The 57,671-nt window shown below is 48.7% G+C and carries 39 protein-coding genes (1 of these 39 running past the window's edge); 24 read left to right on the top strand and 15 right to left on the bottom strand.

What is annotated here, in order from left to right; all coding sequences use genetic code 11:
* The 8 genes from B0I18_RS23985 to B0I18_RS23950 all read left to right on the top strand — a co-directional run.
* Positions 1 to 799 carry the 3' portion of a DUF6603 domain-containing protein gene (locus tag B0I18_RS23985; RefSeq protein WP_106525315.1) on the top strand. The gene continues 2,669 nt to the left of window position 1, outside the view, so the window shows 799 of its 3,468 coding nt (coding positions 2,670–3,468); its start codon lies off the left edge, out of view; it ends in the stop codon at positions 797 to 799.
* Between the two features lie 3 nt (positions 800 to 802).
* Positions 803 to 3,787 (top strand): hypothetical protein, encoded by a 2,985-nt coding sequence (locus tag B0I18_RS23980; RefSeq protein ID WP_106525314.1) that lies wholly within the window; start codon positions 803 to 805, stop codon positions 3,785 to 3,787.
* Positions 3,788 to 3,840: 53 nt separating this feature from the next.
* A complete protein-coding gene (locus B0I18_RS23975) occupies positions 3,841 to 8,709 on the top strand; it encodes a hypothetical protein (RefSeq protein ID WP_106525313.1) in 4,869 nt (1,622 codons plus the stop codon).
* Between the two features lie 3 nt (positions 8,710 to 8,712).
* Positions 8,713 to 10,557, top strand: a complete 1,845-nt coding sequence (locus tag B0I18_RS23970) for a hypothetical protein (protein ID WP_106525312.1) — start codon at positions 8,713 to 8,715, stop codon at positions 10,555 to 10,557.
* A 42-nt stretch (positions 10,558 to 10,599) separates the two neighbouring features.
* On the top strand, positions 10,600 to 11,253 hold the full coding sequence (locus tag B0I18_RS23965) for a glycosyltransferase family A protein (RefSeq protein WP_181358606.1): 654 nt from the start codon (positions 10,600 to 10,602) through the stop codon (positions 11,251 to 11,253).
* A gap of 161 nt (positions 11,254 to 11,414) precedes the next feature.
* Entirely contained in the window at positions 11,415 to 11,768 is a 354-nt protein-coding gene (locus tag B0I18_RS23960) for a magnesium chelatase subunit ChlI family protein (RefSeq protein ID WP_106525310.1), read from the top strand.
* A 351-nt stretch (positions 11,769 to 12,119) separates the two neighbouring features.
* A complete protein-coding gene (locus B0I18_RS23955; protein ID WP_106525309.1) occupies positions 12,120 to 12,632 on the top strand; it encodes an RNA polymerase sigma factor in 513 nt (170 codons plus the stop codon).
* A 1-nt stretch (position 12,633) separates the two neighbouring features.
* Positions 12,634 to 13,305 (top strand): hypothetical protein, encoded by a 672-nt coding sequence (locus B0I18_RS23950; RefSeq protein WP_106525308.1) that lies wholly within the window; start codon positions 12,634 to 12,636, stop codon positions 13,303 to 13,305.
* 102 nt (positions 13,306 to 13,407) lie between these two features.
* Here B0I18_RS23950 and B0I18_RS23945 read toward each other — a convergent pair whose 3' ends face one another.
* Both B0I18_RS23945 and B0I18_RS23940 read right to left on the bottom strand, forming a co-directional pair.
* Complete coding sequence (locus B0I18_RS23945) at positions 13,408 to 15,654, bottom strand: DUF8202 domain-containing protein (RefSeq protein WP_181358605.1); 2,247 nt, start codon at positions 15,652 to 15,654, stop codon at positions 13,408 to 13,410.
* A gap of 72 nt (positions 15,655 to 15,726) precedes the next feature.
* Entirely contained in the window at positions 15,727 to 16,077 is a 351-nt protein-coding gene (locus B0I18_RS23940) for a hypothetical protein (protein WP_106525306.1), read from the bottom strand.
* Between the two features lie 383 nt (positions 16,078 to 16,460).
* On the opposite strand from B0I18_RS23940, the gene B0I18_RS23935 reads away from it, so the two are divergent.
* Entirely contained in the window at positions 16,461 to 16,985 is a 525-nt protein-coding gene (locus tag B0I18_RS23935; RefSeq protein WP_106525305.1) for a DUF4262 domain-containing protein, read from the top strand.
* Positions 16,986 to 17,261: 276 nt separating this feature from the next.
* Here the strand turns inward: B0I18_RS23935 and B0I18_RS23930 are convergent, their stop codons facing one another.
* Positions 17,262 to 17,936 carry a response regulator transcription factor gene (locus B0I18_RS23930; protein ID WP_106525304.1) on the bottom strand — a complete coding sequence of 225 codons (675 nt, stop codon included), beginning with the start codon at positions 17,934 to 17,936 and terminating at the stop codon, positions 17,262 to 17,264.
* A 314-nt stretch (positions 17,937 to 18,250) separates the two neighbouring features.
* Entirely contained in the window at positions 18,251 to 20,182 is a 1,932-nt protein-coding gene (locus B0I18_RS23925; protein WP_106525303.1) for a T9SS type A sorting domain-containing protein, read from the bottom strand.
* Positions 20,183 to 20,953: 771 nt separating this feature from the next.
* Between B0I18_RS23925 and B0I18_RS23915 the strand changes: the two genes are divergently transcribed.
* The 7 genes from B0I18_RS23915 to B0I18_RS23885 all read left to right on the top strand — a co-directional run bounded on the left by B0I18_RS23915 (position 20,954) and on the right by B0I18_RS23885 (position 29,578).
* Positions 20,954 to 21,382 (top strand): hypothetical protein, encoded by a 429-nt coding sequence (locus B0I18_RS23915; protein WP_146146862.1) that lies wholly within the window; start codon positions 20,954 to 20,956, stop codon positions 21,380 to 21,382.
* 582 nt (positions 21,383 to 21,964) lie between these two features.
* Positions 21,965 to 23,818: a T9SS type B sorting domain-containing protein gene (locus B0I18_RS23910; protein WP_106525300.1), complete on the top strand. Its 1,854-nt coding sequence runs from the start codon at positions 21,965 to 21,967 to the stop codon at positions 23,816 to 23,818.
* 197 nt (positions 23,819 to 24,015) lie between these two features.
* Complete coding sequence (locus B0I18_RS23905) at positions 24,016 to 24,327, top strand: hypothetical protein (protein WP_106525299.1); 312 nt, start codon at positions 24,016 to 24,018, stop codon at positions 24,325 to 24,327.
* Positions 24,328 to 24,704: 377 nt separating this feature from the next.
* Positions 24,705 to 25,133, top strand: a complete 429-nt coding sequence (locus B0I18_RS23900) for an META domain-containing protein (RefSeq protein WP_106525298.1) — start codon at positions 24,705 to 24,707, stop codon at positions 25,131 to 25,133.
* A 115-nt stretch (positions 25,134 to 25,248) separates the two neighbouring features.
* Positions 25,249 to 25,863, top strand: coding sequence for an RNA polymerase sigma-70 factor (locus tag B0I18_RS23895; protein ID WP_106525297.1), 615 nt, complete (start codon positions 25,249 to 25,251; stop codon positions 25,861 to 25,863).
* Positions 25,864 to 25,930: 67 nt separating this feature from the next.
* On the top strand, positions 25,931 to 26,923 hold the full coding sequence (locus B0I18_RS23890) for a FecR family protein (RefSeq protein WP_106525296.1): 993 nt from the start codon (positions 25,931 to 25,933) through the stop codon (positions 26,921 to 26,923).
* Between the two features lie 90 nt (positions 26,924 to 27,013).
* Positions 27,014 to 29,578 carry a TonB-dependent receptor gene (locus B0I18_RS23885; RefSeq protein WP_181358604.1) on the top strand — a complete coding sequence of 855 codons (2,565 nt, stop codon included), beginning with the start codon at positions 27,014 to 27,016 and terminating at the stop codon, positions 29,576 to 29,578.
* Between the two features lie 69 nt (positions 29,579 to 29,647).
* On the opposite strand, the gene B0I18_RS23880 is transcribed toward B0I18_RS23885, so the two are convergent.
* Positions 29,648 to 31,645: a T9SS type A sorting domain-containing protein gene (locus B0I18_RS23880; RefSeq protein ID WP_106525294.1), complete on the bottom strand. Its 1,998-nt coding sequence runs from the start codon at positions 31,643 to 31,645 to the stop codon at positions 29,648 to 29,650.
* 1,017 nt (positions 31,646 to 32,662) lie between these two features.
* Between B0I18_RS23880 and B0I18_RS23875 the strand changes: the two genes are divergently transcribed.
* From B0I18_RS23875 to B0I18_RS23865, 3 genes are all read left to right on the top strand, one after another.
* Positions 32,663 to 34,450 carry a T9SS type B sorting domain-containing protein gene (locus B0I18_RS23875; RefSeq protein ID WP_106525293.1) on the top strand — a complete coding sequence of 596 codons (1,788 nt, stop codon included), beginning with the start codon at positions 32,663 to 32,665 and terminating at the stop codon, positions 34,448 to 34,450.
* A 437-nt stretch (positions 34,451 to 34,887) separates the two neighbouring features.
* Positions 34,888 to 36,897 carry a M4 family metallopeptidase gene (locus B0I18_RS23870; RefSeq protein WP_181358603.1) on the top strand — a complete coding sequence of 670 codons (2,010 nt, stop codon included), beginning with the start codon at positions 34,888 to 34,890 and terminating at the stop codon, positions 36,895 to 36,897.
* A 667-nt stretch (positions 36,898 to 37,564) separates the two neighbouring features.
* A complete protein-coding gene (locus tag B0I18_RS23865) occupies positions 37,565 to 38,848 on the top strand; it encodes a hypothetical protein (RefSeq protein ID WP_106525291.1) in 1,284 nt (427 codons plus the stop codon).
* 184 nt (positions 38,849 to 39,032) lie between these two features.
* Here B0I18_RS23865 and B0I18_RS23860 read toward each other — a convergent pair whose 3' ends face one another.
* Complete coding sequence (locus B0I18_RS23860) at positions 39,033 to 39,896, bottom strand: SDR family oxidoreductase (RefSeq protein WP_106525290.1); 864 nt, start codon at positions 39,894 to 39,896, stop codon at positions 39,033 to 39,035.
* Positions 39,897 to 39,975: 79 nt separating this feature from the next.
* Positions 39,976 to 40,545, bottom strand: a complete 570-nt coding sequence (locus B0I18_RS23855; RefSeq protein WP_106525289.1) for a Crp/Fnr family transcriptional regulator — start codon at positions 40,543 to 40,545, stop codon at positions 39,976 to 39,978.
* Positions 40,546 to 40,811: 266 nt separating this feature from the next.
* Between B0I18_RS23855 and B0I18_RS23850 the strand changes: the two genes are divergently transcribed.
* The 5 genes from B0I18_RS23850 to B0I18_RS23830 all read left to right on the top strand — a co-directional run bounded on the left by B0I18_RS23850 (position 40,812) and on the right by B0I18_RS23830 (position 43,858).
* Entirely contained in the window at positions 40,812 to 41,390 is a 579-nt protein-coding gene (locus B0I18_RS23850) for a TetR/AcrR family transcriptional regulator (protein WP_106525288.1), read from the top strand.
* 61 nt (positions 41,391 to 41,451) lie between these two features.
* A complete protein-coding gene (locus B0I18_RS23845; RefSeq protein ID WP_106525287.1) occupies positions 41,452 to 42,225 on the top strand; it encodes an SDR family oxidoreductase in 774 nt (257 codons plus the stop codon).
* 202 nt (positions 42,226 to 42,427) lie between these two features.
* Complete coding sequence (locus B0I18_RS23840) at positions 42,428 to 42,616, top strand: class I lanthipeptide (RefSeq protein WP_106525286.1); 189 nt, start codon at positions 42,428 to 42,430, stop codon at positions 42,614 to 42,616.
* A 479-nt stretch (positions 42,617 to 43,095) separates the two neighbouring features.
* Positions 43,096 to 43,539, top strand: coding sequence for a hypothetical protein (locus tag B0I18_RS23835; RefSeq protein ID WP_106525285.1), 444 nt, complete (start codon positions 43,096 to 43,098; stop codon positions 43,537 to 43,539).
* 52 nt (positions 43,540 to 43,591) lie between these two features.
* Complete coding sequence (locus tag B0I18_RS23830; protein WP_106525284.1) at positions 43,592 to 43,858, top strand: SemiSWEET transporter; 267 nt, start codon at positions 43,592 to 43,594, stop codon at positions 43,856 to 43,858.
* Positions 43,859 to 43,935: 77 nt separating this feature from the next.
* Here the strand turns inward: B0I18_RS23830 and B0I18_RS23825 are convergent, their stop codons facing one another.
* The 8 genes from B0I18_RS23825 to B0I18_RS23790 form a co-directional block, all read right to left on the bottom strand.
* Complete coding sequence (locus B0I18_RS23825; RefSeq protein ID WP_106525283.1) at positions 43,936 to 44,730, bottom strand: DUF72 domain-containing protein; 795 nt, start codon at positions 44,728 to 44,730, stop codon at positions 43,936 to 43,938.
* 217 nt (positions 44,731 to 44,947) lie between these two features.
* Positions 44,948 to 45,445 (bottom strand): hypothetical protein, encoded by a 498-nt coding sequence (locus B0I18_RS23820; RefSeq protein WP_106525282.1) that lies wholly within the window; start codon positions 45,443 to 45,445, stop codon positions 44,948 to 44,950.
* A 158-nt stretch (positions 45,446 to 45,603) separates the two neighbouring features.
* Positions 45,604 to 46,566: a zinc-binding dehydrogenase gene (locus tag B0I18_RS23815; RefSeq protein WP_106525281.1), complete on the bottom strand. Its 963-nt coding sequence runs from the start codon at positions 46,564 to 46,566 to the stop codon at positions 45,604 to 45,606.
* Between the two features lie 42 nt (positions 46,567 to 46,608).
* Positions 46,609 to 46,914, bottom strand: coding sequence for an ArsR/SmtB family transcription factor (locus B0I18_RS23810; protein ID WP_106525280.1), 306 nt, complete (start codon positions 46,912 to 46,914; stop codon positions 46,609 to 46,611).
* An 87-nt stretch (positions 46,915 to 47,001) separates the two neighbouring features.
* Entirely contained in the window at positions 47,002 to 47,742 is a 741-nt protein-coding gene (locus B0I18_RS23805; protein WP_106525279.1) for a LytR/AlgR family response regulator transcription factor, read from the bottom strand.
* On the bottom strand, positions 47,717 to 50,599 hold the full coding sequence (locus B0I18_RS23800) for a sensor histidine kinase (protein ID WP_181358602.1): 2,883 nt from the start codon (positions 50,597 to 50,599) through the stop codon (positions 47,717 to 47,719). Before B0I18_RS23800 ends, B0I18_RS23805 begins: the two co-directional genes overlap by 26 nt.
* Before the next feature lie 312 nt (positions 50,600 to 50,911).
* Positions 50,912 to 53,389, bottom strand: coding sequence for a T9SS type A sorting domain-containing protein (locus tag B0I18_RS23795; RefSeq protein ID WP_181358601.1), 2,478 nt, complete (start codon positions 53,387 to 53,389; stop codon positions 50,912 to 50,914).
* 804 nt (positions 53,390 to 54,193) lie between these two features.
* Entirely contained in the window at positions 54,194 to 56,428 is a 2,235-nt protein-coding gene (locus B0I18_RS23790; protein ID WP_106525276.1) for a T9SS type A sorting domain-containing protein, read from the bottom strand.
* Between the last annotated feature and the right edge of the window lie 1,243 nt (positions 56,429 to 57,671).

The raw sequence follows: 57,671 nt of genomic DNA, 5'->3' as shown, positions 1-57,671 counted from the left end.
TAAAACCTTCGGACAAGGAAAGCAGGAAACTATTGCTCCGGCGGCCATTGCGCAGCAGGTGCACAATGCCTTGCTCAACAAGGACAACTGGCAGGTGATCGGACCCGATAAAAGTCACCAGGTTGTCGCTTTCCGCGACATCACCAATTCGACTGGTACCAACCTGGTGATTGATCCTTTTGGAAGCCTGCAGCTGAGTCAGAAGGTAGCGCCTATGGGCATTAAGCTGGCCAGGTTCGGTACTTCCGCGATCAGCGATTTCAACCAGTTCCGCATCAGTGGCGTTACGGTAGGATCTCCGGCGGTAGCGCTTACCAACCAACCTGTCCAGGATTATTTTGCGCCCAACTCCTTCTTTTATCTTACCGACGATCAGAAGCTGTCGCGGGATAGCTATGAAAAATATACCAGCGGCTTTGCGTTGGGCAACCCGGACCGGATATCCTCAGATTATTTTGTACACCGTTCGATCGAATACGATGAAATCATTATCGATCAGCGGCAGCGGAAAAAGCTCACCCTGCCTTACCAGCTCAGTCTCGCCGAATTCCAGCTGCATGTTATGGATTCTTATATTACCCGTTCGCCATTGGCTGCCTCCACTTCAAGAACGCCGCTGGGCGGCCCGAAGAAGCTGAATGTACAGGAGGGCGCCTTTCAGCTGGCCGATAAGAACACTTTGAATGCGATCGGCTCCCTTACGTTTAACAGCTATACCGAAGCTGCTGTATATATGGATACGCTTCGGTTGGACCCGAACTATGCCAATTTTATGGTCGTTAACTCATTTGAACTTTAAATTATGAGCGCCTACTATTCTTTTTTGCCCCATCTGCGCCAGGGCCTTGCTGATGTGATCAGCAACCCGGACAACTATAGCAGCAATTCCCCTTCTTCGCTGAGCGAACGGGCCAAGTTGCCGCTGAATATTTCCCTGCTGCAAACTGCCGTAAGCGGCGGCGATACTACGGTACCGCTTACCCAGCAGGTAATGCTGAAAGGGCCCGGCGATATTATCGGGATCAACAGCAGCGAGATCGTGAAAGTATTCCCTACTAACTGGACCACGAACTTCGAACCGAATTATCTCCCTTATATCGAGTTCTACGACGAGGATTTTCCCTGGCGCTACACGCCGGCCAGGGCCAACCTCGAAAACACCAATGATAACCGCTACCGGTTAAGGCCCTGGATCAGCCTTGTCGTGCTGAAGGAAAATGAATTTGAAAACCTTGCCTTCAATGGTATCCTGCCATCGATCAATGTCACGGCAGCAACCAATAACGGCGCCTTTCCGGATGAGCATAAGACCTGGGCCTGGGCGCATGTGCACGTCAACGGCGACCTGGGTACCAGTACCAACGATCCGGCGACCAACAACATTAAAGCTACCGACCTGGCTTCGGGGATCAATAGCCTGCAGCAAAAACTGAAGGATAATCCTGATTGCGCGGTTGCCCGCATCCTTTGCCCCAGACGCCTGGAGCCCAACACCAGCTACTATGCTTTCCTGGTTCCGACCTTCGAGCTGGGCAGAAAAGCCGGCCTGGGTATCAGCATCGGCGCTACAGACGATCCGTTAGAGCCGGCATGGCACGGCAATACGATCCAGAAACAATTCCCGGTATATCACCAGTGGTTCTTCAAGACCGGCGTATCCGGCGATTTCGAATCCCTGGTCCGCAAACTGAAACCTACGGCAATGGGCAACGAAGTAGGCAAAAGGGCAATCGACCTGCAGCTGCCGGGCAATCCGGTGCTGGATCTTACCGCTCCTGTTGATACAATAGGATTACAAGGTGTACTGCATCCGGTAGGGCAAACACCCGATAGCTGGGCGCCGGTCAATAATTTCTCGTCGAAACTGAAAGATATCCTGAATGCTCCTGCGGCGGCCCAGGCCGGAAGCCCCGATCCGGTTATCGGCCCGCCGATATACGGAAGATGGCATGCGCAGGTGAATACTATTTCGGGCGATCTTAACCCGGCTACTACCAACTGGATCAATACCGCGAACCTCGATCCCCGGTTCAGGACCTTTGCGGGCGCGGGCGCCGAGGTTGTGCGAAAAAACCAGGATAAGTATATGTCTATTGCCTGGAGCCAGATCGGCGAGGTGCTTGAAGCCAACAGAAAGCTGCGCCAGATGCAACTGGCGCTGCAGGCGAGCCTTACACTGCATACCAAGCATATCCGCCCCCTGGGGAACGAAGTACTGCTGACCCTGTCTTCGGCGGTGCATACCAAGATCAAAGCGCCCGTGCAGACTATCTATAAAGAAGTTGCCGACAGCGCTATTCCCAACTCCATGTTTTCCGGCGCTTTCCGGCGCATCACCAACCCGGGCAGCGCTTTCTCCCGTGGCATGTCGGGTTCCGGCATTACTATCAATGCTGCAACATTGATCCAGGATGTCAATTCGGGAGCAGCCGTCATCGCCCCGCCCTATACGGCCCCGGGAGGAATGATCTCGTATTCGATCCTGGCACCAGGACAGCTGACACCAGGATATACCGCAGGCCTGCCTCCGATAGCCAACTTTGCGATAACCGCTCCGGGCATATCCTTTGGTGCGCCGGTATTTGGTCCTCCCAGCCCGGCGGCCGCTGCGCTCGTTTCTTCTGTCATTCCGCTCAATGCTACGATCAGCACCTTGGCGCCGTATACCTATTCGACAGGTCCCAGCCTGAACATGAGCAGCTCGGCCAATACGGTCTCCACTTCCATCAACCCGCAGAATGCCTTGTTTGAGCTGGCGCAGAAACAAGTGAAGCTGTTTGACCCCAACAGCTCGGTGTATACTGCAGTACCCAGCATCGATACCGTGCTTGCCGCACCACGTATAGACCTGCCTATGTACCAGGCCCTGGCAGAATTATCGACGGAATGGCTGATGCCCGGATTAAAGACCATTGCAGACAATACGATAAGCCTGCTGGAAATGGACCAGAAGTATATCGAAGCCTATATGCTGGGTCTCAACTATGAAATGGCCCGGGAGTTGCTCTGGAGAGGTTATCCCACAGACCAGCGTGGCACTTGTTTTCAGTTCTTCTGGGGATACTCGGGCTCGCTCTCTTCGGTGCCGTCGACATCGACCAGCCTGGATAACTATAAAGACATATACCCGATACACAAATGGCGTAACAGCTACCTGCATTATGGCCCACTTACCAAATTGGGTAACAACAGTCCGCGGCTGAATGCACTGGGGTCTGGTGTGTCTATGCTGATCCTTACCATCAGGGGTGAGCTGTTCCGCAGGTATCCCGGGGTGAAGATCTATATGCAGAAGGCAAAGTGGCAATACAATACGGCGACACCGCCGCAGCCCCTGCTCGGACAACCCCGCATCATCGACGGCAGTGCGCCGCCGTTGTACCCTGTATTTTCGGCGCAGGTCTACCCGGATGTTTACTTCCTGGGTTTTCCGATCGACGCCACAACAGCAAAAGGAGCGATCACGGATGATCTGCACCCCGGCTATTTCTTTGTTTTCGAAGAGCAGGCAGGAGCCCTGAAGTTTGGCGCCGATGAAGTAACGGACGGGGTCAACTATACCAATTCCATTGCTTCGGGTAGCTGGAATGATCTGAACTGGGGACATATCAAAAGTAATCCGGCCTATGCAGGATATATCGATCCTGCATACGAGCTGTATCTCAATGTGGCATCTGCGTCCTATCCCGACGGAGTGCGCTGGGGTCGGAACTCGGCCGGGCTTGCCTATGCTTTGCTGCAATTGCCGGTGAAGCTGGATGTACATGCGAAGGAGCTGATTGTCTGACGTTCCGGAACTGAATTTAAAAACCATTCTATTATCAACACAAAACCCCGGTTATGGCAGAGAATAAACCCGACGAAAGATTCCAGGCGATGGTCAGCAACATTACCAACGTCAGGAAAGATAAAATAGCAGCTTCCTTTAATGTATCCCTGCAGCGGGAAGGGATGAAAGTAGCACAGTATGGCCTGGACTATGCGGCGCAGCATAATTTACCTACGGATGCTTATGTGGCTTCAATCAATAAATATACGACTGAATTCAAGAAGCAGACGGCTACCTATAATTCGCTGGTAAGCAAGGAAGCTTCACTGATCAAGGACTTTCAATCCATTTTCAATACACAACAGTATGCCGTGAGCCAGATGGAAGACAAAACACCTGTTTTGTTTTTCCCTGTAAGGCTGGAAACGACCTTCCGGCAGATCAACAGCTCCTATGAACTCTGGGTACGCATTTTTCCGGACGACATCGCGGTATACACACATGAGCAATTGCTGACTCAGGACGAGATCGACCAAGGCAAGGCGTACTGGGTTACTACAGTCGATACGACTGACCCAGTGGCGAAGGTACAGGCATGGGATCTCCTGTGCCGCAGCTATGGCGCACAAAGAGCAGCCTGGGTTTCCCTGCAGACCACTCCGACCAATCTGGCCTCTAATCCCAATGGCGCATCGCTTGTTTTTCCGGCGCTGACGCCAAAATCGGATGCCTGGACCCAGCAGCCTTTTACCAGGATGCTGCCGGATGCTTTTGTGATCAATTGTTATACCAGCAGCAATCACTCCAGCCCTTCCTTTTCGAAGCAAACCAATAACATACCCGATGAAATAAAATTGGGCTATGATCCGAGCAGTAACAATGCACTAGCCAGCTTTGACCAGCAAAGCGGCGAGATCGTTACTGATCCGGCTGCCGATGTAGACTGGATGATCCACTTTGATGCGGCTATAGCAAAAGGCCTGGGCGTAAAGATCCCCATCAGCCAGGCAGCTTACAATGGTGGCTTCGACCGCATTGTGGCGCTGGGTGTGAAGACCAGCCTGACGAAGGAAGCCAGCCAGGCCAGATTGCAGGAGCTGTTCATCAACCATCACTATACCGATGGCTTCAGCCTGCTGAAGCAAGGCACCAGCACCAACAATACCGATAAGGAATATTCCGGCTACAGCTCGGTCGACTTCGGTAATCCCGTTACTTATGCGATCGAACGCGAAGCGAACCTGTTTGCCCCGGTTAGCTTCAATGCTTCTAAAACCGATGGCCAGTTCCTTTGCGAAGCATTGGGAATAGATTTCGATGTGCTGTACCATATTTTTCATAGTAACGGGTTTGATATCCGCGATTCGATGAACATCAACCATGCACTCTGGCAAAGTGCCATGGGCTATTACGTCACCAATATGCTAACACCTTTGGTGAGCAGCAAGTCTGCCGATCAGCTGCGTGATTTCTTCACTGACTATGTACGCAGCAGGGGAGCGATTCCCAGTATACGTTCGGGTTTACAGCCTTACGGCATATTGCCGGCAAGTGTTTATTCCAGGATGAACTGGAGTACCGACCCGAGGGCCGGTCTTTATGGTAACCTCCATAACATCACGAGCACGCTTAATGTAAAATGGGCAGAAGCAGCCGTGGCCGGCGGACTGCATGGGCTGGCCGGCAAGGCGAGCCGGAATGATAGCCAGGTAATCCTGGACGTGCTGGCACAAAGCCCGGTGTCCCTGGATCGTGTGCAGCGCCTCGGCTTCGGATCGGGGTATATCTGGAACAACCTGGCGTACAGTGCCGGCGAACAAGACGGGGACCTTCCATTCAGGTGGTACAATCAGCAACTGGACCAGATGAACAACCTGGAAGCAGGTACGGGTCTGCCGTTGAATCCGCGTCCCAGGATCGCTGGCATGAATTTCCTGGAGCAGCACTCCAGCTTACAAAATACAATCATAGGGGGAGAAGGGCTGGACAAGGATGAACCGTTACCAGGAGATATGAATTACCTCGCCCTGCTACCGGAAGCCAGCTGGGTACAGCTCCGGGACAATAATTACGAAGCTATGGGCATTCCCGAGGTGGAATACGGCGATAACCTGCTCTTTAAATTTTCACGGCACTCCCTGATGCTGGAATATTTCGATGCGGCTTGCAAGTTATTGCGGCTCCCGGATGATCAGCGGTTGGATCCGGAGCTGGTCAACATTATCAATGGTGGCTCACCTCCCCAGGGCATGCAGCAGGGAGAAGCTTCGCCTCCGGGTAATGCGATGCCGCTGTCGGCCGGCACCAGCCGCTGGCTGATCATGGATCGTCCGTTTGAGAATTTCCGCACTGTAGCCGAGTTCCTCGATACCGACCAGGCCCGTGACCGCGTGGAAGCCGTCAACCTGTTTAAAGCTAAGGACAGTCTTCGCGCACTATCCCGGAATTCCATACGCAGCCTGGAATTGCTTACGACCGAGGTTATGGACGCTACTGCTTTCCGGCTGGATACCTGGCGCCTGGCATTGGTCAACCAACGCCTCAACAACCTGCGCGGCATTACCGATGGCAGCAGCGCCCGCAATATGGGCATTTACCTGGGCAGCTATGGCTGGCTCGAAAATATCAGGAAGCGGACTTCCAGGACCCCGGCCCCGCCGCCTACCGCTAACTTTACCGGGCCCATGGAGTACGATGTGCCCAATCAAGGGTATATCCATGCCCCATCGATTAACCAGGCAGCCGCGGCGGCAGTGCTCCGCAGCGGTTACAGCACCCGGGCCAGCAGCAGCTCAGATTCCCCCCTTTCCGTAAATATTTCTTCCGAGCGGGTACGAAGTGCTATCGATATGCTGGAAGGTATCCGCAACGGGCAACAGCTTCCTGTTTTGCTCGGCTATGAATTTGAAAGGCACATGTACGAAGGCCAAACTTATACTACCAGTATTATCGACCCCTATGTGGATGAGCTGCGTGTTGCTTTTCCCCTTCAGAATACGATTACGCAATATAATTCAAGCGGTACCGCAACGCCGGTACAGGCGGTCAATGTGCTGGACGGCCAGCGGCTGATCAATGCCTATAAAACTGCGGCCAATAACGTGGCGACCCTGCTCAGTACTGCCGGTATTACTGGCGTTCCTGCCGATGTCCGTACGGGTATAGCCGGCAGCATCGACTGGATCATGAATGTGCTCGATGCCGTAGGCGATCTGACTACCGCCGAAGGGGTATTCCAGATGGTACAGGGCAACCAGGCCAAATCGGGCGCTGTGGCAGAAGCCGTATCCAAGGGCAATAATATTCCGGAAGTCGATATGCTCGATACACCCAAAACTGGTACCGGCGTGAACCAGAAATTCACGCTGCACCTGGAGAACAATACTAACAGGGCCGATGGCTGGAACACTACCGCACTTCCGGCAACACCCCGCGCACTGGCAGAGCCTTACCTGAACCGGTGGATCGGCCAGTTGCTCGGCGATCCGGCTGCGATCTGCTGTACAGTAACCAGCTCAACGACCCTACTTGCACCGGTAACGATCAATATGGCACAACTGCAGATCCAGCCGATCGACCTGGTATTTATTGCAAACGATGAGCTGGCCAACGATAGTTCGGAGCTGGCGTCCAGGATCCGACGCTGGATCAGGCAGAATTATGCCGTAGGCCGCGGTGAAACAATTACCATCGCTTTTCAGTTGAATCCGTCAGGTCCTGTAACGGTTTTATCTTTCGAAGAGATATTGCCGGTACTAAAATATACCCGCGACCTCATTACTTCTTGCCGCAGCCTGAAGACAACAGATTATATAGCACCTACTGAAGCTACGGCAGAAACAAATATATTTGACCTGAACGGTATTTACGGAAGGGCGGCTGCGGCCAGGTCGACCCTGAACACAAAAACAGCTACCTTGGTTACCAAAAACAATGCGCTTACTGCTGCTACACAAACTGCAGCCATGGCAGACCTGAAGACGGCGCTGTTCGATCTCAGTTTCTTCGGCCTGGAACAAACGGTATACGAGTTTTATCCCGATATAACACAGGACGATTTTAATGCCCTGAAAACAGCAGCTGCTTCTGTGATAACAGAGGCACAAAAGAGGATACAGCAGTACGATATATTGCTGCCAGCTGCAACGGTCGTACCGACAACCGAAGCCGACGCGTTCCTGGATAAATGCCAGGAAGGGCTGAAGCTCCTGTTTGGCCGATCCTTTGTTGCGCTGCCGCTGTTTAAGCTGCGCACGCAGGAAAGCAGCCTGTTCAATACTTTGCTGCAGGGCAACTTCGGCACGTTGCTGAATGATCATCCGACCAATGCCTACCTGCTGGATGAATGGGTTTCCGGGATTGCCAAGGTCAAGAAAAATGCGGCCAGCTATGAATTACTTTCCGTATTGGCTTCCGGCATTAACCTGGACGCTTTCACCGGCGACAGGATATTGGTGCCACTGCAAACGCCTTATGACAGCATGAGCAATAAAGAGAGATGGCTCGGCGCTTCTGTGAACACCCCGGCCGATGCTTTAATGGAAGGGCGGGTTTCCTTCGGCGTTTCCCTGCCTGCAGGCGCTCCCGAAGATTACGATATCACCGGCTGGCAGGTCGGTATCCTGGTAGATGAATGGATAGATGTACTGCCCAATAAGCAGGAGACTACGGGCATTGCTTTCCAGGCCAACCAGCCCAATGCCAAGCCTCCACAATGCCTGCTGCTGGGACTGACGCCCAGGATAACGGGCTACTGGCAGTGGAACGATATGCTGGATATGCTCAACGAAACGCTCGATCTGGCTAAGGTACGGGCCGTCACTTATGAGCAGATCGCACAGACGCCGGTGGGGCATTTAACGCCCACCTTCATGGTACCGGTAACAAATCAATATACAACCATTGGCTTTACCGCCGCTGACCTTAGCTTAAACCCTTAATCTATGCCGCAGAATCTTCATATTAATACCGTACGGCCTGATATCACTTTTCAGGTGCGTTACGAACCTGCGCTACGGGTCAACGACGTAGCGCCAACGATCAGTGCCAATGTACACGACGCGCTCTGGATGCTTACCCAGCAGTGGCGGGTGGGTGAGTTTAACGGCGAAGATGCCGGGACCCTGGTCAAAGCAAAGATCGAGACACAATCGACCCATATCAACCGTTACCGGGGTGGCAACGGACCGGTAGAAGCTTTCAATCCCGATGTGCCACTGGAAGCCAAGGTAGAACGGCTGCCTTTGTTCCTGGACCTTGGCATGCAACTGGAAATAGGCCTTCAATGGTATAAAATACTGAGGAAAAGGAATGTGGCGGCGAGCTACAGCCATTTCGTCGGAGAGTTCCAGATCGAAGTGCCTACAGGTACTGCAGAGACGGACCTCCAGGTACAAAGCAACCGGGATTCCATGCAGGCCCGCAAAGCAGCCAGGAGAAGGATCATGAACGGCGGCGCTTTCCTGGCTTACCTGAACGCCGGCAATAATGCGCATGATGTACCGGGCCTTAATCCTGCCGATCAGGCGGCCATCGATAATGCTCAGGCCGACTTCTTCGTGTGGTTGAATAATACCTATTATCTGCCCCAGGCGGCTAGTGAAAAATCCTGGTCCAAAGATCAGCTCGAATATAAATTCAGTGTTTCTGCACCCTTGACCACCGCCAATGGTGCGCAGCAGATGGTACTGGATGCAGATAAATATACCCTCGGCGATCTCGATTGGTATTCCGTAGACCTGAATGCCAATGTAAATACGAGACTGACGGAAACACCGGCCAATTCGATCAGCAATAACGTGATCGATCCGTCGGTGGTGGTATCGTACCTGCCGCATCATATCGAATGGAAAGGTATGCCAAAAGGCCGTTGGTGGGAATTTGAAGACCGGAATATCGATATTGCCAAAATGTTGGCCCAGAAGCAGGATATTTCCAAATTGATCCTGATGGAGTTTGGTCTTATCTATAGCAATGATTGGTTCATCATCCCCCATCCCGTGCAGAACAGCACCATCACGGAGGTGAAAGGCCTGGTGGTGACCGATGTATTCGATCAGCAGTTTGTGATCCAGCGGGCAGGTACCGGCGCCGATTACAGCTGGCAGAAGTGGGACATGTACCAGGTCAATAAAAAAGGCCAGCCAGCCCACCAGAACAGCCTCAATAAGCTGTTGATGATGCCCGCACTCATCAACAAGGTGGAAAGCGCACCGATTGAAAAGGTATTGTTCCTGCGCGACGAAATGGCCAATATGGTGTGGGGCGTCGAAGATGTTGTGCCCAATGACCTCTTCGGTGGGGTGAACGGGAAAGATGCCGCAGGCGATCTGATGGACTTCCTGGAACAGACCTATGCACCGGTTACCACAGCCGGCTATGAGCCCAATAATGCCGCCCTGCGCTATAAGCTGCAGAATGCCGTGCCCGAGAACTGGATACCCTTTATTGCAGCGGTCAACAGCAATCCCTCTGCCAACTACCGCTCGCGGCAGATACAAAGGGCCAGGCTGTTGCGTTATATCAACGATGAGTACCAGCAGACCCCGATCCAGCCCCGTACCAATATTCTGCGTGCAGGCCTGGATGAAACGGTACCGCAGCCCTATTTCCTGAACCAGGAAGAAGTGAGCAAATCGGGCTTTGTAGTCAGCACTTCTTTCCAGCGCACACGCTGGTATGACGGCAAGACCTATGTATGGCTGGGCCGTAAGAAGCAGACGGGCAGGGGAGAGGCTGGTATTAAATTCCAGTTCGACATGCTGGAAAATAAGGAGCCGAATACCTGAGCGCAATGAAGCCTTAGCCATATGGAGAGCGTTACCTGTATTATGCCGACAACCGCTTCGAGGCGCCGGTTTATGCCCTCGGCTGTTTTATACTTTCTGCGCCAGGATTATCCTGGCGCAGAACTGTTGTTACTTGACGATAGCCCGGCACCTATGCCGGAGCTATGGCCCGAAACCGCACCCATTCAATATCGTTACGGGCTGGGGCCTTTCTCATCCCTGGGCGCCAAACGCAACTATGCCTGCGCGCAGGCAACAGGCGATATCATCATTCACCTGGATGATGACGATTGGTATGCACCTGGTTGGATCAGCAGGCAGGTGCAGGTGTTGCAGGAGCAGGAGGCTGATATCTGCGGCCTGAACGAGCTTTGCTTCTATAAGCCGGAACAGCAGCTGGCCTGGCGTTACAAGTATGGTTACAATCATAAGCCCTGGGTCGCCGGGGCTACCATGGCTTATCGGAAAAAGGTGTGGGAGCGGCATCCGTTCCCGGATAAACATATCGGTGAGGATAATCATTTCATATGGTCGGCCGGGTCAAAGATCGTCGCCCATGATTATACAAACGGTTTTGTTTCCCTCCTGCACGATCATAACACCAGTCCCAAATATACCTTCGACCCACAGTGGGGACCAATACCCCTATCGCAGATACAGGACATGCTCGGTGCCGATTTTTTACGTTATGCCTGATACCACCAGGAACCCCGGTAATGGTGTATTGCATAAGCCCGATGCAGTGTAAGCTTCCCTTAAAACCGTAGTGTTTAAAAGTAGATAAAAACACTAATTTTAAAGTTGATCAGGAGCCAACCGCTCATCTATCAAACGAATCGAGCGGTTCGTTACCTGCGTTGTTTACCCGGAATGCTTCCGGCGCTTCCTCCTGCCCCAGCGCGGTTATCCGGGACCGGGTGATTGCTGCACGCGGCCTGCAGATCACGCGGTTTACAGGCGAGACCGGGGTATATTGTAATGCCATGATGGGCAGCCGGCTGCTCAAAAAAGTTTGTGTATTGGATCCCACGGGTGCAGCTTTGTTGCGTAAGGCTATGGAGCGGCTCAACCTGTCGGCACGCGCTTACGACCGCATTTTAAAAGTAGCGCGTACCATCGCCGACCTGGCCGCCTGTGCAGCGATACTGCCGGAGCATGTGGCCGAAGCGATCCAGTACCGCAGCCTCGACCGGGAAGATTGGGCGGGATGATAACGGGTCGTAGCGGTGGGCTAGGATCGTACGGCTTTACGAGGACGCATTTCGTATATTCATGGTTATGTGCAAGCACTGTGCTTGACTGGCAAACACCAGTACGGTAGTCTGAAAAAAAAATATTTTACAGACTGTGATATTTTGATCCTTGGTGCGAATAATTAAGAAATAGCAGGTTGAGCAGCTAATTATTTAACCGAACTGGAAATGGAGAAAACGGAATATTGGCTATTGCAATGATAACTACACGAAGCCACGACAATACTTATGCTAATCAAAGTGTAAAAAATCAAATAAGAAAGAAGCAAAAAATCAACTACCCTGTTCACACACTGATAGCTAACAAGAATGGACAAAATTGATCAATCCGGTATATTTCTCTCGGTTATTCAGGCTAATAAGGGTATCCTTTACAAAATAGCAAACGCGTATTGTAAAAGTGTTGAAGACAGAAAAGACCTCGTCCAGGAAATTATTGTTCAATTATGGAAATCCTTTGATGACTATGACGACAATTTCAAACATTCAACCTGGATGTACCGGATTTCATTGAATGTTGCGATATCATTTTACCGGAAAGAGCATAGCAGAAAGAAAATAGCAAATCCCTTAACAGACGGAATTATCAACTTCACAGACCATGATGGTTTTGATGATCAGGAAACGGACCTGGGTATTTTGCAACAGATGATTGCGCAATTAAAAGATTTGGATAAAGCATTGATGCTGCTTTACCTGGAAGAAAAGAGCCACAAGCAAATTTCGCAAATTATAGGTATTTCGGAAACCAATGTGGCCACCAAAATAAACCGCATCAAAAATAGCTTCAAACAAAAATTTACTCAAATTAGAAATCAATAAGATGGAAAATACAGAATGGATTGATATCTGGAAACAACAAAATGCCAAAATCGAAAAGACATTAGCCATTAATGAGTTCCTGTTAAAAGAAGTTATTAATGACAAAGCCAGGACTTCTTTGAAATCATTGATACAACTAAAAACAGCGGGCATTATTGCTTTCGTATTTTATCTGCTTCTTTTAAGTTACGCATTGGTTTATGCCCTGTCCAACTATTCCTCTGCCTGGAATTATTTTATTGTTTCCATTTCGGTAATCGCTTTAGTTAATATAAAAGGCTTTGCAGACTACGTTAAACATCTGGTTTGGACTAACCATATCAATTATAATGGCAGCATCATGGAGATTCAGCAACAGTTATCACGACTGCAATTATCCATAATCAGCCACGTTAAAACGATGTGTTTGCAGTTCCCTTTTTATACCACGTTCTATTTGTCCGATAAATGGTTTCCACGGGAAGCCGGGTCCGGATACCTCATTTTTCAGGTGGTACTGACCAGCGCTTTTATATATTTCAGCTATTGGTTGTACAAAAACCAGAAACCGGAAAACTTAGACAAAAAGTGGTTCAGGAATATGATTGCGGGTTCCGGTGGTAAATCAGTAATGCAAGCCATGAAGTTCTACCAGGAAATGGAAGCGTTTAACCGGGATGATAAGCAGGCATAACACGGTTATGCAAACTGATTAAAAACCATGGCGCCTTCCCTGTACCCATGCTATACCGGTACAGGGAAGGTATTTGCAAAATAAACCCAGCAGGTTTCAACCCTAGCGTACCAGGAGCAAGTCGCTTTTGCGGTTCACCTGTTTTTTTTCAAATTCACATACGTAGGTAATGTCGTAATAATAAGTGCCGGCATCCACAGCCTTACCATTCCTGGTCCCATCCCACCCGCGACCGGGCGTTATGGTATAAAATATCCGTTCACCCCACCGGTTAAACACCGACAGGATATACCCGGATACCGGGCTGCTGAAAACCGGTACGAACTGGTCATTGGTGCCGTCATTATTCGGTGAAAATGCATTGGGTATGCCAACGTAACAACAAGGATTTTCTTCAATAGCCAGTGTTATATTACCGGTACAACCGTATTGATCTGTCACGGTGGCGGTATAATTTCCTTTCGGGAGATTATTGATCTTAGGTTCGTTTACTGAAGGGAACTCTTTCCAGTCATAACGATACGGAACAAGCCCGGTTCTTACTTCCAGTTTGATATGCCCGCCTTTACCGCCACCATCGCACCATGCGTTTTGAACATCGGCGGCGATCTGCAGCATATACTCCTCGCGCTTCAGATCTACTGCTGTGTCAGCTTCGCAACCATATTGATCTTTTACGGAAACCAGGTAGATACCGGGAGGCAGACTACGGAAAGTTGCATCGGCTCCGTAAGGACTGCCGTTAATGCTGTAGGTCCAGGGGGAAGTGCCACCGATACCTTTCGCAATTACCTGGCCGTTTTCACTGGTACATATGGCATCGTCCATACCGGCAATGCCGGCCCAAAGTGCAGGGTTGGCTTTTACCATAATGGTTGTGTCGAAAGTACATCCGTTGCCATGGGTTACCGTTACCGTATAGGCGCCGGCGGGGAGGCCGGTAAGGTCGCGTGTACTTTGCGCCGGTGTGGTATGCCAGTTGTAGGTGGCCGGTGGTGCGCCGCCGGTGGGGTGCAATACAATGGCGCCGTTATTTTGTCCGTCGCATACGGGGTTACCGGTTACGGCATTGATGGTCATAGGTAAGGTGCCGAAACTGAAGTACTGACCCTGGGCAAACTGATGGGATGCGTAAAGTTCGGTACCATTACTCTGCAGGGGGATAAGGGTAACTCCCGTTGTGAATGCCGGGTCTGAAGACACAAGCAGGGCGCCGATCTGCGGCGACACATCGGCCTGCTGAAGCGCCAACGTCGTTTTTCCGGCGATACCTGTAAGTTGTACCTTCCATGTACGGGGCATACGAACCCATCTGTCGTCCGGACCGCATAAGGAGAGCGTCGTGTCGGCTGCATTGTCTCCAAACGTGAGGAAAGAAGTATCTCTTTGGAAAATAGTAGCGTTATTTACATTCATAGGAGGAAAAGCTCCGTTGTAAGTATTATCCTGATACATGGCTACCAGTGCACCATCGTGTACCGACCTGGACTGCTTTTGTATGAGACCGGAGGTGTCATCCCGGCCTATCACGGTAACCCTGTTCTGATGGGTATTACTTCCGGTCCAGATTATGGTGTTGTTGGAGGCATAGTAGCTACGCGGCTCCGTATTATTGCCCAGCGTAACGCCGTATTTGGCTGCCAGGTAACTTTCCAGGCGGTTAAATTCACCGGCAGTTAACTGCCGGTTATGGCAGACCACTTCTGCGATACGCCCATTGCCATAGTAATACCCGATAAACGATCCTATTGCAAAGCGGTAGGCACCATTTCCTCGGGTCCCGCAGCTACCGGTTTTCCTAAAGCCGTTGAATGTGTTCTCCTGCTGTATGATGCCTGCAGTGCTGGCCCGCAGCCCCCATAAATTGGCGCTTCCTGTATTGGCCGGCACTCCGGTCGACCAGTTAACGCCTGTATTCCCGAATTGAGAACTATTAGTCCGCATACCGCTACAGCATCTATTCGCGCTGCAGGGAGAATTTGTAAAATTAGCCGTTATGGTAGCTAATTGGTCGGAGCCTGTTCCGATACCCGACATAGAACCTGCATCGGATTTTATTACCGATTCGAACCCGGGCAACACCTCTTTACTAAGGCATCCGTTATTGAATTGGATATAGGGGTTAAAGTTAAATGGGAGCGGCATATTGTCTGTTAAAGCAGAGGCGCCGCCGTTCTGGGTTACGTTGGCCAGGTTGGGATTGGCAGCCTGGTTGGCCCAGGCGGTAACTGCGGTGCCGGCCAGGGTCAGGCCGGCATCGGCTTTGAACCAGGCAGTAAGACCTTGTGCCACGCCGCCCGGGCTTTGGGCCTGAACAGATAATGGATGGCCGGTGAGGACATACAGCATAAACATGCTACATAGACGGTAAATATTAATCATTGGGTGTTATTTAAAAGAAGACAGATAATTGTGAAGACTTTATTGTTCGTAGAAGAAACCGAGGATCTTTTTCCTGATTGTTTTTGAATCGATAATGTTAGCGGCTAATTCGAGGTGGTACAACATTTCTTCCCGTTCTTCTTCAGAAAGCAGATATTGGTTGGTTAAAGCAAAACAATGATCGAGTACCTGGCCGAAGCTGATTTCCCGGTTGGGAGTCTTGAGTGCATCCTGCAACCCGGCAATGGTAGTACTGATAATATAGGATAAGTCGGCCCGGCAATTTTGTTGCATGCGGCTGACTTTCGAAAGGAGCATCTCCAGTTCAATAAACGCTGTATCATCTCTTGAAGATGCCGGGTAAAAAAGGCTTTTCAGAAAGTTGGTCATCGTGGTTGCTGCAGGAATAATGCAGTGTCACAAAGAGAAGCAATTGGTTCATGAAAATATTTCCCGAATAAGGGGGAAAGAATACCCCCCTATTTTGGGGATAGCGCAAATACTCACCTATACTAAAGAAAATGCGTCGGCAATCGTCATTTCCTTTCCTGTTTCATCATCACAACAGAAATCTTATCCCGCCAGGACATCGCTTTGATAAATAATGGCTCCGGTTGCTTTACAGACCGGCAATTTTTAATCATAAAAATCTGGGCTTCCCTAAAATTTAGGGTGCGTTTCATCATCTGTATTGGTGTAACGACGCGTATCGTTCATTTCTTTTCTTTGTTTACATAACGGGCAGATGCTTGTGAATTTTCCTGGCCGGTATAATGCCAATTTCAGGCTATGGACCTTCAGCCGCCTGGCTGAATGGCAAGCACCATTTAACGGGGAAAATTTCTTATCCGGCTGCTGTTTATAAATCTATTATGGAAAAAAAAGGACTTGAATTTGAAGCGCGTCAAAGTAAATTAAGGGATTGGAGCCGTGTCATGATGTTTCGTTACGGATGGTACATTCATTTTGTTTTTGACGACGAAGACTTTCCATACGGGATAAACTTCCATACACATGGAATTGAAGATTCGTTTGCGCACCCTGACCTGCAAATCTGTTTTCCCATTCCACAGGAGATGGCTCATCTGATTTTTAACGCTATTGTAGGCGAGATAAAAAAGGGATTCGTATTTAAAGCCGGCAGGCGATATGCAGATATTATCGGCGGGGGACTAAGCTTAAATTTTATTCCCGTAAGAGAGTGCGGCCGGCCCTTGTTACGGATCATATTTACGGATGAAAATGGCGGTAGCTGCCGGGGCCTGCTTACCAATCAGTTTACCATGACTGGTAAGTAGGCGAAAGAATACCGGATAAAAGAAGTCTTTATCAAGGGCTATAGAACCCTCTATGTATGTGGACCGGCTTAGAAGCCGGTCCTTTAACCGTGGCGTGTTGATTGTAGTTGTAGGAAATGGCGGGTCTTGTATGTTAACATTACCTGCAGGATGATTCCGTCACTCTTCGCATGTTTTAGTGTATTTGTGATCCTCTCTTTTACGATAGAACAAAATGCGTTGTTTGGGTGTAGCCGGTCTGTAAAGCTTAATGTCTTTTCTAATAGTTTGCTGCGTTCACCTGTGCCTGTTCGCCGGAGATGTATTGTGTGTTTCTGAATAAATACCATGTTCTATGGCAAATGCCACCAGGTCGATGGTCCGGTTCATTTTGAATTTTCGCATGATATTTTTTTGGTAGGATAACACCGTATGGAGGCTTAGCTGCATTTCATAAGCAATTTCTTTTACCGTTTTCGCTTTACATAAATGGGCCAGCACCTGTGTTTCTCTCGGGGTTAGATAGAAGTTAATCTGCTCTTCTGTTATAAATGAGCGTAATAGTTTTTTTTCGACGCTTTTTGCGATATACTGATTACCCTGGTATACTTCAACCAATGCCAGCTGGAGTTCTTCAAGGCTTATGTCTTTCGTAAGGAATCCTTTAGCCCCGATACTTAATACATGTCTTACCATCTGCGGATTGGTTACCGAGGTCATGACAATAATTTTAAAATCAGGCGACCCGGCATTCATTTGCAGGCACCTGGTTATTAATTCAATTCCCGGTATTTCAGGCATTATTAAGTCTGCAACAAGAATGTCGATTTGCAGACCTTTGGTCAGCAAATCCAAAAATGATTTAGGACTGTTGTATACCATAACCTCCTGTACCAGTGTTGTATTGTTCCTGAGGCAATTGCTTAATGCCTCTGTCAGCAGTCTATGGTCGTCTACAATAGCTATTACCATAATACAATGGAGGTTATTGGTGTAACACTTGCGCTTGCAAACCCGGGAATATTTTGATACATACCTGTAAGGAGCTGCGATAAATAGTGTTCTGTAAAATATGCGAATCAGGCTATCAACTTATTGAGTAAGCCGCAGGATATATCCTGTTCTACGTGGAAATAGATAAGGATAGGTAAAATGATTTATTGCCTATACTACTGCTATGTAAAGCCAAGCCCTGTTTGCTTCAGGGGCATTGATAATACGGCCCAAAACACATAAAGATAGTGGTGTTTGAAGGGCGGTGCGTTGCATGTTGCGAAGAAACAGGTTTATCGCATCACGTTAAGTTTTTTTACTGTTATTCCTCTATTTGTTATTATGCTAAGCGTATAGATGCCATTGGGGAGATGATTTATGGAAATGGTACTCTTTGGCGTAGGTTTGTAGCTCATGTCGTAAACCGCTTTTCCCAGTGTATTAAAAACTATAATCCTTTCTATTGAAATGTCATGATTCTTACTTTCAACAACTGTCTGTTCCTTTGCAGGGTTAGGATACAATAAGACATCGGCAATTGACTTACTTATATTTTCGATTCCTGTAACTGAAACATTGATCCATAAGCTGACTTCGAAATCGTTGCAATCATTGAGCACCTTAAGCGTTACTTTATAATCGCCGTTTCCGGTATAAGTATGAATAGGTTGCGTCTGGAAGCTCGGTGCACTACCATCTCCGAAATTCCACTCATAGTGGTCCACATTTGTTGGGTTAAGGGGCAGGAATTTAACCTTACCCATCTCCTCATAAAATAAGGGAATGAAGTTAAACCCTTGTACCCTGGGTGCAGGAATAAATGCTACATGTACACTGTCGCTATTACCGCAGCCATATGGCGTAGTGACCGTAACCGTATACCTGCCGGAATCTGAGACATTTATTGTTTGTGAAATATTTCCCGTATTCCAACTGTAGTTCAAGCCGGGATTTCCCGCGTCGAAAGTTATCTGATCTCCTTTACAAATATTGGTATCATTACCTAAAGCAACAACCGGAAGCGGACGGATAATAACATCAGTACTACTATTAATCAGACAGCCGTCCTGACTTTTTATGGCAACTGCAAAGGTGCCTCCGGTAGTCACATGAAGTATCCGGGATGTGGCGCCGGTCGACCAGTTGTAGCTGAAGCCGGGATTGCCCGCATCGAGAGCGGCGGTATTTCCGCTGCATAGGTTGGTTATTGCCGGTAAGTTAGGGATCGGTACACTAGCAGGCTTAATAATGATTGTATCGGAGTTATCACAGCCATTTGCATCGGTTAAGCGCACCGAATAAGTATCTGCCGAGTTCACTGTAATCGAAGAGGTAACTGCGCCGGTATTCCAAACATAGCCGGCGCCTGCCATGGCGGCACTTAAAATATAAGATACTCCGGGGCAGATTGTAGTATCATTTCCTAAATTGACTGGCGGTAATTGTAACACCGAAGCGGTAACGGGTTGACGTGGATTGCTCTCGCAGTTGCCTATTGCAGCAGTGACATAATAGGTTGTGCCCGCACTTATGTAAGGTGTTGTAAAGCTGGCGCCGGTCGCTATCGCAGTTCCGCCACCGGGAGCAGTGTACCATTTGATTGATGCGCCGGCTACGCCCGTCGAACTTAATGTAAGCGTGCCAGGGCCGCAACGGCTGCTATTGTTCACTGCAGGTACAGGCGGCAAAGTAGGGCAATTGACGACTAATGTATAGTCGTGGAAATTGCCGCCGCCAGCCAGGTTGAAGGTATTACAGGCACTGGACGGCCCCAATGCCGGGCCAACCCAAACCCCGAGCACCCTTAATCGATAGCTTCCCGGTGGTACGCTCGCGGGAACGGTCAAATTGCCGCTCACATTGAGCATGCCGTTGGCGCTCCATGGAGGAGCGGCCCCGGAAGCATAAAGCATTTCATTAGCATCATTAAAATTACCATTGTTATTAAAGTCGGCATAAATAGCGTAATTCATCCAAAGGCCCATTTGTATGGAATAAGCTGTGGCAACCCCGGGTTGCACGGTCGCCACCTGGCCTAAATAGTTAGCCACACTGCAGTTGGCCGCCGCAGGACTATTGTTAATACCCGCATAGGTAAAGCTGTAGATGCGATAGCCGTTGCAACCTGAAGTAAATGTTGGTGTGCAGGCCGGCGTTATCTGGCCGTAAAGATTGTTTGTACACCAGGAAAATAGAAAAATCAAAACAAAAATTTGAAGCTTCATAAGTAGAAGATTAAAGGGGCAAAGGAGAAATAATAACCTGTTAGGTGTTTGCTGTTTTTATTCTAAGATTAGATCTATCCGTGATCCGGCCTCAAGCCCGGCAATCGCTTTAAGATCGTAAGAATACTATGCGCTGGTTCAAGCATACACGGTTATAATGCAGGCACAAAGAAAAGCAAGCATTGGCATGAGTTACCAGGCCAATAAGGATGAATAACCACACCCTAATTTTAGGGTGTGCCGTATGCATATCTACAGGACCTCAGCTTGTTGGTTGATCTGCCTTTTTGGGCGACTGCTGCATCATTATAACCTACTGGAATTAGGGTGTATTTATACTCCTCTATTGGGGTAATCGAGTATGCAATCGATTACTTCTCTTTGCATGTGGCTGCAATGGATAATGAAAAAAAGGCATATGCCGGTTGCTGTGTTGTGTCGGATATAAATTCATGGCAACATGATATGATCTGCTGCATGAGCCGTTCTGCCCTGGCTTTCGGTGATAATTATGGCGATACGCGCAGCTGGACTGTTGCTATCCGACTCCCGCGTTTTAGCTCCGTACTGACGCCGATCCCGCTACAGAACAGGGGGGCATATTTTAGCCCGGTTACCCAATCGCTAATAAACAATAATTCGCCTGCGGCTTTGTTACCTTTTTTTGAATGACATACCTGATGTATGTGCGTGTGGTACAAAACATGTAACTCAAAAAGGATAGCCTTGTTTTTTGTCTTTAAAATCGGAATGGCTGGAAAAACTAAATTTATGCAAAATGAAAAACTTGATTGGTTCCGCCTGGAGCGACCAACTGCAACAAAGTTTAAAAACAAGCGTATGTACCTGGTTAAAAAAGATGAGTCGTACACAGCAAACACAACCTGTAGAAGTGATTTTCCAATAAGTTGCATTGTTACTTTCCGTTATAAACGTAAGAGAGGAAAATTTTGGGCAGCCGATAATAAAAATAAACTGAGGTTACTTGAAGCAGGTTTTATAAAAATGCTGACCGGTAGGGAGCATACGCTTATAACGGCAATTGTTGCCGTCCCTGAAAGTTGCCGTTGCCTTTTTTATACAAGGAATATCAAAGATCTTATCCTTTGTATTCAATGTCTGCGGTTGAGCTTTCGCAGATACTTTTTCATTACTTGTTTCGAGCCTGACTCCTTATGGGAGATTTATGACGCACTTTAGATAAAAGTTCCCGCAGTACGGCGCATAACACTTCAAAGCGATGCTGAGTATATAATTCCGGGTTATCATAAAAGCCCCGGTCGGATATGGTTTTATCCGCCCCGGGGCTTTTACATGTAGGCTCGCTGTACCGTTACCTGCGTTCGAATTTTATCCGGGGTCGCTTTATTGCTAACATCGACCCGGGCACAATCTCTCCCTCCGGAAGCAGCGGTTATATACAACCGGGTTAATATCCGAAAGCATAACGCTTGCCGGGAAATCCGAAAAGCATAACGTTACTGTTGCAGCTTTTTTTCGCCGGCGTTTTTACGGATCAGTCCTGCTTGCCTGCGGATCGGGATCACTATGCTACGGATTTTAAATCCTTCTGTTACTTGTAGTTAGGGCACTGTATTTTGCTCTGCTTTCGCTGGCGCTTATCTGTATCGGTACCTGTTTTAATACCGGTATCGGTACCGTTGCATCGCGGTGTCTTTCCTGTTGGGAAGGGTACCCGCGCATAAGCCGGTGCTTGTTATTAAAGGATTTCCACAAGGGCTGTAAGCCTGTATGTTTAACCCATAAATCACCTTATCTTTCATGCGTAAAATTTTTCTCCTTCTCCTTTTTTGTAGCTTATGGTATCTGCCGGCCCGGGCGCAACGCGAAAATGTATGGGTCTATTCGCAATACAACGGGCTCGATTTTAATGTACCCGGACCCTTATCTTTTGTATCGGTAGCCTTTCCGACCGGGGCATGGAACAGCGCTTCAGTTTGCGATCTTAGTGGCCAGCTCCTGTTTTATACAGACGGCAATAAGGTATGGGACCGCTTCCACACGGTGATGCCCAATGGTACTGACTTGCTGCCCTTGTCTGTTTATGCACTTTGCCCCGTCAATACCATGATTGTTCCGATGCCGGATAGCGCCGGTAAGTATTACATTTTTGCGATTACGGGGGAGTATGAAGAGCCCCGCGGCGCCTTGTATTACAGTATCGTCGACATGGACCTTAATGGCGGACTGGGAGATGTAGTTGCGGGGCGCAACGGTATCTTTGTCGATTCCAATCTTGCCCCGATCCTGCAAGGCGTTGCCGGAACGGATTGTAACGTATGGGCGATCACCATGCCCTTAAGGAGTGCAGGGGAAGATAACCGCTACAAAGCTTTTGAGATCAATGCTGCCGGGGTCAATCCTAATCCCGTTATTTCGGTCATACCGGGTGTATCGACATCAGTCACCAGCAATTGCGACATATCACCCGATGGTAAGAAATTTGCCTTTGCCGGTGACGGCGCGGAAATATATGATTTTGATGCGGCTACAGGTGTTATCAGCAACCCCATACTGCTGGATCCTGCATTGGGCTGCGTTTCGGTATGCTTCTCCCCGGATAACAACAAGCTATACACCAATGGCAACTCGGTAACGATGGGCGTGGTTAACACAAGGATAGACCAGTACGATATTACCAGCAATAATGCAGCGGCTATTATGGCATCGGGCATGCAGGTCGCTTCGCCGCTGGAAGCCTCGCCGATGAAAAGGGCACCCAACGGAAGGCTTTATTATTTCGGGCAGTACTTCGGCGCCTCCCTGGGCTGTATACAATTTCCCAACCTGGCCGGTATGGCTTGTAGCCCCAATAACTCGGCCATTCCTTTAGCCGTTGCGAATCCCGGAGAACAGCCCTATACCCTCGGTAGCTTTCCCAATAGTATTGCCGAGGCCAGGAAACCTGATACGCTCTATTACAGGAACGATACGACATTCTGTACCGGTAGCCCGCTTTCGCTGGCGGCATTACCCGGCTATAGCGGGTACAAATGGGATGATGGTAGTGCCGGCACCCTCCGCAAAGTTGGGAAGAGCGGCATTTACTGGGTATATCAGAAGAGCAGCTGCCACACACGCGTCGATAGCTTTTTCGTGCGGGAAAAAGCCATGCCGGTGGCCAACCTCGGGCAAGATGTGATGCTGTGTGCACCGGGCCCTTACACGCTTAAAGCTAATGTAGCTGCAGGTACACAGGTCGAATGGAGCACCGGAAGCCGTGATCGGGTACTTACTGTGCAGGATACCGGCCGCTATTGGGTTACGGTAACCGATCCGCCCTGCAGCAGCAGCGATACGATACACATTGGCCTGGACCTGTATTGTGACTGTGTGCCATTATTGCCCAATGCCTTTTCGCCAAATAACGATGGCCTCAATGATGTTTTCGGAGCTATAGTGAACGGGAGCTGTCCCATAAGCAGGTATAGCCTGCAGATCTATAACCGGTGGGGTGAACTGGTCTACAGCACGGTAAATCACAAGAACAGTTGGGATGGAACCACTAAGGGCCAACCCGCAGACCCGGGTACCTATACCTACCAGCTGAACTTTGAGAGCGGAAGCCGTAAAAAGAGTTATAGCAGGAAGGGAGATATAACCTTACTCCGTTAAGGGGCAATGCTTTTACGATCTTTGGTTCTGTGGCCCTGATGGCCGCGTTCCCTTGATTGCAGCGGGTGAACTTACGTTTTTATCCGAAGCCGGGCTGGATAGTCCGGCTTTCTTATTTGCCGGTCTAGTACTTCATATGCGTTGCATTGTCCTCCCTCCCGTGCTGGATTTTCAGCTTCATTTAAGTTTACAGCGATATGAAAAAAACAAAACCAACAAAAGGAAACCTTAACCCGGTGGTTGCAATTCATAAAACAACGCACCGGTCATGGACGGATATTTCGCGGGATCTCGAGATTTACTGGGATTCAAAATCCCTGAGCAATGATTTTAGTATTGCTGAAAGCGACCGGTTTAAAGCGCTGGAAGAGGAGAATGCCCGGCTTAAGGAGGCGTACTCCCTGTTATACGACGGACTCCAAACCATATTGGATATCATAAAAAGAGATGTGGACCGCATTAAAACCGAATTGAAGCTGATAACGCCGCGTGTGCCACCGGGCGCCTAGTTGGTGGCCGCGGCCGGGCCTTGTCCTCCTTCGTACCCGGCTGTGCCGATGTCGACTGTTGTCCTGTTACACGGTGCGGCTCCTGTTTCCGGTAAGGCTGCGAACGGTTCCCGGAGCGATGCGATAGGATGCTATGTTTGATCATAGAAAGCCACGCTTAAAAACATATCCACATATCCTGTTCAGATACTTCCTCCCGGCAATCTAAACCGGCGCTGGAAAATCAATAACAGGCATACAGAACGCTACACCGGAACTGTTACGCTGATCCGGTAAAACAGCATAGGGTCGGCCGGCCTGTGGCATCGTATGTTGCGGAACGATCTGGACCCTGCACATAAATCTAAAAACAATAACGCACCATTAAAAACGTAAACATGAAAACGATCTTCCCGGGGCTGCTCTTTGCCCTAAGTACATGCTTTGTATCAGGTGTATGCGCACAAGAACACCTGCACCGGTTATATGAAAAGATATCGGGTATTTTCTGGAAAGCAGCTATGTTTGAAGATACCTTGCTCCCCCCGTCAGCCACCGCTTCGATGAGCATTTTCATCCAGGAGGATCGGGTATTGGGTTATGGCGTCTGCAATAATATAAGCGGGTATTTTACCGTGGCAGACACCCCGGGTACACGGATATTTACCGGGCTGGACAGGACGAGGAGGGATTGCGGGCCCGATACAGAAGCCGAGTTTTACTTTATCGGCGCCGATCGAAGCCGTACCCTGCTGCAATTTTCTTTTCCGATCAAAAAAAACAATGAGAAATTGTCCTTGATTCTTGTTATTTTTATCTGGCTTTAATTTGTTTATGAATTGTGTTATTTGAAATGTGGTGAAGCGAACGAATTGAAAATTATCAGCAGTAGTACCTCATCCTCATTCAGTTGTCCCCTTACCTATTAATCCGGCTGATGTAATGACACTTGATAATCGGAATGACCCGAATGCAACGCCTGATATCTGGTTATGGTCTTTGGTAAGGGAAGGCGATACGCAAGCGTTTGTCACGATCTATAACAAATATTGGGAAAAGGCATATACCCAGGCATACTGGGTTGTTTATGACCGGGAGGTAGCAAAAGACCTCGTTCAGGACCTTTTTGTACACCTATGGGACAAGAGAGCGCAAATCAATATCGAAGAGACGATTGGTGGATATTTAAAAAAAGCGGTCAGGAACAGGGCCCTAAACTATATCAAGAAAAATGAAGTTTCCAGGACACACAATAAGAAGATCAGCCGCCAGGCTGTTGTCCAGTCCACTTCTGCGGAAGATTTTACGCATGTAAAGGAACTGAAGGAACTATATGCCGGTGAAATTGAACGGCTACCGGAAAAGATGAAGGAGATTTACCTGTTGAGCAGGGAAAAGGAACTTTCGGTACTGGAAATAGCAACGGCTCTTTCTATCTCCGAGCAGACTGTCAAGAACCAGATTACAACTGCACTAAAGAAAATAAGAAAGGCCCTGGAATTGCATTATTCATTGTTTTATCTGTTCTTGTTGTATTTAAATATTTGCCGGTATTAACCCGGCAACGGGCGTAGAAAATTCAGGCTGATCGTTACCATGGGATAGCTGGTACTAAATCGAAAAAATGAACCATTCAAATCAACATCATTTTAAATTGCTCCTGGAAAAATACCGGGCGGGCAGTTGTACGCCGGAAGAACTGGAACATTTGTACCGGTTGGCCGATGATCCGGAAATGATACCTGGCCTTACTTTTACCTCCGATGAAGAGAAAACGCAGATCAATGACGATATCAAACATAACATCGCTGAACGGGTAAAAGAGCTGCGGACCGAGTGGCCGGAAAGGAAAACGGCATCTATAAAATTGCGCAGGAGACTGTGGATCGCAATCGTAGCTGCGGCGCTTATCGCCTGCATCTCCCTGCTCGCCATACGGTTTTCAGATATAGGACATGGACAGGGAGACTGGGTTGATATCAATACGCCGGCAGGCGTAAAAAGCATGCCGGTTATGTTGCCGGATAGTTCCGTTGTCCGGCTTTATGCCGGTAGCCGGCTAAAATATCCAAGGCGCTTCAAACCCGGATCCCGTAATATAGAACTGCTTTCCGGCAGTGCCTTTCTGCAGGTACGGCCGGATAAAAAAGCTCCTTTTGTGGTAACAGTCCCTGGCCATATTATGGTAAAGGTACTGGGTACATCGTTCGGCATTGCTACCCATGCCGGGTACAGTATCAAAGTCAGTGTTGAAAAAGGCAAGGTACAGGTTGGTGACAAGGACAAGGTAATGGGCGTATTGTTGCCGGGAGAGGAACTTGTATATAACTACCGGCAAAAAACCTCTGAGAAGACAAAAAATGCTCAACCGGTACCGGAAGACCGGGCTGATGAGGAAACGGTATACCTGGAACGGGCAACTATCGATGAGATCGCGACGGTGCTTAAGGTCGTTTATAAAGTGGAACTTGTTTATCAGCCTGCATTAAAGCAATACAGGTTAAATGCACGGTTCTCGACCCGGTTGTCGGTAGATGAAGTGCTCGATGTACTGGGGGCTGCGAGCGGCCTTGAATTTAAACGGCATCTCCAGGACGTAACCGTAACTGCAAAGTGAGTACCGGTAATAGTAGTAAATTTTTAAGATGGGATGATGTATAGCGGTAAGCTCAGGCAATTTTGGCGTATCGTCATTTTGTTCGTATGTGTGATAAGGAGTGATGGTCTCCATGCCCAGCTATCCGGAACCAGGATCAGTATTGATTTTGCAACGGGTAGCCTGGAGGGCTGCTTGTTGCGGCTGCAAAAGGCATCTGCTCTGCCGCTTGCTTATGAAACAAGCTCGCTACCCGAACGCAGTGTACAGGCGGCCGTTTTCAAGAATGAAAAATTAAGTTCGATCCTCGACTACCTGTTAACCGGTACGGGTTATATTTACGAGGAATTGCACGGTGTTATTGTTATCCGTCCCGGAGCGGAATCTTTACCGCCTGTCCGGGGCGCTTATCGCATTTGTGGCACGGTTAAGGATCATTCGCGGGATCTGCCGCTTGCCGGCGCTGCCATTTTTGTGCCGGAATACCGTACCCTGGGTACGTTTACGGATAGTGCCGGTACCTTCAGTTTTTATGCTCCTGTAAATCATGTCGGCCTCCAGATCCGACATATCAGTTTCGAAACGCTGGATGTGCTTGCGGAAGATAAAGATGGCACATGTCCGACTTTCAATATGGAGCCTGCACCTGCCGGCCTGGATGTGATGGAGATTCAATCCCGGCCGGAGCCTTCTTCCATCTCCGCTTTAAGTAAAGTGTCGCCCGATATCAGAAAGATGTCTTTTTTGCCCCTGTTTTGTGGTGATGTGGACTTGCTCGGTATCATAAAGGCCAACCCGGGTATACAACAGGGTAATGACGGTTCCGGTTCGCTGATCGTACGCGGGGGAGCGCCTGATCAGCATATGGTGCTGCTCGACGGCGCAACGCTTTACACCTCCGGTCACCTGTTAGGACTTGTTTCGTCGATCCATGCTGCAGCGGTTAAAAGCGCAGACATCTACAAAGGCGCATTTCCTGCCCGTTTCGGAGGCAGGCTCTCTTCGTTCTGGGATATTGCGATGAAGAGCGGAGATACCCGGAAATTTCATGGCGACCTGTCGCTGGGAACCATGGCTTCCTCCGTCATGCTTGAGGTCCCGCTGGTCAAAGACAAAACATCGCTGTTGCTGGCCGGTCGCAGGAGTTATCACGATCTTTATCTGCGTTGGTCGCAACCCGGTCTGCAACTGCATTTCCAGGACCTTAACCTGAAGTTTCAACACAAGTTTTCTGAACACGACTATGTATACTATACGGGCTATTACTCATCAGATGTTTTTCATTCCGAAAACCTGATCGTGCTCAATAATGATGAAAGCAGGAAGCATGCGGTAACCTTGCAAACAAAAAACCAGGTCCATGTTTTCAAATGGAAGCATATTTTCTCCGACCGGCTGATCACGAACCTGAGCTTTTCCACCTCCGGTTATAACCTGAAATCGGCGTATCGTTTCGAAAGTGCTTATTATGGAATGACGGACGTTGTAGAACAGGGTTTTTCAACCGGGCTAAACGATTTTGTGGCCAGGCTTTCCGGCGATTATGTCGTTTCTTCCCGGCATAGTATCGGGGCCGGTGTCTCCTATACCATCCACTCCTTCAAACCAAGCATAAATACGAGTATCCTGTTCCAGAGTATTGATTCAGCACAGGACCCCAACCGGAGTGTCGTCGATCCCAGCCTTAACTATGAAACAGACGCTTATGTGGAGGATAATTTTGAAATCACGGAAAAGCTGCGCATCAATGCCGGTCTCCATTTTAATGGCTTAAAGTTCGATACCGGCAACAGTTTCAGTATTCAGCCACGCGTCAACCTGTGCTATCAACCCTCGGGCTACTGGTCCGTAAATTTATCCTATGTTCGCATGAGCCAGAACCTGCACCTGCTGACCAATAATCTTACATCACTGCCATCCGATTTCTGGATTGCTTCTTCTTCCGCTATCAGGCCGCAATCTTCCGACCAGGTTAGCCTGGGTATTTCCGGGGGCGCAACGGAAAGTAAATATAAATGGTCTGTCGAATCGTATTACAAGTGGTCCCGCCATGTAACCGAATTATTAATAACGGATACTTTATTTATGAGTACCGGCAACAATACGAAGCTGGAGTGGGAGCAGGCCATAACGCAGGGTAAGGCCGCCGCTTATGGTTTGGAGTTTCTGCTGCAGAAGCAAAGCGGCAGGCTTACCGGCTGGTTGGGTTATACCCTGGCCTGGAGTAACAGGACCCTGCCGGAAGTAAACGACGGACTTACCTTTCCCTATAAATACGACCGCCGTCACAACGTGAACCTGGTGCTACTTTATAAACTTGGAAAAAGTATTGAGCTGTCTTCTGTATTTACCTTCCAAAGCAAACCCCGTTTCCCGGTATTGATGTTTCGCTCCGATGACAACTCGCCGTTCACGATGGTTTTCAGGAGCCTTATCAGTGAGAGCATTCCCCAGCCAGCCACTTATCACCGGCTCGATATGGGCATTTCCTGGATAAAAGAAAACGAGCATAAAGTGAAACGCATTTTGAACCTCAGCATCTTCAATGTTTATAACCACAGGAACCCTGCATTTTACTATTCCGGTTATAATATAGATCAGACCACACCGGTATTGCCGGATAAAAAAGATATACTGCCCTTTATGGTTGCCCTGTCCTGCCGCCTATGCTTTTGATACCCGCAGCTTATTGCATGGCCTGTTCCGTGTTACCTATACCGTAACCCATACGGCCCGCCGGTTGCCTTATTGCAGCACCTGTATTTTTTGTATAAACCGACCTTCGGCCGTAACGATATGGATCGCATAGATGCCTGCTGCCAATGATGCAACAGGGATCTGGACAGTATTGCCGCTAAGTTGCCCGGTCAGTACGGTAGCTCCCAGGGTATTCACGATATAGTATGCTTGTCCTTTCCATGGCTGGCCTTGCTTGTCTATCGTTATCACCGTTCTTGCAGGATTCGGGTATAGGCGTACGCCGCCGGTTACCTGTGTTTCCCATATGCCGGTTCCCTGTCCGTCAAATACATCCACTGTTCTGGATAGCAGCAGGCTGTCGTTACAGGCGCCGCCCAGCTTCACGCTTACGGTAAAGATGCCGTTACGGGTATAGCGGTGTTGTACCTGTGCGCCCGTGGCCAGCGGCGATCCGTCTCCAAAGTTCCAGGTATAACCGGATATAAACTTCGGGTTAATGATATTGAAAGTATAGGTGGCGGTGTCTCCGTATATAGCATTGATATCGCCCGATGGTGCTGTTTTTACGACGATGGCAATAGTGTCGCTGCCCTTGCAGTTATACAGATCACGGACCAGTACGCTGTAAATACCGGTTGTGTCGACCGTCAGGGTCTGGCCGGTTGCTCCTGTATTCCAAAGGAAGCTGGCCCCGGTATTGCCGGCATCGAGCATAAGCGTATGGCCTTTGCAGAAAGCCGTATCCCTGCCGAGGTTGACCAGGGGCAACGGCCTCAGGTTTACCGTGGTACTACTGTTGGTTACGCAGCCGGTGGTACTCTTTATGGTCACCGAGCGTACCCCGCCTGTGCCTGCAACCAGGGTCTGCGTGGTGTCGCCACCCGGCGTCCATACAAAGCTGCTGCCCGTATTGCCGGCGTCGAGTGTTGTTGTATTACCCGTGCATAGGTCTACGGTTGCGGGCAGGCTATTTTGCGGTACAATACCGGCAATGATCCGGAGGGTATCCCTGCCGGAGCAACCGTTAAGTGTTACCTGTACCGAATAAGTGCCCGGGCTGTCGACGGTAATGGATTGGGTACTGGCCCCGGTATTCCATGTATAGACTGCCCCTGCTATGCCGGCATCCAGGTTATAACTTGCGCCGGGACAAATAGTCGTGTCATTACCTATGTCTAAGGACATGGGTGTTGGCGTTACCGTTATGGGTGTGGCATCGGCACTACCGCCGCCGGCACCGGTACAGGTTAGGCGGCACCGGAATTGGGTCGTTTGTGTAACCGGAGGTGTAGCCTGGATTGCCGTATCGGTGCCGAAATTTACCCAGCCACTCCCCGGGTCGTATTGCCATTGGTAGCTTATACCCGCTGTTGCCGTGTTGCCGCTAAGACTAAGCATCGTAGCAGAACCGCAGGCTAAAGTTGTTGCAACGGCCTGGGTTGCACCGGCTGCCGGTGTACCCTGGCAGTTTGCATTAACCTGTATCGTTGGAAAAAGGGTTGGCGTAACCTGCAAGCCCGCCAGCCGGAACAGATAAGTAGCCGAAGCCGCTGCGTTTGTTGTCGGCCTGATCACCCATTCGTATTCCGTCTTCGATCCATTGGCTAAGCTTTGCGCCGCTCCTGCATTGGTCACGACCCGTCCTGCAACAAAAGTGCCGGTAGTCGTTGTCGCCAGTTGATTCGTTGTGGCCGTCCCATCCGCGACAAAAATACTGTTGTGGTAGGTAAAGGCATTTGTTGCCGGATTGCTCATCGGCGTCCACGAACTTCCGTTGTCTGAAGAGTATTCCAAGAGCTGGGATATCGTGCCTGCGGCACTTCCCGAGTTACTTAATTCTATTCTTACCCGGATGGAATCATCTAAAGAAGTAATCGTTATCGGGCTATTGAGTGCTGCACGCCAGGAAGCGCCGGCCTGGTCGCCATTATCGTTACGCCACCGGTAAGCCGTTTGTCCTATAGATGGCGTTGTTGTAGCGGAACAAAATTGCGGAGGCATAAATGCGATAAACAGCGATAAAAAAAATAGGAACTTGTTCATTTTTGTAAAATATTTTTAAGCGTAAACAGGTAAAATCAGGAACACCGGGATACAGAACACTATCTTTTATAAAAGATGCCCCCGTCCCATACAGGCGATAAAAGAAAGCATAACTAAAGGGTTAACCTGACAAGGCCAGGGCGCCTGGTTGTCTTTTTAACCGTCGGACAACGGCATTTGGACGGGTTTAAGCCTTCCAGCCCAAACCGCTTATCCGGCGGGCTTTTCCGCTAGCCCGGACAGCTATAAAACAGGTATACCCTGTGGATTTTTTCTCTTGTTATTTTTGACTTCCCGCTAAAGCCCAACGGCAACGGCTTCCTTATGCCTGCTGCGGCATACTCGGGTAAGCGACGATTAAAAAGCGCTGTCTCACCGGCCGCGTACAAGTCTTGTAATAATGATACGGGACCGGGAAAAATAGCCAGCCTGAGAACAGGCCGGCATTGTATTGATTAAAAAATGAAACAAAAAATGTGGCCCTAGCATATGCCGGACAACCGGGTTGTACCGGGGTACTATGCGGGCAATAAAATTTTTTTTCACCCGGAATCAGGAAGGCATGAACGCCTTTCCTGATCTTGGTTTTAGCCGATATAGCTTTATTCTTTTATAGATATGCTCCTGTTTATACCCCACAACCGGCGTATCCTTTGCGTGAATCGTACCAGCAACTTAAATGCCGCGTGTCCTGCACTGATTCAATTTCGATACAAGCCAATAGGTACAATACCGGTAGTCCGTAAGCAGGTAGGTGCGGCCGGCATTTTCTTACAAGAGATTTTCTTGTAAAGCATTTTTCTCAGAAAGTTTTTTTGTTCGGCGTAGTACCCCGGCGCTGTGTTATTGTCCTTGCGGTCATCCGTAAGGAGCATTTTTAAAAACCGAAAAAATGAACAGACAGGGCACTGGTGGCGGGGGTGCTGCTGCTGTACCGATCGCTTTCCTTTTGCGATTGGTACGGCACAAGATTTTACCGGTATTGTATATGTTCAAATTTTTAAATGGTTTTATAAAATGAAGAAAGCGAAGCGTAACGTAAACTGCTCGAAGTTTAAATTATCTCTACCTCCGGGACAGCCGTATACCGGCAAAAAATTAAAGGCCGTTCGGCGCAGGCCGGCTGCGCGATTGCACCCTGTTTTTTTTGCACTTTTTGATGTTTTAGGCCTTTCCTTAAAAAGGCTTCTCTGTAGCGTTTGTTCCGTGCTTTTATTTTCCCTGAATGCCGGCGCACAGAATTTAGCGCCTAACCCATCTTTCGAAAACTTCAATGCCTGTCCTACCGCTGTTAGCCAGATAGCGGAACCATTAGTCTCCCCGACGGTACTGGATTGGCACAGACCTACCTGGGCCTCCACCGACTATTTTAACTCCTGTTCAACCGGAACCGTTTCTGTGCCTGATAATGCCTTTGGAAGTCAGCAGGCCAGAACAGGGAATGCATATGTAGGATTTTATTCAGAAGAATACAGGGAGTATATTGAAGGACGGCTCCTGGCCCCGCTAGCTGCTAACCACAGATATTATGTGAGCTTCTGGCTAAACTTGTCAGACGGTGACTACACCGGGCGTGCGGTGGATCAGTTCGGCGCTTATTTTTCGGCGGATAGTATTTATAACCCGCTTACCACCGAATTTTTACCTGTTGTTCCGCAGGTGGTAAGCCCGGTGGGCCAGGTATACAAAGATCGGATAAACTGGGAAGCAGTGTCCGGAACTTTTACGGCTGCCGGTGCTGAGCGTTGGGTTACGCTGGGCAATTTTACAAGCCAGGCTAATCTCAACATAGAGACGGTACCCAGTATGTGGCCGGGGCAGGCATATTATTATATGGATGATGTTTGCGTGCTTGACCTGGATAGTACGGTCCCCCAAAATATCGTGATACATGATACTTTGGTTTGTCCCGGCGTCTCTGTCGACCTGCGCGGACGGAGGGGTTATACGGAATATATATGGGACGACGGCAGTACGGGAATGTCGAGGAGTATAGAGAGGAGTGGCAGTTTTTGGGTAAGAACGATCGACAAAGCAAACTGCGCGCTTTATATTGATTCCTTTTATGTGACCATCTTATCGTCTAATGTGAAAATTTCGCCTGATGATACGAGTATTTGTATCGGTGATACCATTAAGCTCGTAGCTTCAGGCGGGGTAACATACCATTGGAAGGATGCAGATTGGATGTTTGCTCAAGGCGCTGAAGCCACGGTATGGCCCAGAGCACAAACTACATTTTCCGTCACTGCGATAGATGCGCTTAACGGTTGTCTTTTTGAGGCACAGGCTACAGTGCGTGTTAATCCATTACCCATGGTAAATGCAGGAAAAGATATAAATCTGGCCTATGGCGAGTCTACTCATTTGAATGGGCAAGCCTCAGGTACCTTCATGTGGTATTATGATGTTGGTAACCCCTACATATTGCGACCTGAGGTGCGCCCGTCCAGGACGACGACTTATTATCTTCGTGCCACAAGTGCCGATGGTTGCACGGCCATCGACAGCGTTGTAGTTTATGTGATTGATATCAGGGTGCCCAATGCTTTCTCTCCCAACGGGGATGGACTGAATGACGTTTTCAGGTTGTTCAGAACTGCTGATGATGGAGTAGGCCCTTTCGGCTTCAGCATTTTCAACAGGTGGGGAGAGAGCGTATATAGCTCTTCTGATTTTAAAGGTGGTTGGGATGGTACTTATAATAATAAGCCTGCGGATCCCGGTTCTTACTTTTATTATATCAAATATTACATCGGCAGCAAAGAGTATGTTTTAAAAGGCGAGGTTTTATTGATCAGATAATTTTGGCCGTTATAATAACACGGAACAAAAGATAACGCTTAATTGATTAGTGGAATGCACTCGCAGGTGTTGCCGCCTTCTCTTTTAAACGCGCAGGAAAAATGTGACTGTAACAAAACCTTCAAACGGATTAAAGAATCCTTAAAAAAAAATGATGCCGGTTTTACCTATTCGTTGGAGCAGTAAGGTAAACAGTATACGACATACACATGGCACAATATCCGCTAACCAGGTAAACTTATGGAATAGAGGGACGTGTTGTATTTGTACTATTTAACACATAAAATATGTTACTTAACAGATATTCGCGTGTCCTGTAGTTTGTGAAGATGTTCTTCCTGACAAAAACGTTTGGCGCGAGGCTAAGTTCCGGCCGGATAGCAACGCGCAGCGGTCTGTTCTGAATTGAAAAATATATGTTTACCAAACCTCTCATTATGAAGAAACGCATGGTTATTGCGCTTTGCTCCGCGGTTTTATTTACCGGCGGGATACACGTTTACGGACAAATAAATGGTAAGCTGCGGGGAACCGTTACCGCACGCGACAGCCGGGATAATAACCCTTTGGCTATTTCGGTTAACGAAGCGGAGGGCGTAAGTGTTGCGCAGGCACAGTCCTTCCTGGCCGAACAGTTGCAACTCATACCCGGCAGGGACGAGCTCCGCCTGGTAAAAACCACATCGCCTTACGACGGTATTATGGTACAGCGCTATGAACAGTGGCTGCTCGGTATCCCGGTTGAACACGGAGGTTATACTGTAACTGCCCGCAATGGCTTGATTACTGCGGCAACGGGCCATTTTTATAATACCAGCCAATCGGCAGGAAGCGCACGGCCCGTCCTGACAAGCGAGCAGGCAATGAGCTATGCCCTGAAAGCAATAGGCGCCCGGAAATATGGATGGGAGCAAGGACCCGCTAACCCGGCAACGTTGCCCCCGCTGAATCGTGTAACCAGCCGTAAGCCCGAAGGGACATTGGTCTGGATCGAAAATCGCATATCGGGTCTTGGCGAAGGGCAGTTATACCTGGCTTATAAATTTACCGTGCCTACCCTTGAGCCTTTTAATATGCAGGTTATCTATATTGATGCCGCCAACGGTAAAACTTTGTCGCGCACCAGCCTGATGCGCCATGTAACAGGTTCGGGAGCAAGCCTGCACAGTGGACAGGTACCGCTCGAAACCACGGCCCGGGCGGGCGGTTTTGTCCTCGAAGACAAACTGAGGGGCACCGGTATCTTTACCTATGATATCCGGAATAATAACAACCCGGCTATGATGGTCGATTTTACCAGTACTTCTAACACCGCCTGGGCGGGCCCTGCTGTAGATGTACATTGGGCATCGGAAAAAATATATGACTACTGGAAGAGCGAGCAAAACAGGAAGAGTTTTAACGACCTGGATTCGCCCATCCTGAGCATGGTACACTTCAGGGAGGATACGACTGCGCCCTGGGGAAATGCGGCCTGGATCGGCTATGGCATGGTGTATGGAGATGGTAGCGATGGTGTGTCGCCTCTTGTTTCGCTGGATGTCTGTGCGCACGAGATCGGGCATGGGGTATGCCAGTTTACGTCCGATCTTATTTATGAAAGGGAGAGTGGGGCCCTCAACGAAGGTTTCAGTGATATATGGGGCGCCGTGATCGAAACCTGGGCGGACCCCCTGGAACAGGACGGCTCACCTAAGAAACATTGGCAAATGGGCGAGGAGCTGGCTACGTCGCCGATGCGTGATATGAAAAATCCCAAATTACGCGGTCAGCCGGATACCTATCAGGGAGAGAACTGGATACCGACTACTATAGCTGATTGTCCCACCCCGGACTTATATACCAACGACAACTGTGGCGTGCATTATAACAGCGGTGTGCTGAATCATTGGTTTTACCTGCTTACAGAAGGCGGAAGCGGCACCAACGATAACTTTAAACAATATGCAGTGACAGGCATCGGGATAAAGAAGGCCGCTAAAATCGCCTACATGACCGAGCTGAGCCTGGCTGCCAATGCGGATTACAGCGCCTGCAGGACAGCAAGTATCAGCGCTGCGAAGACTTTGTATGGTAACTGCAGCGCCGAATTCAAAAATGTAGTAAGGGCATGGTATGCCGTAGGGGTAGGAGTCCTGGATACCAGCTGTGCACCCGGCCCTACGTCTATTGCAGATGTACAGGGACAGGACGAAGGCATAAAGGTGTTGAACAATCCTTTCGGAGAACGGATTCTGCTGCGCTATAATTTTAACCAGGCCGGTACCGCCGACATTGCACTTATCGACGCTTCGGGCCGCGTAGTTAGCCGGGCTGCCCCCCGTTTTGCGGCGGGCAAGGGCGACTACACCTTTGATCTGGGCAATGTATACCTGAGCAAGGGCTGGTATATGCTGCGTGTTACGACGGCCAGGCAGGTGTTTAGCCAGAAGTTGGTTAAAAATTAGGCTTGCCGTGCTGCAAGGATAAAACGGCTTACCTTTTAGGAATGCTGCTCTTAACGGGCTACCGGCTAAGAGCAATACGCTGTGCATTTGCAAATTATTTGAAAACAATGAGGAACTGGTTTTAAAGCCCCTCATTGTTTTTTTTTGTATAACTTGGTACAGGTGGTAAATGATAGCCGGCAGTACCGGTGTTTATCGTACCGGTAGGGCAAATAAAGAGATGCCATCTTCATGCCCGAAAAACGGCTAAAAATAATACCGGTAAAAATCGGTTCTTCTTTGCTGCAGTCCATACAGCCCGTAGTGGAACCTTCAGTATTCGTCACTCTCTTGCCTGAGTATATATGATCGATCGATTGCTTTATCCGGTATTTTTTTACGCTTATTGGTGCATTTGCTACGGTTATTATTCGATACGCAACGTTTAAAATTTTGTCCGGGATTCTGCTTCCTGGCGAGGTTGTTGCCCTGCTCTTTTTGCTAGTTTTGTGACGTTTATAAAGCCGGTACCGGTGTTTATTGATACTATATAGCGAAAACCATGCAGCGTCTTGTTCTTTTTTTATTCGCCCTGCTTGTGCTGAGTTCCTGCTCGCGCACGCAGGCCGATTCCAAGCGGATTTTTATTGCGATTAACCCGGTAGACTGTGTTTCCTGTATTAAAAACATGGAATCCCTGTTTAAAAATTCAAGCATACCGCCGGTTACATTTGTATTCGAGGAAAAGTACCGTAAGGACTCTTCAGCAATTATACAATCCATGTCGCTTAAGGAATACGGTACCGTTTATGCCTGGTCTGATTCTCTTTTTGATCTCTATAGTGCATACGGTATATCTGCACTAAGCCTGGTAAGCAGTAATGGAACGATCTTATTCAACAAGCCCTTGAAAGCATTGACGCAAGAGGATGTCAGGATGTTGCAGGGGGATAAGAAGCCTGTATCTGATACTTTTGAGCTGCCCCGGGAAGTAGCGCAACATGCTTACGAGGAAATGTTGACAGACGGTAATAGGTTCTATTTCTGCGATGTGCGGAAAATGAAAATTGATGTGGTCGGCTTAAGGGATCTTAAATACCAGAAAACACTTTCGGTAGAGCAACAGGATGTAAAAGCCGCCTTTGATCTGGCGCTTGGTAAAGGCGCATACGGATCAAACAAAAGAGCGCTGAACAGTTTGCATGTACCTAACCAGGAAGTGCTTCAGTATTATGCTTTATCAGATAGCGGTCTTATTGCAGTGGCCGCATATACCTGTATTGCTGCCATTAACGGGACAGATACCGCAGTGGCGGGGTTTTATGCGGTTCATAAATTCGGCGATGGCACCACAACGACTGTCTTTCCCGATCTGCCTTTTCTGCGCAAAACCTTTTTCCAGGATAAAGGAAATTTAATAAGTTGTGAGCCTGCCGCGTATTATTACAACGGGGCCTATTTTGCAGCCATCCGGAAATCAGATACCGCCAAGAGCCTTAGTGGTAAGCGTTTCCTGGCGAAGCTCCTGCCCGATCATGGCCGGCTCCGGTACCAGGAGCTGTTCGATTACCGTATGCCGGATGTATACACTAATGGCAATAATGCTTTCCCGGTTTTTGACGGCGCTTACTGTATGCTTCCTCTTGCCAATAGGATATACAGCCTCAGCGGAAAGGAAGTCCTGGAGCTAAATGGACTGACTTTTAAAGTCAGCCAGGATTTCTTTACGCCGCCTGATAAATATATTGTCGCGTTCAAAGTGCAGAACGACAATGTGACACTTATTTATCATGTTCAGGAAAAAAGGCAATATCATTTATTCCGGTATGACTTAAAAAAGGGGCAGATCCTTTTTGATAAAATAATTCCTTCGGGTCGCAACAAGCCTGTTGTCGATTGGAACGATAATAACTATGTCTATTACCGGTTAGGCGATCATCTTTTGATAAGGCAACATCACGCTAACTTTTAGTGCCCGGGTGGCAACGGACAGGCACGAGCGGCTGTGTGTAATATCCGCCGGTGCCTTTGAATGCTATTGACAGGAAAGCGGATTAAAAAAACGGCAATAGCGTAACGCATTTCGATTAGGATAAATGCCCTGGTTTGCTATTGCCGTTTTCAACCCATCAATAATCGTTGCTTGTTTGCCCGGATCAGGCTAATAATTCTCCCATGCCAAACAAGTGCAGACCTTTGCCAAATTGTTCGGCCACGGCCTGGTTGGCGGCATCTATATACACGCCGGTAATCGGGTCAACAACGGTTCTTAACGGTCTTTCGCCTTTTGGCATGTTGATCAGCTTTACGATGGCATCAGCGACATCCTGCGGGTTCGTATTATAGCTCTGGATCAGTCCGCTTACTGCTGCCATCATCTTGTTGGGGATCTCCGCAATGGCGCCATAACCTTCAAATACCGACTGGTCGGAGGCAAAGGTGGTTTTTTGTGCCATCTCTGTGGGAAAGGCGCCTGGCTGAAGAATGGCGACATCTATTCCTAAACGTTTGACTTCATAATGCAGGCCTTCGCTCAGTCCTTCCAATCCAAACTTAGAAGCGGCATATACGGTTGCGAAAGGGAACGAAACCCGTCCGAAGCCGCTGGTCACGTTTATGATCAGGCCTTCCTGCTGTTGCCGCATAGCCGGCAGTACCTGTTTGATAAATCGCCAGGGGGCAAATACATTTACATCAAACATCGCCTGCACGTCAGTAGTGGTAAAGCTTTCAGCCACACCGTGCATAGAGAACCCCGCATTGTTGACCAGTACATCGATGGCGCCTTCCTGTGCAATAATCGTTGCTATGGCCCGGGCAACACTTTCATCCTCGGTAAGCGTAACGTCCAATACCGTTACATGATCAACTGCAGCAAGTTCCCTGGCCTTCTCCGCATTTTTGCCTTGGGTATCCCGCATGGTCGCATAAACCCGGTGGCCCAATGCCGCTACACTCCGGGCGGCCAGCCAACCGAAACCGCTATTCGTTCCTGTAATCAATACTATTTTCTTGCTCATCTTTTATGGTTTAAATGAATAAGACAAAGGTTGATTACGGAAACCAGAAAACATTTACCATTTGGTAAAAAGCATTTCTTTAGCGGATGTTTTTCCTGATCCGGCTCAGGGATGGTTGGGTGATGCCCAGGTAGGAGGCCACGTAGGAGAGGGGAACCCGGTTGATAAGGCCGGGAAATTGATCGATAAAAGACAGGTAGCGGGTTGTAGCATCTTCGGACACCAGGGGACTCCTTCTTTCGATCGTTTTCAATAAACAATTTTTGACGATCAGGTGTTCGATATCCTTCCAGCCCACAATGGTATTGCCGATCTCATCCCAGTCTTTTTTAGAGAACACCAGCATTTCGCAGTCGGTTATGGCCTGTATATACTCCGATGCGATAATTTGCGATTCAAATTTCTGTTGATCCGAAACAAAATTGTTTTCCTCAACAAAAGAGTGGGTGATTTCCTCGCTCCTGTTGTTGTAATAGCAGAATCGTGTAACGCCCTTCAGCAAGAACCCGACATACCTGGGTATTTTGCCGGCTTCGGAAAAATACGCGTCTTTGGCAAGCGCTAACATTTGTGCCTTGCTTAAGATCAGCTCGATCTGTTGGCTGTTCAAATTACCGAACTGCAGGATATAATTGACGAATGCTTCCATAGTACAAATTTCGGACTTATGCCGCGGGTTTCATTTACCATTTGGTAAAAAGAGCGCTTCAGGTCAGGAACCTGTTGCGCCGGCTTTCATTGCCTGTAATAGCTCGAGATCATGTTGATCCGCTTTAGGTCCGGTACACCGGTACGTTGGGAACCTGGATTAAACAGGGACGGACTAACACAGTGGTAACGGAATCTGAAATTAAAACCGCGGCATAATTTTATTTTAAATCGTTTGATTTAAAATTATCGTACCTTTGCTCCGTTATGCCGAGGCGACAGGAGTTTATAGAAGAGGAAGTGATCCAGAAAGCTATGGAAGTTTTTTGGAAGAAGGGTTATGCGGCAACGACCACCCGTGACCTTACGGAGGCGATGCAAATAAATATCTCCAGCCTGTACAATTCTATAGGAGATAAGCACCAACTGTTTATCCGTTGCATCAGGCATTACTCCGATGTACGGATCCGTGCCGCTGCATCCCGGTTCGCTCATTATGATTCTGCTTTCCAGGCCCTGGAAGCCTTTATCAAAGATGCGGCCAAAACCATTATTACCGAACCCAGCAGCTGCATGTGTATTAAAGCGGCCTTTGAAATAGAGGGCGATGATCCGGAAGTCAACCTGGCCATCAATACTTATAATGATTATGTGCATGAATTTATGAAGGGTATGGTGCTGCGGGCGCAGGAGTCGGGCGAGATGGCAACAACCGAAGATGCGGATACGATCGCTGATTACCTCGACAGCCTGTTTACCGGCTGGTATAATTCATTTATTCTACACCGGGATCCCAACAGGATCCTGCAAATGGCCGCTTATGCCATACGTCACCTGAAAGTCTGAATTTTTTTTGATCCATTTTAAAGCAATTGATTTAAAATTAAAAAACATCAACTCTTAAAAGATGAACAACACATTAAAAGGAAAAATCGCGCTGGTTACCGGCGGTACAAAGGGTATTGGTAAGGCTATTGCCGAAAAATTGATCAGGGAGGGGGCGCAGGTGATCGTTACCGCGCGCAATAAGCCGGAGGACATCACCGGCTATCACTTCATCGCTGCCGACCTGGCGCAACCGGAAAGTGCCGAAATTATAGCCCAGGAAATCCTGGATCGATATGGTCGCATCGATATCATCGTTAACAATGCCGGCGCCAACACCGGTCCCCGTGGCGGTTACGCGGTATTGTCGGATGAGGACTGGCAGGAAATATGGCAGCTGAATCTCATGTCTGCGGTCCGGATCAACAAGGCGCTCCTGCCATCGATGACCGCGCAGCAAAGTGGCGTGATCATTCACATTTCCTCCGGCGCTGCGGTATTGCCGATCTGGGATGTTACGATGCCTTATTCTGCCGCAAAAGCTGCATTGAATGCCTACAGTAAAAGTCTTGCCCATGAAGTTGCCGCACAGGGCCTGCGTGTGTTGTCCGTACTGCCGGGAATGGTCAAAACGCCGCTGATGCAGGAGTACCTGGAAGGGCTCGCGGCGTCGATGAAGATCAGCCTGGAAGAAGCCTTGAAAGTGCTTACGGCCAAAGCGGGCAACCTGCCTTTGGGCAGAATGGCTGAGCCGGAGGAGATTGCGAATATGGTGGTCTTTCTTGCTTCTCCGGAAGCATCCTACGTTACCGGCACAAACGTGCTGATGGAGGGAGGATTAATTCCGACCGTTTAACCAGGGAAGGCATGCCCCGGCTATAGCATAAAACAACAGCGGCTTTTTTTTATAGGTCGTAGCGGGAGGCTACGATTTGGTGCGGAACGCTGCGAACAGATGAGTTAACGGAATGTTGGCGCGGCCTGGTTTGCAATTTGATTTCAGAGGCATTTATTGCACCCCTGCACTGCGAACTTTACATTTCATCAAATCACGCCTTATGAAAAAGAAAGCACTGCGCTTAAGCAAGCTGAAATTCAGTAAGAATGCTGTTGTAAACCTGACGCCTAAAGATGCGCATACCGTGAAAGGCGGACGGGACCTGACCGCCCTGTTTGATACCGACCCGCTGTGTGGCGCCTGTTACAAGCCGCATACCCAGGCCGTTAGCTGTGTGCACGTTTGCTAACTGTAAATCGATACCGGGTTTAGCATCGTTTGAACTGTGATCGTAACCCGGGCCCGGTGAACATCTAAAAGAGGAACCAGTAATGGTTCCTCTTTTAATGTTGAATTAGATTGTTGATCCCTTGTACTTAATAGCAATTGGGACCGGCAGTACATAAGCATACCGAATCGGGCTGGCCCTGGCTGATCGGGCATGCATTGGAAGGGCATAGCAACAGGCTTGGACAAGGGTTGGCACAGGAAGGAGCAATAGAATGACATTGTACCAGGGATGCAATAGTCCGGCGTGTAGAAGAAATTCCCCGATTCCTTTGCCTTAGCGGCTTTCGTTGGTTTTGGTTAAACTTTTTGTGGCCATATGATGTTGTGCAATTACTATTTCCTTCCACATAAGTTTTAACCCGGTACCGGAAGCAAAGCGGGGAGGGTAATACTTTAAAGCGGATAAGCAATGAATAGTCAACAATAAAACCAGGCACTATGATGTTACTCAATAAAAACATGCTGGGCGGCTTGATCGGCGCCGCCGTTTTGAACCTTATTCATACCGTAGCTAAAAGGATGGATCCCCTTGCCCCGGAGGTCGATAAACTTGGCGAAGAGGCGCTGAGCAAAGCAGTCAGCGCCGCGGGTCTGGAGCCGCCCACAGGCTCCCGGCTTGTTGCCGCAACCCTGGGTGCCGATATCGCTTCTAATGCGGCGCTATATAGCCTGATTGGCATCGGCGGGAAAAAGCATATGCTGGCCAGGGGCGTTCTTGTGGGCGCGGCTGTTGGACTGGGCACGCTGACGATCCCCGGTAAAGCGGGCCTTGATGATACGCCGGTAAAGAAAAGCAGGCGTACCGAAATTATGACAGTTGCCTGGTATGTCTTGGGAGGATTGGCGGCAGCGGCCGCCATAAAGGCGATGCGTAAGGGATAAGAAATGTGGTGCCCCCGGTGTCGTTGCCCGGCAATCAATCCATGGAAGCGCTATGAAAGATTTTGAATTTGTTGTAGGAATAGCAGCAGGCGTGCTGACATCCATTTCCATGCTTCCGCAATTGATTAAAGTAATCCGGGAGCAGGATGTGAGTACGATATCTCCTGTCATGATCTGCGTACTTATATGCGGGGTTGGCCTTTGGTGCTGGTACGGGGCGATGAAAGGCGAGCTTCCGATCATGCTGTCCAACGGGTTTTCGGTGATACTTAATGCGACGCTTCTGTTTTGTTACTTCAGGTTCAAGAGGAACGGGTAAGCGAAAACGTATAGCGTCCTTTACACCAAAATTTAGACTTGAAAGTGTGCATTTGTCCGTAACAAATTGCCCACCGGTTATGCATGGATTATTGCTTTCCCCAGTGTATTCATATTGGAAAGCGCATCTCCCATGGTGTTATTAAAATAAACGAACACCTCTTTCTGTTGCTGAAGCCACTCCCTTATATAGGTCGCGTATTCCGCGAGAAAGAAATCTTCATAACTTCCCCGGTAATTGCCTTCGGGGCCATGAAACCGCAGGTATACGTGCCTGGAATCGGTATGCTCCGGTTCGGCTGAGGCGCCGGTTGCCTTATCATGGATCACGATGCCTATTGCGCGTTGCTCTAAAAAGGTAATGGTCTCTTCCCGGTACCAGGAGGGATCGCGCAGTTCGACAGAAATGCTCCAGTGCTGGTCCTGATTGCGGGCGTGAAGCGCGCTGAGCAGGGAGGCGAAATGCTGCCATTGGGAAATCCGGAAACTGGCCGGAAACTGGACCAATATACAGCCTTGCTTATCCTGCTCTATAGCATTTATACTTTCCATGAAGCGTTCCACATCTCCGGATGGAAAAGCCGCGCCTTTGGTGTGGGTTACCGTGCGTATCAGTTTAAAGGTAAATTTAAATCCCGGCTGCACGGAGTCATTCCACTTCGCTACGGTGGCTTTACGGGGTATCTTATAAAAGCTACTGTTGATCTCGATACTGTTATTAAGCAATGCGTACACTGCCAACCGGCTTTTACCTGTGAATGCCACGGGATAAAAAGACATGTTCTTATAGGGCAGTAACAGGCCGCTGGTGCCCATGAAAAGCCCCTCCGGGAAAATATGCTGTAGCGCTGGATCGTTTGCTTTCTGTATCATAGCCTGGCAAAGGAATAATGGAACGAATAACGGGCAGCCCGGAATGAAGAACCCTAAGCCGATCGATGCAAACGCTATTTATTGTGCTTAACGTTCACAAATCATAATTCAGGTTGCAACACGCAGCCGTCGCAACGCCTGGCTGCCATGGATGCAGCTATGGCCCGGAGCCTTTAAACCCTTTAGTTTCGCTATAGCGTTTTTGTTGCACGGTTTTCTATCCGCAGAGCGCTTCTCCAAATTTCTTAGTCGTGTAAGCTTTATAAAAATTATTGGCACGCTGGATATGTTCTCCTGATATATTTTCATCCTTCATGGGCTTACTGCCTTCCAATACGCGAATAGCGCGGCCTTCCCTGATATAGATACGGCGTTCGGTCCTGGTGTGGTCGCCGGCTGCAGGCCCTCCTTCAATTACGTCTAAACAAAAGAAAGGTTGGCCTGCTTTATAATAATACGTCGTTGTCCAGCCACCATCGCCTATAAATCCCGATTCTGTTATTTTGACGATCGTTTTGCCTTCAAGGTAATAATCAACTTTTCCTTCCTCGACGCAGCTGGCCTTTTCGTAGTCGAAATGCTCTCTGGTCAGCTTAAGGGCGTTAACCCGGTTGTACTCCTGTCGAATGACCTTGATGCTTGCATCGTTTTGTGCAAATGTCTGGCTACCGGTAAACAGGATAAGGAGAATGAACAGGTTTTTGTAAAGCGTCATTGTTTTTTAAATATTTAATCTTACTAACAATCCGCGGGCAAAGATGTTTTGAAAAAATTTGCCCAATTCTTCAAAAACAAAATAATCGGCTCCCGTACCTGATCCTTTTTTCTTTTTCTATTTTGAAAGCCGCTCTTCAGCATTTAAACATAGCAATTTTACATAGACAGGATGATTTTTCCGAATAAAGGCCTGGCGCGCTTTGTATCCTCTATTCTTTCATGGGCCTGCCTGACCTGGTGAAACGGATAGATACTGTCGATAACGGGCTTTATGGCCCCGGATTCAATGAGCCGGCTGATGGGCTGAAGCTCATCCCTGCTTTGCCGTGTAAATACAAAATGATAGGTCGCATTTTTCTCCCAGGCGCGGATAAGGTTTTGCGGCTGCGGAATATCAACCAGGGTAACGACCCGGCCGTATTCCGCCAATGCAAGCGGCGCTTCTGAAAGCGTATTGCCACCTATGGTATCGATGATGACATCAACCCCTTTTCCTTTTGTATAAGCCAGTATTTCCTGTATATAGTCCTTATGGTGATGGTCTATAATCACGTCGGCGCCCAGTTGCTGCAACGGGGCATGTAATACGTCCTGGCCGGTTGTGTATACAAAAGCGCCTAATGATTTAGCCAATTGTATGGCGAGTGTACCAACGCCGCCTGCACCGCCGGGGATCAGTACGGAATCACCCTTTTTAAGTTGGGCACGGGTTACCAGCATCTCCCATACTGTTCCGCCGGTAAGCGGAATGGCTGCGGCTTCTTCATAAGAAAGGTTGTGGGGTATGCGGGATAGGGTGGCTTCGTCGGTAAGGTGGTATTCGGCATAACTGCCCGGACCGCCAAACCGCGGGGAATAATACACTTTATCGCCGGGCAGCCACTTTTTTACAGCCGCACCAACTGCAATAACCTCCCCCGAAACATCGTGGCCCGTTACGATTGGCAGTTCAAACTGGGAAGCATAATCCCCGCGCCGCACCTGGCAGTCCAGCGGGTTTACAGAAGATGCCCTTACCCTTACCAGTACCTGTGTGGGGGCTGTTATCCCGGGCATAACTACTTCCGCTACCTCGAGCACCTCCGGTCCGCCGTAGTTTTTGATTGTAATTGCTTTCATGATTAGCTAATTCGCTTATTATCGAAATTATTGGTTAAAAAATTAGAAAGTTTCCCGGATCATTTTGTTTAAAGTCGCCATCGCTTTTTCATTACGTTTATAATAGGTCCATTGACCTACGCGGGTCGCATCCACCAGGCCGCATTTTTGTAAGAGGCTCAGGTAATCGGATGTTGTAGATGCGGATAAGCCGGCCTTCTTTTTTATGTCGCTTACGCAAACGCCAAGCTTGGGATCATAGTCTTGCAGCTCTTCCGCAGGGAAGTGCAGGCGGGGCTCTTTCAGCCAGATCAGTATATTTACCCGGATCTCGTTGCTGAGCGCTTTAAAGACGGTGATCAATTCCATGCTGCAAATATATCGGTATTTTCCGAAATGCAGAAATTGAATTTAAATTTTGTCTGTTTACCTTTTGCCGGGGCCTGGAACTTAAGCTTAACCCAGCCAGTTGATGAAATCATATTTTTTAGCAGAGGATACGGGTATGGATGTATTATCAAGGAGTAAGACATAACCGCCGCGGCCTTTGTAATACCGTTTGATACAACGGATATTGACGATGTAGGAATGGTGCGTCCGGAAAAAATATTGTTTCGGCAGACTGTCTTCGAGTTCTCCTATTTTTTTTGTGGTGGTCACCTTCGAGCCGTTGTTTAGCTTGAATTCCGTATAGTTACCTTTAGCTTCTACATAAACAATATCGCTCAGTTCAATAAAATCCAGGCCTTCCGGATCATGAACCACGAAACGTATTTTCTGACCCGAAGTGTTTCTCAGGTTACTCAATAAGTTATCGATAAGCGCAGCTCTACCCTGTTCTGCAGACTTTTGAACGCACCTGTCCACCGCCTCTATGATCTGGGTTTCGTTGAGCGGTTTGAGGAGATAGTCTATGGCATTGTGCCGGAATGCCTGTACGGCAAAGGAACTGAAGGCTGTGGTAAATACGAGCTGGAAGTCGCGGTAGGTTACATTGCCGAGTACGTCAAACCCGGTACCCGCTTTTATTTCAACATCCAGGAAGACAATATCCGGGGTGTATTCATTAATAGCGGTCACACCCAGGGGTACGCTATCCACTATGGCTTTTATTTCAAAATTGGGAAAATAAGCGTGCAATACATGCTGCAGGTAATTTTGTGAAGACACTTCATCTTCGATAATGACTATTTTCATTTTTTGATATTTCGTGAATGATACTGATCGGGTAAGCAATTACAATCCTGGTGCCGGATGGCAGCCCGTTTTCATCGATAAGGTCGTCGGTACGGACTTCAATCTTATTGTTGAATAGCCTGTTGAGGATATGGATTCTTCTTTCGTTCACGCTGCTGCTATTTATGGGCTGGAGCATATCCCGGTCCTTCATCGCCAATGACTTCAGTCGCCCGATACCATTATCTGTAACCGTAAATATAATGCGCTCACCGGCCTGGTGTACATAGAGCTCTACCTGGCCCTCCTTGTCGAGCAGGTGCCGGACGCCATGCCGGATCGCGTTTTCAACTACAGGTTGCAATAACATAGCGGGCACAGGGATATGCTGGCTGGACATTTGGACATCTACCCGGATACTGTATTGAAAGGAAGCATTAAAGCGGATTTTTTCCACGTCCATATAGTGCCGTAAATAATTGAGCTCTTTATCCAGGGAAACGAATACCTCTGCAGCCATCTCAAACGTTTGCCGGATTAAAGCCGAGAAGGAATCCACAAGTCCGTTTGCCTGCTGGGTATTGCCGGTAACATAATGCTGTTTTATAGCAGCGATACTATTGAAAATAAAGTGCGGGCTCATTTGCCCCTGCAATGCCATTTGTTCCAGCAGCAGCAGGTTTTGCTGAGTGGCCAGTTTTATCTTGTCGTTACTCCGTATCCTTCTTAAGGTAAAGAAACCGGTAATCAGAAGCAGGGCAAAGCAGCAAAAGATCATGATCAGGATAAACCACCATTTAAGAAACAGCGGTACCGGGTTTTGAAAAGCCTGCATGAATAGCGGTATTGCTCCCCAATTGGGAGAGAAGGCTCTTATGAAGACGGTGAAGTTGCCATAGGGTATCGCCGGGAAGTAGAGCCGGTTGTCCTGAATCGCAATCCATTCGCTGTTTTCGCCTATTTTGTATTCGAATATCGGTTTGGTTCCACCCGAAAAATCGACCACATCAAAATCTATAGTCAGGGGGCTGTTGCTGAGGGTTATTTTGTCTTTACCCGGGTATAGATCTTTGCCGTCATTTTCGATATTATTGACAATTATTTTTGGACTGTCACTGGTGCGGAAAATATCGCTTTCGTCAAAATAATTAACGCCGTTAATCGTCCCTACCCATACCCGCCCTTTGTATATATCAATACAGTTTATCTGGTTGCTGTTAAGCCCCGTGGCATAGGTCAGGTGCCGTACAATTTTATAAGGTGGTGTTTGAGCTATCGCAAACAAGCCGTTATCTGTTCCCACCCAAAGTAAATTTCCGGAAGATTTAAGACAGGAGATCCGGTTACATTGCAAGCCATCCTGGATACCGATCGTTTGCACCCATTGCTGCGCTTTCAATACCATCAGGTCTGTCTTGCCGTTGGCAACCCAAAGAAGGCCGTCTTTACCCGGAGACAAGGCGGTGATATGTCCGTCGCCCTGATTCCCGGGCAGCGTTATATGCTGATAGGGCTTGTTGGGATAACAGGCCAGGACGCCGTTAAATGTGCCGGCATAAATCGTGTCGTTTATCCGGGCGAGCGTTGTTATACGTTGCCGGAATAGAAAAGTGTCCGTATACAAAAACTTATCCTTATTCAAACGAAACACGCCATCGATGGAGCCTATAATTAAATGTCCCGAAGGCTCTTCCAGTACCGATTTTACATGTCCTTGCAACCGTTTCAGCGACCTTGCTCCTAAACGCCTGCGTAAAATGGTCGAATCGGAGCAGGTTATCCAATCGCCCTTGTTATTCTGACCGACATAAAAGAAATGCGCCCGCCGGTTCTCGTGGGCCAGTGCCATTTTAGTGATTGCGTACCGGGCTGTCTTCTTTTGGTAAGTTGCTGTAATATAAAGGGCGTCATCCGTTGTGCAGCTCATTCCTGCTTCCCGCCCTTTAATGGATACGATCGAAGGTGCGGCCGGTCCCAGTTCTAAACGTTTCACATAAGTGCTTAAAAAGCGGGAAATACCTTTCCCCGTTGTGCCGAACCAAAATGATCCGTCTCTTGCTTTTAAACCCGAACCCACTTTAGATCCCATGAGGAATGTATCTTTTAGCAAACCGGTCCTGATATCCAGGATGCGGGCGCCATTATCGGAAGTGACCATCATTTCGTGGCCGGATATCCTGGTAACACTGTGCACATGCCTGATCACGGGCGTCCTGGTTATTGCTGAAAGCTTTTGGCCTGTTGTTTTTTGATTTAAATAGAAGATGCGCCCCTGTTGCGGATTGTATAAAACAGAGTCTGCCAGGTAGGTATAACCTGTTGTACCGGCAGGCATACTGCAAATCCTGATAAATGCCGTATCTGACCATCGGTATATGTTTGCGTCAACTACAATCATCAGCCGTCCTTTGTCATCCAGGCATCTGCCGGTTATGGCTGTAGCGTCGAAGGGCTTTCCATTAATCCTGTCTATTTTTTTTACGGAGCTGTCTTTGTAGTTGCATAACCATAGCTGGTCGTCGGCTATCCATATATCCCCGTTTTTATTCACAGACAGCCATTCCAGCTTTCGTCTTAATTTGAGCCTGCTCAATAAAAAGTCATTTTGCGGCGTGTAGATCTTGCCGTTTTTTATATAGGCGATATTCCGGGCAAACGGCAATAACCATAACCTGCCTTCTGTATCTTCATGGAGTGTTATTATTTCATTGTCCGGTAACCCATCCCTGGTCGTGTAGGTCTTGAATCCATATCCATTGAAGCGCATCAAACCGTTTTCCGTGCTGATCCATATATAACCATTATGATCCTGGACCAGGTTATACCCGGTAGTTGCATTGAACCCTTGTTGCCACTCATAATTAGTCGAACTATACAACTGTCCTTTTGAAGGGGTATACAGGCACAATGCAACGATGATGCAGGTTATCCTTCGTTCAAAACAAGCAAAAAAAGTTTTTAAGGTATTTCTGTAAGATCCGTTTGGAATCATAAGTTAGTTGTAAGGCGATATGCCGATGAGTTTAACAGGAACGTTCTAATATTCCGTTATTTATCTTAGTAAAAATAATGAAATACGAATATACGGCCGCTCCTGGTTACGTACTATTGTTCCTGCTTTTATTACACCGGCCCCGGCTATCATACAGAAGCCCCCTTCCGGGGGCCGCTGTATGCTGCTTTTATTGATTTATCGTTTGATCATTTTACCATAACAGGCACGGTCATCGATCATTAATTTATAACTATACACACCTGCGGGAAGTGGCTTGAGGTCAAGCGTGGCCTTGCCGGGCGGCAGTGCCGCCTGGGTCAGTACCGTCCTGCCATACATGTCGTATACAACAACAGACGCCGACTTAGACTGGACCGGGAACCTGAGCTGTACCTTGTCCGATGTAGGGTTAGGGAAAACGTGCACGGCATCATCCGTTGCTTCTGTTACTTCGGTGATGCCCGTTCCCTCCTCATCCGTTCTACCTGGTCGCGCACTTCCCCCATTGCCAAGCGTGGTTGTCGCTATCCTGAAGTAGCTGAGATTCCGGGCAACACAACCCTCAGGGGTAATCACCGTAAAATCCACGCACCATATTTTTTGATTGTAGTCAGTCAATGTGCCGGAAAGCCTGGCATAAGTATAATAATCTCTGAAATAATCAACGCCATCCTGGTTGCTTACCGTTTTATCAAAATAGAAACGTGGGTCGGCATTGGGGTCGCCCGGATCGAGGAACTGGAGCGACTTGCTGTTAAAACGAACAGTGGCATTAGTGACCGGGCTTGAGGCGGTAAAGTAACAGACATCAGGAGCCGAACTCGTTGTCCGCACACCGGTTACCGGATCGATGTCCACATAAACGCGGCGTACGCCACCATTTGTGTCTACTCTGAATCCGCCACCCGGCAGAGGAACGGTGTCCAGTTTGTACATGGCTTCGTATACCCTCAGGGTATAATTGCCATTGGTCGTAATACTATTCACACCGGCAGAGGTGGCGCCATACCAGCCAATCTTGGATGCCACATCATTTTTAAAATTGTTCAAAGTAGTACCTGCAGGCATGGGCGTATTGATCGGCAGGGTTTTCTGGATATCCTTGGAGCCCTCGAAGCCGGAGGCGGGATTGGTAATGGCCTTGTAGTTGGCCAGGGTGGAGGCCCGTTTTATGTTCACGATCTGCGTGGAAGACTGCGCGGTACAACCGTTGTAGACGGTATAGGTAATGCTCATACCCCCCGAATACCCCGCAAGATAAGAACCAATGCTGATCGTGTCGCGTGTTTTGGATCTCGGGGTCGAACCCGTTGTAAAAGTCGGTCCCGGGCTGAAGTTACTACCCGATATCGTACCTTTCTGAAAGGTTAAGGTATAAGCGGAATAATAACTGGGCTCATAGGTAAACAAACGCACGTCTTCATTGTCGCAGATCATGATGTCCGGGAAGGCAGGCGTCTGGCTTTTGCCGTTGACGGTAAAGGTCGGCACTGCAAGGCTAAAGCTCCGGTAATCTTCCCCGTCAATCTGTTTCTGTATAATATAACCCGAAGTATTCTGGTCAATAGCGCTGACCGTAGTAGCTGGCGATACCGGTACAAAATAGCTGGGCACATCGGCCAGGCTGGAGTACATCGTGCCTACATCCCCGTTATTGAGCCAGTGCGAGCCCCAGCCGGGATGGTAGGTGAAATAGAGATAGCCGTTTTTGCCCCGCTCGATATCTGTAAAGCCAAACCCGCTTTTGGCCAGGGTATTCGGCATACCGGTAAGGGCGTCCTGGAGCACATTGGGCGCATTCAGGTTGACATAACCCAGGCCTTCCATATTGAAACTTAATGCAGAAGCCGATTGGTGGTAGCTGATATAAACCCGGTCGCCGCTAACGGTATTGGGTATATACTCGATACCGGAAATACGGGTGGTATTGGGAAAGGTGCCGCCCAGGGCTATCTCTGTATTACTGATCAGATCGAATAAGGTGACATAACTCCCATGATTGATGACGATCTTTTTGCCGTTCGGCGATACTTCCATATCCCAGATACCTATGGGCAGCGTAGCACGTACCACCGGGGTACTAATCGCGCCATTGGCTGCTACATAAATAGCAATCAACTGCTTCATATCATTGCTTACATATACCATACGGCTGCCATCTGCTGCCAGCGGCGCCAACGCAATCGGGGTAATATTGCTGGTGGAATAAACGCTGGTGGCGCTGGTTTCAACAATAGCGGCCGGATTGGAAGCATCCAGCTGGCGGAAAAAAAGCTCCTGGTGCCTGGAGCCGCCAACACCTACGGTAGCCCAGCCCACGGAGTAATACCGGTTGCACAAGCCGGGTACAGCAAAGGTATAGGGAGAAGCGTTGCTGCCTATACTGGCCCCGGTATTGGGATCGTACGTGCCGCAGGCATTTACAAAAGCCATCCCATTTCCATTGGCATCGGAGACTACGCCGGCATACTGATCCCATCGGTAACCTGCTCCGGCTCCGCAATTGGCGATACCTGAACTGCCCGGCAGGGTGGATAAAAAGTTACAGCACTCCGTAAAGTGCATATGTTTGTCGGGGGCAATGATCCAGTCGTTGGCCTGCCCTTGGGCCAGTTGGGCGCCCGTCGTGCAGAGCAGCGCGGAAAGGGCGAAGATTCGTGTTGTTTTTTGCATAGCGTTTGTGTTTGGTGTGCATTTAAATTGTGGTTTCATTTGGTGTTAGTACGGCATAATCGATGATCGCCGATTTGTTGCAAGGGGCCTGGCCCCGTTCATTTTCCCCATCAGGCTCCCGGCACATAAGAACGAAAGACATCAAAGGACTACAATCCGGCCCTCCTGATCCGGAAAATTGATGGAATGGTTTTGGTAAGATGGAACAGGCTTGTTCCCGATTTCTTTACCAAATTGAAGTTTCTTTGAACGTCCCGGCAATGACATTGTATAACTGTGTATATAGGACACATAACTATGTATACATTTTTTAGGACGCTAGCAGGCAGTGTTTTAAATATGCATATTGTGCGGGAGGGCGAAAGTAAAGGAGCGGTGCTTATGCCGATGCAGTTTCACCTCCATTTATAGCAGGTCTTGTTGTTATGGATGGAATAACTGATGTTGCAAGACCAGCTTTTTAGTCGACGAAGTCAGGCTGCCGGATAAGGGTTGAGGAGTAGTGGTGTACAGCCAGGACGGTCCGGTCAGCTGGCGTATGACCACGATCGTATAGGAAAATAGGGGTACTTGTTACCCGTAGGACCAAGAAAAAGGACGGCACTAAAATGCCGTCCTTGAGCTAATATGTAAGATATGCGCTCATCCGCTTGCTACAGCACATCAAACGAAAAGCACAAACCGTTTACTTGTTGCGTAAAATAGCACGCAAGCCGCGATCATGCGTTTGCGCTTTAGGCACTATAAACGACAAGAGCTTACTCTGTGGGTAAGCTCTTGTATGGGTATGCCGGAGGCGTAGTATTACAGTTTCGATACCTTGCCGGTAAGCGTTTCCGTACCGACATGCAGTTTGTAGATATACATGCCCGGCGCCAGTCGCGCGATATCCAGTTCCTGGTTGTTTATCCCAGTTGTACCCTGGGTTTCAGGTCCATCGATCAGCAATTTGCCCTGTATGTCGTAGAGGGACAACCGGGTTGCGGTGTTTGCTGTAAGCGTGAATTTAAGCTTTAGCTGGTTTTGCGCAGGATTGGGATATACTTCCAGGCCATAACTCCTGGCTACATCTTCGATACGCGTTGGCCGGTAATAGCCGTCAAATTTGAAGTACGACCAATCGGAGGCATTACTGCAGGCATTGCTTGCCGTTAACGTGAACTTGTAACATTTGCCGATTACAATATTGGTAACAAAGTAGCCGGTTGCGCCATTGATCGTGAGCGCATTCAAGGCAAGGCCTGTAGCCGAGCCGTTGGGATTGGCCGGTACCACGGGGGCGGCATCCTGGTACAGCAGGCTGGTTACATTGCCGGTTATACAATCCACTTCTTCTATTTTACGGCTAAAGGAAGAGATATTGTTCGACGCAAACGAGGTTCCCGGTGCGCCTATATTGTAACTTCCCGAGTAGATGCCTGTAGGGCATGCCGTTGCTATGGACTTGTTGATACAGGGTACACCGGTTACGCCGTTATTGATCTGGAAGTTAATCGTGGCGGAAGACGGCGGTGCATTTAATTTCAGGTAGCTGATTTTTGGCGCCGATATTTCACCGCAAAGATTGGTAGTATTCAGGGTGACTTTGTAATAGCCGTAATGGGCGGGATCAGCAAGCCAGGTTTCCGTTAGCGGCGAGCCGATAGCGGGTAAGGATTTGAAATCGATAAAACCTGCTACGTAAGGCCGGTAACCGCTGTTATAGCTCAGGTAGCCGGCGCCGCTCACAACGTTGCCGCTGGCATCACAGCTCTGAACCTGGAGCAGGTACGGGCCCGGGGTACCCGTATTACCAAAAAGGATGTCATTGCAGGTATAAGCATTGGTGGCTGTAGCCGGCGTGGCCGCTGCATTTGCAGTAGCGCCTGCAAGCGAAAAGTCGGAACGGGGTAAAGGCCTTGCGCTGAAATCGTTATAATTCTGACCGTCAATCTGCGCCGGTAAAGCGTACATAGTACCGACCGGGAAATTGATGGCGCCCTGGCCGATCAGGATCGGGGTGGCAGTGATCGTTGGCGAGGGCATTGTGGTGCTGATATAAGACAGTTGCTGGGTACTGCTGTTAACACCATAGATATTCCCGGTTTTACCCAGCTCCAGGGTCGTATTGGCCCAGCCTGTGCTGCCTGCGATGGTTGTAAAGGCTCCCGTGGTGAAATTAGCGGCAGTATGCCATTGAACACCGGAGCTGCCAGATACGAATAAATAGGTCGAAGTGGCATCGTACTGCATGCCTTTGGGGGTATACCCGAGATTAATATTGGAAGTGCTTACGGCATCATAAGATGCATTGAGTTGAATCTGGTAGAGGTTGTTGTTGCCATATCCCGGGCAGAACGTAAGGAACTGCTGGTTGGGCGACAGTTCTATATTGGGTGGATTATAGTTGGCAGGCGGCAGGGTAAAAAGCGTACCGGCTTCCCCGATACCGGTGCTTCCGATTATGAATTTTCGCAGGGCGCCATCTTTGAAAGCAAACAGAAACCGGTCGTTGAAACTCGAAGTAGGCTTGGATATCGTAAAGGTGCCATAGCTCCCGATCCGCAGGGGGTTGCTGCCCGTTGCGGCGCCATCCTCGCTTGCCGGATGCAGGCTGGCGGGGTCTATTGCCGGAGATCCCGAACTCATGTCTATAACGCAGGCATATACATTCGATGAGCCCTGCGGACCAAACATAGAGTAAAAGACATAGTATTTATTACAGTTGCTGGGCACCGGCACGATCATCATTTTTGGATTAAGATCACTGATCGTTCCATTGGCGTACGAGAAAATCGGCAGCGAGCAGGCATAAGTGCCATCGGCTTTAAATACAGATCTGTCGCTGATATAAAACAGCAGGGCGCCGCTGTTGTTGTAGATGGACTGGGAAGCATAGTTATAACTTGAAGTGGATGGCGCGGCAACGGAGGTGGGTACCGCCGTATTCATATCATAGAAGCGGGGTGGTATAAACCATTTGTTTTGCTGGCCATGTGCAGCAATAAGTCCCAGTGCGGCAGATGCAGTGAGCAGGGTGTGGCGTAATGTGGTGTTCATTTGTTTTGTGTTAGGTTTTAAAAGATGAGTGCGTTAACCGGGTATGTTTTCTCCCGGCTTAAAGGTCAGGATGCGTGATGGCGTAACAGGGACGCCTTGCCGGATCAATCATCCCCGTTATAGGGGCAATGATCGTAGAGAGGGGAATATTCAGGTGTTTTTCTCCATAAGATTGTTTTGATTGCCTGCAAAATATTGGAGAAAAGGATAATGGTCTACTGCCGGTACACCATTGCGCAATATGAGTTCATATCTGTGTCATCTCGACAACAAACTGGTCATCCAGCACCGGCAGTTGCTGATGCTGGATGACTTATTCTGGACTGCCCGCAAAATATGGAACAAGAAGGAAAGTTAGGGCCGGGTCAAAGATGCCTTGCATTGCATCTTTTTTGTGCTATACGGGTGCTATATAAATTTGAGCCTTAAAAGATAGAACAGCCGGTAAGTTGGGGTAACAGGGTGCAAGGAACAGCGCCTGTAAAGGATTTGAGATAGATTAAAGCGCGCAGGAGAGGTCGAGGGGAAAGCGCTTTTAACCGGCACTACCGGTCAGGCGAAAAAGGAGAAAGCAGCCTATCGGGCCTGGCAAAACGATTGGTTTAACCTGTCTATATTATATTCGCCAGCCAGAACTCGTAGGGTAGTAAATTCTTTTTTTCGCCGTGTCACGGCCCTTAGATAAAAAGAGATAAATAAAAGAAGTAGGAACTTTGAAGAGGAAACAGGGTGAACTTAGATGTCCCCGCAGGGACTCCTGCAAAGAGTCCCTGCGGAAGGGTCCCAGCTGAAGGCAGAAAAGGAGAAAGCAGCCTATCGGGCCCGGCAAAACGATTGGTTTAACCTGTCTATATTCGCCCGTTGCGGCGCAGCGGGAAAATAGATCTCAGGATCATATTCGCCAGCGAGAACTGGTAGGGTAGTCAATACTTTTTTTCGCAGTGTCACGGCCCTTAGATAAAAAGAGATAAATAAAAGAAGTAGGAACTTTGAAGAGGAAACAGGGCGAACTTAGATGTCCCCGCAGGGACTCCTGCAAAGAGTCCCTGCGGAAGGGTCCCAGCGGAAGGCAGAAAAGGAGAAAGCAGCCTATCGGGCCCGGCAAAGCGATTTGTTTAACCTGTCTATATTATATTCGCCCGCTGCGGCCTTTAGATAAAAAAGAGATAAATAAAAGAAGTAGGAACTTTGAAAAGGAAACGGGGTGAACTTGGCTGCGGCACAGATATCAAGGTCTACGCGG

This window comes from Taibaiella chishuiensis, assembly GCF_003014535.1.
GTDB lineage: Bacteria > Bacteroidota > Bacteroidia > Chitinophagales > Chitinophagaceae > Taibaiella > Taibaiella chishuiensis.
This window is presented reverse-complemented; position numbering and strand designations above follow the sequence as displayed.

Coding starts and splice junctions, on each gene's coding strand:
- B0I18_RS23880 (WP_106525294.1), bottom strand. CDS start 31,645: ATGAACAAGTTCCTATTTTTTTTATCGCTGTTTATCGCATTTATGCCT.
- B0I18_RS23950 (WP_106525308.1), top strand. CDS start 12,634: ATGGAAAATACAGAATGGATTGATATCTGGAAACAACAAAATGCCAAA.
- B0I18_RS23905 (WP_106525299.1), top strand. CDS start 24,016: ATGAAAAAAACAAAACCAACAAAAGGAAACCTTAACCCGGTGGTTGCA.
- B0I18_RS23835 (WP_106525285.1), top strand. CDS start 43,096: ATGATGTTACTCAATAAAAACATGCTGGGCGGCTTGATCGGCGCCGCC.
- B0I18_RS23830 (WP_106525284.1), top strand. CDS start 43,592: ATGAAAGATTTTGAATTTGTTGTAGGAATAGCAGCAGGCGTGCTGACA.
- B0I18_RS23940 (WP_106525306.1), bottom strand. CDS start 16,077: ATGACCAACTTTCTGAAAAGCCTTTTTTACCCGGCATCTTCAAGAGAT.
- B0I18_RS23870 (WP_181358603.1), top strand. CDS start 34,888: ATGAAGAAACGCATGGTTATTGCGCTTTGCTCCGCGGTTTTATTTACC.
- B0I18_RS23855 (WP_106525289.1), bottom strand. CDS start 40,545: ATGGAAGCATTCGTCAATTATATCCTGCAGTTCGGTAATTTGAACAGC.
- B0I18_RS23810 (WP_106525280.1), bottom strand. CDS start 46,914: ATGGAATTGATCACCGTCTTTAAAGCGCTCAGCAACGAGATCCGGGTA.
- B0I18_RS23900 (WP_106525298.1), top strand. CDS start 24,705: ATGAAAACGATCTTCCCGGGGCTGCTCTTTGCCCTAAGTACATGCTTT.
- B0I18_RS23945 (WP_181358605.1), bottom strand. CDS start 15,654: ATGCTGTATGTCCTCACCGGCCATCCATTATCTGTTCAGGCCCAAAGC.
- B0I18_RS23930 (WP_106525304.1), bottom strand. CDS start 17,936: ATGGTAATAGCTATTGTAGACGACCATAGACTGCTGACAGAGGCATTA.
- B0I18_RS23980 (WP_106525314.1), top strand. CDS start 803: ATGAGCGCCTACTATTCTTTTTTGCCCCATCTGCGCCAGGGCCTTGCT.
- B0I18_RS23815 (WP_106525281.1), bottom strand. CDS start 46,566: ATGAAAGCAATTACAATCAAAAACTACGGCGGACCGGAGGTGCTCGAG.
- B0I18_RS23820 (WP_106525282.1), bottom strand. CDS start 45,445: ATGACGCTTTACAAAAACCTGTTCATTCTCCTTATCCTGTTTACCGGT.
- B0I18_RS23890 (WP_106525296.1), top strand. CDS start 25,931: ATGAACCATTCAAATCAACATCATTTTAAATTGCTCCTGGAAAAATAC.
- B0I18_RS23805 (WP_106525279.1), bottom strand. CDS start 47,742: ATGAAAATAGTCATTATCGAAGATGAAGTGTCTTCACAAAATTACCTG.
- B0I18_RS23955 (WP_106525309.1), top strand. CDS start 12,120: ATGGACAAAATTGATCAATCCGGTATATTTCTCTCGGTTATTCAGGCT.
- B0I18_RS23840 (WP_106525286.1), top strand. CDS start 42,428: ATGAAAAAGAAAGCACTGCGCTTAAGCAAGCTGAAATTCAGTAAGAAT.
- B0I18_RS23865 (WP_106525291.1), top strand. CDS start 37,565: ATGGAATCCCTGTTTAAAAATTCAAGCATACCGCCGGTTACATTTGTA.
- B0I18_RS23975 (WP_106525313.1), top strand. CDS start 3,841: ATGGCAGAGAATAAACCCGACGAAAGATTCCAGGCGATGGTCAGCAAC.
- B0I18_RS23925 (WP_106525303.1), bottom strand. CDS start 20,182: ATGAAGCTTCAAATTTTTGTTTTGATTTTTCTATTTTCCTGGTGTACA.
- B0I18_RS23850 (WP_106525288.1), top strand. CDS start 40,812: ATGCCGAGGCGACAGGAGTTTATAGAAGAGGAAGTGATCCAGAAAGCT.
- B0I18_RS23845 (WP_106525287.1), top strand. CDS start 41,452: ATGAACAACACATTAAAAGGAAAAATCGCGCTGGTTACCGGCGGTACA.
- B0I18_RS23790 (WP_106525276.1), bottom strand. CDS start 56,428: ATGAACACCACATTACGCCACACCCTGCTCACTGCATCTGCCGCACTG.
- B0I18_RS23935 (WP_106525305.1), top strand. CDS start 16,461: ATGCCAATTTCAGGCTATGGACCTTCAGCCGCCTGGCTGAATGGCAAG.
- B0I18_RS23915 (WP_146146862.1), top strand. CDS start 20,954: ATGCAAAATGAAAAACTTGATTGGTTCCGCCTGGAGCGACCAACTGCA.
- B0I18_RS23965 (WP_181358606.1), top strand. CDS start 10,600: ATGCCGACAACCGCTTCGAGGCGCCGGTTTATGCCCTCGGCTGTTTTA.
- B0I18_RS23875 (WP_106525293.1), top strand. CDS start 32,663: ATGAAGAAAGCGAAGCGTAACGTAAACTGCTCGAAGTTTAAATTATCT.
- B0I18_RS23910 (WP_106525300.1), top strand. CDS start 21,965: ATGCGTAAAATTTTTCTCCTTCTCCTTTTTTGTAGCTTATGGTATCTG.
- B0I18_RS23825 (WP_106525283.1), bottom strand. CDS start 44,730: ATGATACAGAAAGCAAACGATCCAGCGCTACAGCATATTTTCCCGGAG.
- B0I18_RS23795 (WP_181358601.1), bottom strand. CDS start 53,389: ATGCAAAAAACAACACGAATCTTCGCCCTTTCCGCGCTGCTCTGCACG.
- B0I18_RS23895 (WP_106525297.1), top strand. CDS start 25,249: ATGACACTTGATAATCGGAATGACCCGAATGCAACGCCTGATATCTGG.
- B0I18_RS23970 (WP_106525312.1), top strand. CDS start 8,713: ATGCCGCAGAATCTTCATATTAATACCGTACGGCCTGATATCACTTTT.
- B0I18_RS23860 (WP_106525290.1), bottom strand. CDS start 39,896: ATGAGCAAGAAAATAGTATTGATTACAGGAACGAATAGCGGTTTCGGT.